Here is a 57,671-nt window from a genome sequence, read left to right as displayed (position 1 = left end):
CTCTTTTTTAGATATTTATTACGCAGGCATGAGTGTATTGGTTGAAGAAGAAGACTTTTACGCACTTACCATGGCTTACTTTGAAAAAGCAGCGGCGCAGCACATTGTATATGTGGAACTCTTTTTCGACCCACAAGCGCATACTTCCAGGGGTGTAGATTTTGATACCGTCATTGAAGGTATCTATCGAGCACAACAAGATGCAAGTAATAAACTGGGTGTGCAAAGTAATCTTATACTGTGTTTTCTTCGTGATATGTCGGCCGAGTCTGCCATGAAGCATCTAATTATGGCAGAGCCTCATCTAAGTAAACTCATTGGCGTAGGGTTAGATTCAGATGAACACAATAACCCGCCCGCTAAGTTTGCCGAGGTATTTGCTAAAGCCCGTGAGTGGGGATTAAAACTTACAATGCATTGCGATGTGAATCAGCAAAATACCCTAGAACATATTCGCCAAGTACTAGAAGATATAGACGTTGACAGAATAGATCATGGCGTCAATATTTTAGCATCAGACGCGTTATGCGAATTAGTGAAGCAAAAAAATATTGGGTTAACGGTTTGTCCTGTGTCTAATCAATTCGTGGTGCAATCACTTACCTCAGTTGAAATAAAAGCCATGCTTGAACGTGGGTTAATGCCAACGATTAACTCAGACGATCCTTCTTATTTCAGAGCGTATTTAAATGAAAACCTTATTGCACTTCAGCAAGAAGGGGGATTTAGCGAAGATGAGCTAACTACGCTAGTGGCAAACAGCTTTAAGGCAAGCTGGCTGAGTACCGCTGAGAAAGCTCAATACTTAGCTGGCCTCAATGATTATTTAGATAAATGTGCGTAACGCGTAAGGTTAAGCGTCACTTACGTAACTCGCTTTTTGCGTAAGTAAACAGTGCTAACACTGTTTACTTACCTTTAAATCACTTAGCTACGCTTTCGATTTTACTACGTAAATCGAGCAAAGAATTGCAATTACCCCACACACTGTGAATACACCACTATCTGCTACAGGTAAAAACTCAAGCGCCGACGTTAAAAACTGCCCCGAGAATACCGCCATGGCAAACCAGGCTAAATGCCGCCCCATATTCGCCTCACTGCTACGCTCAACAGTGGTATGGTTGAGTAAGGGTATAGATTGCGTGTGCTGCCGCGAAACTTATAAAGGCTAAAAATAAGGTGAGTTTCTCTGATTTAGCATGGACTACCTGTGGCATAACCAGCGCAGATAAAACAGCCATGGATGAGATAAAAGACAGTAAATAGCCCGTTTCGGCTTCGCAGTAACCTAACTCCCCAAGATGACCAGGTAGTGTTATAAACATACTAAAGAACAGCGACATGGCTAATACGGTATTGATTAAGACAGACCGTAAGCTTTCATTAATTTGACCACCTTCACCAATGGTAACCGTTTGATTTTCAGGCTAATTATGCGGAATTCTCATTGCAGTCAGCACCAAACAAATCAATGCCAACCCGTAGAGTAAGAATGGCGCTCTCCAATTAATTTCACTTAGCAGACCACCTAAAAATAGTATTATTACGCCGCCCAGCTCAATTGCCATGCCTTGTTTAGCAATAACAGATAGTCTGGCCTTGCCATGATACCACTGTGAAATAATCGCTGTGCCTGACGCCATGACTCCCGCTGCAAAGCCACCGAGTAAAATTCGGTCGATACTTACCCATAAAGGCCCGTATACCCAAATACCACCAATACCTAATAGTAAGTACCCCCACAAGGCTATGACTAAAGTTTTGCGCGCCCCAATGCTGTCAATGAGCTTTCCAAAAAAAGAGGCGAATAGAATAGCGCCCAATGCAGGTAAAGTGATAAGCAAGGGTGCAAATTTACTCACACCTAAGGCTGGTGCAATGGAGTTTAACCCAGGCGCTAATACCGCCCCAACCATAATGGTCAACATTGACATCACTAATAAAGTGATTTCGCCTAAACGTGATAACTGCATAAAACCCTATTGAAACTAAATTAACTCGGTTTGTATTTTTCACCTTGGCAAGCTATCCGTTAAATGATGATTTTAGGTGCTTTTAATGCATGTTCAGCATTAATCTAACTCTACGGGCCAAGCGTTCATGAACCTAAAACACAGGTACACCTTTGTTGAAGTAGCCCAATGCAAAAGCTTTTCATTAGCTGCTACGCGTTTACACATGGTTCAAAGTGCAGTTAGTCGCCATATTCATGCACTAGAGTCATCCCTAAACGTTAAACTTTTTGAGCGTACTACGCGTTATGTGGAGTTAACCGCGCCTGGAAAAGTATTTCTTCGCCATGTTGAAGATATTTTAGCCCATTACCAACAAGCACAATATTAAACCTAAAGCGTTGCCAACGGTAAACAGGGGTTACTGCGTATTGGTTACTTAAGCTCAGCATGCGCACATTTTATGCCCGAATTATTAAATCGCTCCTCACGAAGTGAGCCACTCATTGATGTGCAAATATTTGAAATGACGGCTGCGCAACAGCTCGAAGCTTTTAGTGAAGGAAGAATAGATGTAGGTTTTTCACGACCTATCGATGGCGGCTATACTGGCCTCATTAATCAGCATCATTTAACTGATGATCCTATTGTTCTTGTAGTGTTTGTAGCGCATCCATTATCGAAAAATAGCAGCGTAAATTTGGCTGATTTAGCGCCTTATCCGCTCAGGTTATTTGCCAGAGAACAAGCATCTAGCTTATTTGACACCATTATTAGTGCATTTCACCGCGTGAAAGTACAACCGCAAGTAACTAACGAGCCTAGTAGTATGCATGCTCTACTGACCCACATCGCCAGTACACGAAATGTGGCTTTAGTACCCAGCTGTATTAAAAATTTACAGACAGAGGGTTGTGTTTTTATTCCGCTTACGATGTCACCTACAATGCCTTTGTCCGTGCCCTTAGAAATGCATTGGCAGGATAACGGCGTACAGGTGACTAAAACATGGTTAAATTGGTGTGCTAATCAAACGCTAGCTTTTTAGTAATAGGCGAGAAAAATTGAATCGCGAAAGGAATGGAATATAAATCAAAAAAGGAAAGGAGAAGGGAAGAAAAAAGGCGTGAAAAAGACTTTTCACGCCACAGTAGTTCGTTACCACGTAAGATCATCTGGAATGTCGTAGTCGGCATACCAATCGTCTTGAGCTTCTTCTTTACCATCGCTATCGCTGGTGTCTAAATCGGCACGGTAAATAATGAAGCTATCGTCACGCTGCGCAATTTTATCGGCTACAGGTGTAGGCACTAGCTCGTAGGCGTCACCTAAGATAACTACAGTTAAGCGGCCTTTGGTGACTTGCTTGTGCATTTCAGCGCTCACGTACATACGCTTCACTACATTGTCATGCGTGAAATTCAGTACGGTATCGCCTTTACGCGGCTGTTTATTCACATCAATAAGTTGCTTCACTTGTGCAATGACGGAGCGCTTCTCACGCTCTTGCTGTTGCAACTGATTCAACTCACGTGAACGGGCTTTCTTTTCTTCAGCGGCTTTTTGAGCAGCAATAGTTGCTTCGTCCACCACACCCTGGTTGTTCTTTGTCTTTTGCTTATTCTTTTTGCGCTTTTCAGCACGCGCCTGCTTAGCAGAACCTTTGTCTGCTATGCCGGCTTTTAATAACTGTTCCTGTAACGAGGCCATATACTAAATCTCTTTATTTCTTTTTGGCTTTCGCTTTGGTTTTAGCAGCAGGTTTACTGGCGGCTTGTGTTTCCCACTTACCGTCGTTATACCATGCAGACCAACCCGTAGCTTTACCCGCTTCATTTTCCGACATCACATATTGTTGCTTGGTCTTACGACTGTAGCGAACGATAGCAAGGTTACCTTCCGGATCTTTTTGCGGTGCATCGGCCAGATAATAGAATTTTTCAGAAATTCTATCTCTAAAGCGCGCCAGCTCTTCCACTTTTGGTGCACGCGTTTCCCGAGATTTAGGGAAGTTATGCGCCGCCATGAAAATACCAGAAGCACCATCACGTAATACAAAGTGCGCATCCGATTTTTCACAAGGAAGTTCTGGTAAATCTACCGGATCTTCTTTAGGTGGCGCAGCCTCACCGTTACGTAACAACTTACGCGTATTCTTACATTCTTCATTGGTACAACCGAAGTATTTACCAAAGCGACCGTTTTTCAGTTCCATGTCACTGCCACACTTATCACATTCGATAATGGGGCCGTCGTAACCTTTAATCTTGAACGTACCAGTTTCAACTAACGTACCTTCGCAGGTTGGTGTATTACCACATACATGCAACTTACGGGTTTCGTCCACTAAGTAACTGTCCATAGCAGTACTGCATATAGGACAACGCTTCTTAGCACGTAACGCTTCGGTTTCTAACTCTTCTTCGTCATCTACTTTCACCACTTCATCACCTGGTGTCAGGTTCATGGTGTTAGTGCAGCGTTCTTTTGGCGGTAAGTTATAACCAGAGCATCCAAGGAACACACCGGTAGATGCTGTACGCACGTTCATTTCACGTCCGCATTTGTCACACGTAATGCCAGCAGGAATAGCTTGATTAAGGCGCATTCCGCCTTCTTCAGGGGCTTTCTCGGCATTAAGCAACTTGCCATAAAAATCGCTGTAGAAAAGGTTAAGTACGTCTTTCCAATCTTTGTTACCTTCCGCTATATCATCAAGCTGTTGCTCCATGTTAGCGGTAAAGTCGAAACTCATTAGGTCATCAAAGTTTTCCATCAACCGGTCGTTAACGATTTCACCCATTTTTTCAGCATAGAAACGCTTATTCTCAAGGCGAACGTAACCGCGATCTTGAATGGTAGAAATGATACTTGCGTATGTAGAAGGTCGGCCAATGCCGCGTTTTTCTAACTCTTTTACCAAAGACGCTTCGTTAAAGCGAGCCACTGGTTTGGTAAAGTGCTGCTTGGGATCAAGCACATTTAAGTTTAATACATCACCTTTTTGAACATCAGGCAGCATCAACTCTTCTTCACCTTTTTTGCGAAGCTGTGGTTGAACACGTGTCCAGCCGTCAAACTTCAACACACGACCTTTCGCCGTTAACTCGTAATTACCTGCACCCACTCTAATGGTGGTGGCATCGTATTTAGCCGGCGTCATTTGACACGCAACAAACTGGCGCCAAATAAGCTCGTAAAGGCGTTGAGCGTCACGCTCCATATCACCTAAATGCGCAGCATTTACCTTAACATTTGAAGGGCGAATCGCTTCGTGCGCTTCTTGTGCGCCCTCTTTACTACCATAACGATTAGGCGATTCTGGTAGATATTGGCTGCCAAAATTATCATCGATATAGGCGCGGCAATTATCAAGTGCTTCTTGGCTCAAGTTTGTTGAGTCAGTACGCATATAAGTGATGTAACCCGCTTCATACAAGCGCTGCGCCATCATCATGGTTTTCTTAACACCAAAACCTAAACGGGTACTCGCGGCTTGCTGCAACGTTGAGGTAATAAACGGTGCTGAAGGTCGGCTAGACGTAGGCTTAGATTCACGGCTTTCAACTAAGTATTTAGCACCGTTCAAATCTTCTAATGCTTTGTCTGCTTGCGCTTTATTAACCGGTTTAAACGCTTTACCTTCATGCTTGGCTACCAACATACGCAGCGCTGCTTTTTGCTCACTGGTTAAGTCTGCATGAATATCCCAAAACTCTTCTGGAACAAATGCTTTAATCTCACGTTCACGGTCAACTACTAGACGTACAGCTACCGATTGAACTCGGCCAGCAGATAAGCCACGTGCTATCTTTTTCCAAAGTAGCGGCGACACCATGAAGCCCACAACGCGGTCGAGGAAACGTCTAGCTTGCTGTGCATTTACACGAGCAACGTTCACTTCACCTGGATCTGAGAAGGCTTCTTGAATGGCGTTTTTAGTAATTTCGTTAAACACCACACGCTGATAGGTTTTGCCTTTACTGCCCAGCAACTCTTGTAAGTGCCACGCAATAGCCTCCCCTTCTCTATCCAAATCCGTTGCGAGATAAATAGTGTCAGCGTCTTTGGCCAAGCGTTTAAGCTCGTTAACCACTTTTTCTTTACCCTGTAAAACCTGATAGTGGGCTTTCCAGTTTTGTTCTGGGTCTACACCCATGCGGTCAACAAGTTTTAAATATTCATGTCTGCGAAGATATTCTTGCTTGTCTTCTTCGCTATAAGTTTTGAGTTCTTTCGCTGGCTTTTTGGGCTCAACTTTGCCCAATGCCTTCGTAGGCAGATCGCGAACATGGCCGACAGAACTTTTTACGATAAAATCTTTACCAAGATATTTATTTATCGTTTTCGCTTTGGCTGGCGACTCGACTATGACTAGAGATTTTGCCATATAATTGAATTAAACCTATTGATTCTAAAGGACTATTTTAGTCATTCTCAAAGATAAAGGGCCCGTAGACTGTGCCATTGCGGTGCCCGTGCTTTTTTAACATATATCGACAAAGTGAATGGAAAACAAGATCTTCTTAATAGTTATTCTTCCCATTGCTTCAATCGCGTGCAATTCCTGTTTACTTTTCAACCACCTTGATTGGCAAGGCGCATAAAAACCGTATAATGCCAGCCATTATGCCTTTGCGCCTAGTAATTAACAGGCATTTATTATGCTTATTAATTCGCGGCTAACAAAAAAAGAGACGTTAGCTTCACTGTAAATACTCCCCAAATCATGGGTTATGCATTTATAGGGTAGCGGTCAAACGCTCAAACACCAAATAGAGGGAAAGTATGAAGCAATTTGAAGTTAACTTTGATGGGCTTGTTGGCCCAACCCACAACTACGCCGGACTCTCGTTTGGTAATGTTGCTTCTCTGAACAATGCCAATGCAGTTAGCAGCCCTAAGCAAGCAGCTAAACAAGGTTTACTAAAAATGAAAGCCTTGTCTGACATGGGCATGATGCAAGGTGTACTTGCCCCTCAAGAACGCCCAGACATAGCAGCATTACGTCGACTCGGCTTTTCTGGTTCAGATGCCAGAGTGCTAGAAAGCGCTGCAAAGCAATCTAGAGAGATTTTCTTAGCATGTTGCTCTGCATCAAGCATGTGGACAGCAAACGCCGCCACAGTCTCTCCAAGCGCTGATACGGCCGATGGTCGCGTGCATTTTACACCTGCAAACTTAACAAACAAGTTTCATCGTTCGTTAGAGCCGCAAGTGACGGGTAATATTTTAAAAGCAACCTTCGCAAACGAAAAGCACTTTGCCCACCACTTACATTTACCAGATAACGAACATTTCGGTGACGAAGGCGCAGCAAATCATACTCGCTTGTGTTCCGATTACAGCCACGCTGGAGTAGAGCTTTTTGTATATGGCCGTCACGCTTTCGACCCCAGTAAACCCGCCCCCACTAAATTCCCTGCCCGCCAAACACTAGAAGCATGCCAAGCTGTTGCTCGCTTGCATGGGTTAAGCGAAGAAGGCGTGGTGTACATGCAGCAAAACCCTGATGTTATCGACCAAGGGGTTTTCCATAACGATGTGATTGCCGTGGGCAACCAAAACGTACTGTTCTACCACGACCAAGCCTTTTATAAAAAAGACGCCGGGCTAAAAGAACTACAAACCAAGTTTGGTGATTCCCCCCTTCATCTTATTGAAGTGCCTACTGATGAAGTGTCAGTACAAGATGCAATTAAAACGTATCTTTTCAATACCCAAATCATCACCCTACCTAGCGGTGACATGACGATTATTGCGCCAACAGACTGTGAAGAAAACGATGCGGTTAAGCGTTATTTAGACAAACTAGTTACTTTGGGCACGCCGATAAAATCGGTGAACTATTTTGATGTAAAGCAAAGTATGCGAAATGGTGGCGGCCCTGCGTGCTTGCGTTTACGTGTAGCCATGAACGACCAAGAGCTTGATGCGGTAAATCCATCGACTTTAATTAACGACATGCAATTTGCGCGTCTTAACAAATGGGTAGATAAACACTACCGTGATGTACTCGCTGAAGATGATTTACGCGATCCGCAGTTACTGATTGAATCACGTACTGCACTGGATGAACTTACTCAGCTATTAAAGCTTGGTTCTGTATATCCATTTCAACAAGATTAGTTATTGTTTTGTATATAGAAAAGCCGGCTTGCGCCGGCTTTTTTGTTAGTTGAAATGGTATTAATTAATAGTACTGCAATTAGCTTCAGATCCAAATGGGTTCGCAGGTAGACCTGCCCCTTCATTGGTTAAGTCATCTGAAGAAATCCCTAAACTGTAATAGTGATTTTGGCTTGCTTCACTCCCTGTAGACTGACCGAAAATAGTAATCACAATATTATACCAACCACCGTAACTTGCCGGATAGCGATACTCCAATTCGGCCTGACCATTTTCATCAGTTACGCTTGTATCAGCAAACGTTAAGGTGCCTACAATACCGGGGGTTAAGAACCCGTCACTATTATTATCTTCACCTGTATCTAAAATCCCATCACCGTCGATGTCTTCGTTTAAGCAGGTCGCAGTGACATACAGAACATGGATAGATTCGTCCTCATCCCATTCCGAAAAGCCCTTAAAATATGTGCCATTCTCGCTGTACTTAACAGGCGTACCTGAAGCTGTTAACTCAACGCCACTAACAGGCTGGCCGGCTGAATCAGACACAAACACAGCAAAGCGTTTTAGGTAAGTGGTGGGGTCAGGCTCTTCAATTTCATTGCCAGTACCAATTGAGATATCAAATGCTCTATCCCCTACGGTCATATACACTTCGTCAGTAATCGTTTCATCGCTTGCTACAGAAGCGCGAATAATCACGGCATCTTCACTTGAAGGCGCACCTGAGGTAAATACCGTAGATGCTATACCGCTACTGTCAGTAGTAGATTGAGAAGGTGAAATAGAACCAGTAGATACATCATCAACGTTGAAGTTAACCACGGTATTTTTAACTAGGTTACCTGAAGGGTCTCTGACAACTGCGGTAATAGTACTGGTTTGCCCATCAGGGCCAATCAGGTCAGGTGTCGCATCAGCTATCAAGGTGAACGGTTCAACCGCGATAAATTCTACTTGCGCAACCGCATTCACCGTAGACTCATTACCAGTCTCACTACCTGTGGCAGTAATTGAAGCAAAACCGGCGTTGTCAGACTCAATTGAGATAGAGGCAATACCTTCAGCATCGGTGGTGACAAGCGCTGCGCCAATAATCTCTCCGCGAGAAGCACTAAATGTCACGTTATTACCCACAGCTGGAGTACCATCTTGTAGCCATTGAACACTGATTGTGGCCGCGGCGTTCAATGATATTTCTTCATCTGGCAGTACCACAAAACTAAATTCGTCTTGTTGAACCTCTAATTCAAATTCTACTGAGGCATTAAGTGACGAAGCAGTGATCGTATCTTCACCCGAAGTAGTTGCTGTGTAAGTGATAGTCGCTTGACCATCGGCCCCCGTATTAACCGAGGTTTCACTTAGTGAACCATTCGCTGCTTCTAATAGGATAGTTTGATTAACAATGGCTACCCCATCAGAATCTTGAACACGCAACGTATATTCGGCGGTGTCATTCAATATAACTGAATTTGCACCATTAATAGTAACTTCGGTGCCGGTGATCAAAATATCAACGGTTTCAACTAATGCGCCGGTTTGAGCCGTTAGCGTTACCGTACGATTCGACGCATCATTCTGAGTAGACACTAACGCTCTGGCAGTACCATCGGCGGTGGTGGTAGATTGGGTTAATTGCAATTCGACACCGGCTTCATTGCTAGCAGAAAAGTTAACCTCAACACCTTCCATCAACACGCTTTGTTCGTTTTTAATTAATGCGATAAGTTCGATATCGTCAGAGCCACTAGAGGCCAACTGAACCGCACTTGCATATAATTGTAGAGATGCGGGGTCTTCGCTAACGGTAACACTTCCAGTAGAACTGAAGGTAGTCGTGTCACTTTCAAGGGTTGAAAGTGTCGCTGTTAATTCCCCATCTCCCGATGCAGTGCCAACTGCTAAGCTGATACTCGCAATACCGCTCTCGTTAGTACGGGCAGTCCCTGTATCATTTCCAAAAACAGCTAATTCGTCATTGCTTAGTGTGAAGGTAACAATTAAGTCTTCTTGTGGCTCACCTTCACTGTTCAATACCGTAGCAACTGCGGTTAAGCTATTTTCTGAAGACAAGTCACTGTCTGATTCACCTGCGGCATTTTGCAATGCCAACGATACCGTGGTTGCTGGGTCAACCGTTGCGCTACCTACTGCCGAAAAAGTAGTAGAGCCAGTTTCACCGCTGCTCAAGCTACCTGTTATCTCACCATCACCTGAGGCAGTGCTGGCATTAATGGTAATTCTTGCTACCCCGCTCTCGTCAGTTCGCGCTGTACCGGTGTCGTTTCCGAACACCGCAAGGTCGGTATTACTTAATGCAAACGTGACTAGTTGGTCGGCTTGGGCAACGCCGTCGGTATCGGTAACAGTGGCAATAACGGTAAGAGAATTGTCGGCGGTTAGGTTGCGGTCGGTTTCGCCGCTGGCGTTTTGAACGGTTAATACGACATTAACAGTAGCGGAGGAACCACTGCCATCATCTGATCCATCGCTATCATCTCTAGAGACTGAATCGCCTCCGCCACATGCTGCTAGTATAAAAATTGTACTAAATAGCCAGAGTGTCTTAGACAAGACGCGCGTAATTTGTCGCATAATTCGTTCCTGAACCTTTATAAATGACAATTGGGTCGTTTTTTATGTTTTAAAATCAATAGAATCTGTCACACTAAATAAAAATATAAAAATGTACAGGGAATTTTAATGTCTCAATCTGCACATAAATTTAGTTTAACCACCAGAATCTTTATCGGCATGATTGCCGGTATCGTGATAGGTGTGCTTCTTCAACTATTGTTCGATGATAGCGGAGATTTCACGTTTTCGGTATTTGGTTTCCAGTTCTCTGCGTATAGCATTTTTGTAGATGGTATATTTTCTACCCTTGGGCAGATTTTTATCGCTAGTTTAAAGATGTTGGTGGTGCCACTAGTATTTGTTTCGCTTATATGCGGTACCAGTACCCTGTCCGACCCGAGTAAATTAGGTCGGTTAGGCGCTAAGTCTGTTGGTCTTTATATTGTCACGACTGCAATAGCAATCACACTGGCCATGAGTATGGCTTTACTTATTTCGCCAGGAGAAGGGTTAAATCTAACCACTGAAACGTCATTTGAAGCGAAGACTGCACCAAGTTTGGGTGACGTTATCGTTAATATGTTTCCAAGTAACCCTATTAACTCGATGGCGCAAGGCAACATGCTTCAAATCATCGTGTTTGCAGTGTTATTCGGTATTTCTATGGCGATGACTGGCGAAGCAGGCAAACGCGTCAGTGCGTTTTTTGAAGACATCAACACGGTTATCATGCGCCTTGTCACCATCATCATGAATCTTGCGCCTTACGGCGTGTTTGTATTGATGGCTAAACTGTTCTCTACCATTGGTGGCGACACTATCTTTAGCTTGGCCAAATACTTCTTCTTAGTATTTGGCGTGCTTATCATCCATGGTTTAGTGACCTATTCAATATTGCTTAAACTTTTAAGCGGCTTGAGCCCCGTTGTTCTACTAAAGAAAATGCGCGATGCAGCTTTATTTGCATTTAGTACTTCAAGCAGTAGCGCTACACTGCCAGTCACCATGGAAACGGCGCGAAATAAATTGGGTATTAACAATTCAGTCGCGTCTTTTACCCTTCCTTTAGGTGCAACCATCAATATGGATGGCACCGCTATTATGCAGGGTGTGGCTACCGTATTTATCGCTCAAGTTTATGGTGTTGATTTGAGTTTGGGCGACTACATGATGGTGGTGTTAACCGCTACCCTAGCTTCTATCGGTACGGCGGGTGTGCCAGGTGTGGGCTTAATCATGCTAGCCATGGTACTACAGCAAGTTAACCTGCCAGTTGAAGGTATCGCCCTGATTATTGGTGTCGACCGCTTACTTGATATGACCCGTACTGCAGTTAACATTACAGGTGACTGTATGGTGTCGTGTGTTGTTGCGAAAAGCGAAGGTGGGCTTGATGAAGATATTTATTACAATGAACATGCTGGTGAAAAAGAAGAAGATGTGAATTTTAGCGAGTTTGACAAGAACGCTTAATTCCTTCATCGCTTTCGAACTACACAAAAGGGTTAGCATCGCTAACCCTTTTTTTATTGCTTATAGGTCTTGCCATCACCCAGTGCAAATACATTGTACAATTGCATTATACTGACAATCTCAATACATATTCGTAAGTGAATGACCAAGTATATTGGTGCTGTAATACGCTCAATCAAAGGCTTCAGTGTGCGTCTAGCTATGGTTATCATCTACAATTTTTAATAGCTAAGATTATTGCTAGCTAGTCATACTAGCGATGACATTTAAACACCCCTATACCTAAACCCCGTTAATGAAGGGATTGAGAAGGAGACACTTTTGTCGCTTTATGGGCTGGGTACCAGGTTGCTAGTACGGACATGATGATGGCGACCACACAGGTGACTACCACGTCTTGCCACATAAGTGCAGAAGGTAAGAAATCGATAAAATAAATATCGCCCGATAACACTTCTACCCCAAAAACACCTTCTAAAAACTTCACAATAGTAGAAAGATTAGGGGCAATAATAATTGCAAGAGTTACCCCTACCACTATGCCAATGAGTCCGTTTAGCACACCTTGAAACATAAACGTGCGCCGGATTAGTGTATCGGTTGCGCCCATGGTTTTTAAGATCGCAATGGCAGGTTGTTTTTCTCGTACCGCCATTACTAATGAAGACACAATATTAAAACAGGCCACGGCAATCACCAGCACCAATGCAATATACACAACAGTGCGAACGAGCTGAATGTCGTTGTACAAATGACCTTGGGTTCGCGTCCAGTCAGACATATAGACCGCTTGAGGGTAGCTATAACCTATGTCTCGCATGGTGATATAGGCCGAAAACGGATCGTGTAATGTGAAGCGCATACCCAATGCTTGGCCCTCTATGCCAGCGGCCGCGGTAGCTTTTGCAAGGTGCATCAGCCCCAATTGGTTATCAAGCTCCCCTCCGACATGCATAAAGCCAGCAACGGTTAAGGTTATTGATGTGGGTGCACTAAAGCGTAAATCTTTCGTAGTGACGGGAATAAGTGCCTGTACGGTATCGCCCACCACGATATTAAGCTTGTTGGCAATTCCCTTACCTATCAGTACACTGTCACTGTTTAGCGCGAAGTTTTGCCAGTGCTCGTCCGTTACTTGCCGGCTAAACGTGTTTTGTGCGTCTGCCGCAATGCCCGTCAATGAAATCGCCTTTAACTCACCTTTGAATTGCAACATGCCGGTAAGAGGGGTGTAAGGTTCAACCTTGGCAATTCTGAGGTCTTGGTTCAGGCGGTAAAGCTGCGCATCTAAGTTCTCAATACCGGTCTTGTCGGTGCTATATAACTCACCGTGAGGAATAACGGTTAAAATTCGCTGCGTTAGCTCTCGCTCAAAACCATTCATTACACTTAACAAGGTAATTAACACGAAACAACCAAGCCCTATACCTACGGTAGACGACATAGAAATAAATGAGATGAAACGATTTTGGACCTTGGCTTGACGAAATCGTTTAGCAAGTTGCCATGCCAGCGCCACTAGGATTGTTCCTTAGTGACTGCGTTAAGTAATTCACCATCTTTAATGCGAAGTACTCTGTCCATACGGTTAGCAAGGGTAATATCGTGCGTTACTATCACAAAGGCAGTTTGTTTTTGCTCACTTAAACGTTTTAACAGCTGATAAACCTGCTCCCCTGTAGTGGCATCTAAATTACCGGTTGGTTCATCAGCAAGCACAACTGAAGGAGATGTGACCAATGCCCGGGCGATGGCGACCCGTTGGCGTTCGCCGCCTGAGAGCGCGCTAGGCAAGTGATCTGCACGATGAGAAAGCCCTACATCGTTAAGTAGGGCGTTTGCTTTCGCATTAGCGTTACTCGCACTTTCGCCGCCAATGCGAAGGGGCATAGCAACATTTTCAAGTGCAGTAAATTCACCTAGCAAATGATGGAATTGGTAAATAAAACCCATTTCTTTGTTTCGCAAGGCGGCAAGTTGTTTAGCATTTAGATGAGTAAGCGACTCGCCTTTAAACCACACCTCACCACTTGTGGGTGTGTCTAAGCCCCCAAGCAAATGCAGCAAGGTACTTTTTCCAGAGCCAGAGCTACCTAAAATGGCAACATGCTCTCCCGCATTGATAGAAAGTGAAATGTTATTTAAAACAGGCGTGCTGTTGTCGCCTTCTTGATAAATTTTACAAATTTTGCGGCAATGTAATACGTCCTGCATGCAGCCGTTCTTCGTCTTTTAACAATAACTGCATGGTATCGCGGAACGACAGACACGCCAACCGATTAATGGGTTTTGAAAGACAGCTCAATCGTATTTGCTAAGTTCCCAACCGTTTGCGGTTTACCAAATAACCAACCTTGCCCATACTCCACATTCATGTTCACAAGTTCTCGTCGCTGCTCATTGTTCTCAACTCCCTCAGCAATCAAGGTCACTTTCAGCTCGTCAGCAATATTAACGATATGGGGTATCAACGATGAACGAATACTGTGATCTTCCATGTCCATCACGAAACTACGGTCTATTTTTAAAAACTCACATCTTAGAGATTTCAGTTGGCTAAGGTTTGAGTAACCTACGCCAAAGTCATCGATGGCAACCCAAAACCCCCGACTTCGAAGGGCTTTAATATGTTTTGCTGCACTGCTTGTCGCAAGCTGTTCATCTTCGATGATTTCCAGCACAAGCTTAAAATTTTTGTTATTTAAATCTAGCACCCAATCCAAATCGATTAATTCATCTTGCATAAAATCTGACGGGAATAAATTAAACGACACCTTGAAACCTTCAGGAATGTTGGCGCATCGATTTAATTCATCCATTGCCGATTTTATCATCACAGTAGTAAATTCCCATGTTTTGCCAATATCTCTTACTTGGGAAATAAAGTCATCAGGATAGATAGGGCCATATTCATCTTCAAACCGACTCAAAACCTCACAGCCTACGACTTCTTCCGTGTCTAAGTTTACAAACGGTTGGTACAAACAATAAAACTTCCCTGATTTCAGCCCACGGTTTATCCGCGATTCTAAGGAACGTATGCGTCGCAAGTAATTGAAGGTGAGCATATGGGATAAAGCAGCTGCCATTAACATGATGCAGATAAAGAGCACTAATTTGCCCTTGTGAATTTTAAATATTCTGGCTTCATCAGGTACTACGGTTAGACATACTTCGGAGTAATATTTTTCACATTTAATTATTCTGAGGGAAAAATAGTCGGTACTAAGACTGCGTCCCTCGCGCCCCGTTATAGAAGGCGTTAATCGGGGGCTGCCTGCCATATGGTAAAGTTGCTCACCGTTATAAAAAAGCGCCCAATCTCGACCGAAATTCAGACCGATAACCCCATCTAAATCTAATACGGCGTTATAACGCCCCCGCTTTGCAATGGTGCCTTTAGATTGATTATCGAACAACTCTAAAGGTGTATTTATCCAAAATGCATCCCCCAATGCCGTAACAAAATCTGGAACAGCTTCATCTATGGGTTGCTTTAATACCCCAAGATAGGTGCTGCACAATAACTTCCCATCACCAAAGAAACCAATTTCTTTCACGAAACGAGAGCGAAACAACGTGCGTCGCATTTCGTTTAGATTATCATCACTACAGGAATAATAAGAATTGGCGATTAAATAGTCTAGTGACGCTTCAGCGTCTTTAAATACCATCCGCACATTGGATAAGATATCTTCGGCACGAGCCTCTTCGTGTTCTTTTATGACTGAGAACATCAGTAGGCCGAGCACAACGCTAACAAGTACAACCGTTAGAAACGAAACGGCGATTGCTCTGAGATTGTCAGCGAGTAGATATTGTCTATGCTCATTATTGCTCATTTGTACCACATAAAATTAAGGCGTCTTGTTGTGCGTATACACATGAAAGTAGTCGAAAAATTGACTATTAGAATAATACTTTAGATGAATTTAAGCATTGCAGAAGATTAAGTTAAGTCAATGAAGTGAAGGGAATAAAATTATCTAACGTCCAGATGACACGCAGCCACAATATTATACAAAGCGTGTGGTTTGCTGCTTTGACGAATTAGTCAGTTGCCTAACAGTAAGGCGCCATTAAGGGATATTAATACCTAATATGGGGAAAGGCTTTCATGTGGTAACGACAAACTATAGGAGAGAAAAACATAGGTGCAATAACTATAGATGAAAGAGCTATGGATTATAGTACTATAAGAAAAACAAGGGAAAACTAAGTAAATGAAAAGTAGAAGTAGAAGTAGAAGTAGAAGTAGAAAGAATAATAGATGAAACGCAAACAGAATGCCTGCAACAGTATGAAGTTGATAAAGAAGTTTTATCAGTGAGCAGTAAAACATGCCAAAGTAAATGCTTTCCCGAAAATGGCGGAGCGGACGGGACTCGAACCCGCGACCCCCGGCGTGACAGGCCGGTATTCTAACCAACTGAACTACCGCTCCGCATAATGGGAAAGTGTGCTATTTCGATAAGTGGCGGAGCGGACGGGACTCGAACCCGCGACCCCCGGCGTGACAGGCCGGTATTCTAACCAACTGAACTACCGCTCCACATCATCGAAGAGACACTTTGTTATAACTAAATGGCGGAGCGGACGGGACTCGAACCCGCGACCCCCGGCGTGACAGGCCGGTATTCTAACCAACTGAACTACCGCTCCGTGGCCTTTTAGTTATAGCATTGAAAGTGGCGGAGCGGACGGGACTCGAACCCGCGACCCCCGGCGTGACAGGCCGGTATTCTAACCAACTGAACTACCGCTCCACAATTTCAATGTTATCAGTGAGTTAAATGAGTTGTTAAAACCCCTTGCCCTCACTGCGGCGCAGATAATACGGTTTAGCCCCTGCAGAGTCAATGCTTTTTATTAATAAAATTGTCATCTGGGCACTGTTTGCACGATAAATAAACACAATGTTGAAATATAATTCAATCAGGCGGGAATTCGTACACATAAAATCAGGAGGCTCTTCCCGCAGGCCACGTTCACCTTAGGATAGCTTACTTACACTTTTGTATTAATAAATAGCAAAAGAGCTCCCGCTACGACGATACAGCCCTATTTAAATGGCGTATTTATTTACCCTACTCTTTACCCTACTCTGCCGGTTTCGACTTCTTAAACTTTGCCAGCAACTTTTTAAAGCCCTTAGGTTCATTATCAAGCGATAAGTCAGATTCAGACACCACTTTCTTCTTGGCCTTTTTATTTTCTTTCGTCGTGGCTGCTTTTGCAGATGCAGGACCACTGGCTTTTCGTCTTTTTAGGATAATAATAACGGCAGCAATAACACCTATTAAAATGATGGTTCCATTCACCGCTAAAATAATCAGGGTTAGCGTGCCTGAATCCATTTCATCATCTTCAGCCATCGATTGTGTATTTTCTTGATTGAGAGATGTTGAATTATCACCCATTGCAAGCGGATCTTCACTGCCATCAACAATAGGATCTTCGCCGTCAATAAGCGGGTCTATCACTTCTGGCTCAGGCGCTTCAGCCACAAAAGTATATTCAGGAACATCCAGTATGAAGTCTCGGCCTTCTGATGTTGTGCCATAGGCGGTTAGTTTAACGCGATAAACCCCCTCTTCGTACGCCACGATAAGATGCTCTCGCACACTATCGCCGCCTTCGGTTAACGAAAAGTTTTGAATATCTGCGTTTGGAAATTTAATTTTGCCGTCAATCAGGAGTGACTCAATATTCACTAGCTCGCGGTTCACATCAATGAGCAGCGTGTGATAACCGTCTCCTGTGCCATCGGTAGCGTCTAATTCAACATCCACATAAACAGGGTTGTTGTAAAGGATAATGGGTGCACCAATTTGTTCTCGCGTGAACATTGGCGTGTCTACTCGATAAACAGGCTGCCATTTACCTGCTGCAACTTTTAAATTGAATTGGCCAGTGAACACGCCATCCATTGGACGCTCATCCATACCCCGACCGTTATCTTCAAACTTTGCAATTTCTGCATCGTTAGCACCAAAGTTGTCGTAATTAGGGTCATTTGCACTTACAAACTCAATAGACAATTCCACGACATCACGGAACTGTTTGTTATCTATTTTTTCGCCGCCGTTGGTTAGGTAAGCCGTAGATTTTAATATTTCGCCCGAAAAGAGAATGCTGGGAAGCGATGTGGCGTGAAGCTTAATATCAGAAATGACCATAACCCGACTTGCAGGGTTAACCTGACCTACCGCCTGCCAAGGGCCAGGCATAGGGTTTTCAATAGTGATCATGTCGAAGGTGTCGGCATCGAACCACTTAACGTTGGTCTCGTCCACCCGGCCTTGAAATAACTTTGAACCATCGGGGCGAACTAATACTACGGGGGCAGAGCCGTATTCGCGAAAGAAAATCATGGAGACCTCTTTCACGTTGTAATCAATACGAAAACGATTCTGTAATAACTTAATCGAGTTCTCGTATTCATCCCCCAAGTCAGTAATAGGAGAAGGCGCAGTGTCGGCTTGCGTGTCCTGTGATGACGGAGCTGGCAGAGAAGTATCTTGTGAAAATACCGTTGAAGTACATCCTAATAGGCACAACGCCAACACTAGTTTCATCACACCTACTTTCACTGTTGCCCGCTCCTTTGGAAATGTATTTTAAAAATGGTTAAGTACGTCTAGCAGCTAAAGCAACACACCATAACCTGCACCTGAATTAGCTATGCATCGTTTTGCTCTGGGCGCCACAAACATTTACCCCCTGCTTTTTCTACAATATCTAAACGGGATTCATGCTGTGCTAATTCATCGGCGCTAGCTTTGATAACCTTTAATTTATTTCCGTTTCTGTTCAACCGGCGAAGTGCATCTGATTGGTTTTCACCGCTGCCCTTAGATGCCAAATTAAGCTTTGTCTGCCCACCGGTCATTAGCAGATAAACGTCGGCGAGTATTTCAGCATCCAGTAATGCCCCGTGAAGCTCACGGTGGCTGTTGTCTATGCCATAACGCTTACACAAGGCATCTAGGTTATTTTTCTGCCCTGGGTGCATTTTGCGCGCAACCGCCAAGGTATCAAGCACACTACAAATATCTTTGGTGATAACGCCACGGGTTTTCGGTTCCATCCCAAATTCGTGATCCATAAAGCCCACATCGAAGGGCGCGTTATGAATAACCAACTGTGCACCGCGAATAAAATTCACAAAATCTTCGGCTACATCTCTAAATGTAGGTTTGTCGGTTAAGAACTCATTCGTAATACCGTGAACATCTATCGCTTCTTGTTCAATTTGGCGGCCTGGATTAATGTATACATGAAAGTGATTGCCAGTAAGTTTACGGTTAACCAGCTCAACACACCCAATTTCAATCACTCGGTGACCTTCTTTAGGGTCGATACCTGTAGTTTCTGTATCTAGTACAATCTGACGCATGATTCCTCTAATCTTACCTTTTGTTTTTTGATAGTATATCAACCCCTTCGCCACAGGCTAAGGGAAAAGCGAAATATGAAAGTAAATAATTTAAGGACACCCAGTGGCTCAAAAAACCATTCACATTTTTACTGATGGCTCATGCCTTGGAAACCCAGGCCCTGGCGGTTATGGTGCTGTTTTAGTTTATAACAGTCACCGTAAAGAGCTAAGTGGCGGATTCGCGCATACTACCAACAATCGTATGGAATTAATGGCGCCTATTGAAGCATTAAACAGTTTAACTGAGCCCTGCAACGTTGAATTGACGACAGATAGCCAGTATGTGAAAAACGGTATCAATCAATGGATCCACAACTGGCGTAAGAACGGCTGGCGCACATCAGACAAAAAAGCGGTAAAAAATGCCGACCTTTGGAAGCGCCTTGATGAAGCAGTTAGCAAGCATAAAATTAATTGGCACTGGGTAAAAGGCCACTCGGGTCATCCTGAAAATGAACGCTGCGATGATTTAGCTCGGGGTGCGGCAGAAGCCAAACCAACAACACCAGATAGTGGCTTTACAGGCTGATGGCTTTAAGGGCTACTAGCTTACAAGACCAATAGATTTGAAAGCAAATACCTCTATAGGTATAGGTAAAGGTTAGCGATTTTGCAAAAAGAAAAGGCTGCATCGCCTTTTCTTTCGTTACGCTAAATTGTTTTTATTTTTCGCGTCTCACTACCACTCTACAACTATCTTTCCTTGCGTGTTGTTACTTTCTAATCGTGCGTGAGATTTTGCGACATCATTTATTGCGTATACCGTATCTATGTTTACGCTAAGCTCGCCGGTGGTGAATGCTGGTAAACAGGTTGTCGAGAAGTCACTAATAAGCGCGCTTTTGTATTCATCCGTTCTATTGCGCAGCGTAGTACCTTGTATTCTGGCTCGTTTACCCAGCATCAATGCCATATCTAGGTTATCTGCATAACGCCCAGCTAACATGGCGAGGTAAACCACAATGCCATCGCGCTTTAGAATGTGAAGGTTCCGATTTAGATAATCGCCCCCCACCATATCAAGCACCATATTAACGCCTTCAGGCCAATTAGCTTTTATCTCTTCAGCAAAGTTTTTATCTTTATAGTTTATCAGCAGGTTAGCGCCGTTTTGCTGGCAGTGTGCTAGCTTTTCTTGGGATGACGCGGTAACGGCGCTTTCTACTCCCCAATAATGACAAAGCTGAGTAGCAGCTAATCCCACACCACTAGCACCACCGTGAATGAGTACTCGCTCTGCTGGTTTTACATTCGAAATAAGGCGCAAGCATTGAAATGCAGTAAGAAACACCTCGGCAAGCCCTGCCGCCGAGCTATACGGCATGTTTTCGGGAACGCGCATTAAGTGCTGCGGGTTAACGGCAACTTGTTGTGCATAACCACCGCCCGCGACCAATCCAAAGACCTTGTCCCCCACTTTCCACTCACTAACTGTAGCGCCAACCTCTATGATCTCACCGGCAACCTCAAGCCCTAAAATTTCACTTTCACCAGGGGGCGGTGGATAGTGCCCTTGTCGTTGCAGTGTATCGGCACGGTTCACACCAAAGGCGTGTACTTGCACTAGCACTTTGTCGTCGGTGAGTACGGGTGCATCAACCTCTGCTATTGTTAGGCCTTCAGGTGCACAGCCTTCTTCGAAGTTTACAAATTGCATTAGTATCCTCTTTTTTGGAATTTCACTGGGGGTGCAGTGTGTTTTTGCACGTTAGTGATAGCATGAATAAATACGTTAACCTATGACTACGTGGATGATAATTTTAAGTGCATAATTGAGTTTGGAATTTTAGCCTCATATCACTAACACTTATCTTATTGTGCAAAATTAGACTTCAAATAATGTAACGTAATGCGATTAAAACAAAACTCATGATCACCAATAGTTTGCTATAACTTTATGTGTTTCCACTCGCCTGCGCGGCCTAAACAACTTTCTATCAAACTTAGTAAAATAGCTAACGTCTGGTCAGTAAACGGGGTAATCATTCGCATAGGCAACGCTTTATCGCTATACTTCGCCCCGCCGCTTACGTGTGGTTGCAAGAGCCGTTCACTTGCTAAAGGCTTTTTATTTGGCTAAAGGCTTCTTATAAGGCTAAAGGCTTTCAATGCAATACCCACTTCCTAGCTAATTCAAGAAATAGAGTACGTTTCATGTCATCACAAGTTATTTTGCACCCTAATAGAGATAAATCCCTTCGTCGTCGCCACCCTTGGGTGTTTGAAAGCGCCGTGGCAGAACTAAAAGGTAGAGGGCGCAGTGGTGACACTGTTGATGTGTTCGATTCAGAAGGTGATTGGTTAGGTCGCGGCGCCTATTCACCTACTTCGCAAATTCGCGTGCGCATGTGGACATTTAGTAAAGAAGAAAGCATCGATAACGCGTTCTTTTTACGCCGTATGGAAATTGCGCTTAATTTGAGAATGCGTTTATTTGACCCAGAAGTCACCAATGCATTTCGCTGGATTGCATCTGAGAGTGATGGCCTTCCAGGTGTTACCATAGATTTGTACGACAACGTAGCCGTATTGCAACTATTAAGCGCTGGGGCCGAGAAGCACCGAGATAAAATTGTGTGGGCAATAAACAAGTTAAAGCCCGGTACCCACGTTTACGAGCGAAGCGATGTTGATGTACGTAAAAAGGAAGGTTTAGAGCCAGTTACAGGTGTGGTGAGCGGCGAGCCACCTATGCAAGTTACCGTGAAAGAAAATGGGCTTTCTATCATTGTTGATATAGAGAACGGCCACAAAACAGGCTTTTATCTTGATCAACGAGATAGTCGTGCTGCCGCTGCACATTATGCCAAAGACGCTGACGTGCTTAATTGCTTTAGCTATACCGGCACCTTTTCTTGTTACGCACTACAAGGCGGTGCAAAATCGGTTACTAATGTGGATGTTTCTCAACCTGCACTTGACCTTGCTAAGCAGCATGTGGCGTTAAATGGTTTAGATGAAAGCAAAAGTCATTACGTCAAAAAAGATGTTTTTAAGCAGTTGCGTGAATACCACGAACGTAAAGAACAATTTGATATGGTTATCCTTGATCCGCCCAAATTTATCGACAACAAAGCATCACTCACCCGTGCTGCCCGCGGCTATAAAGATATAAACCTGTACGGTATTCATGCGGTGAGAAATGGTGGATTACTGCTTACTTTTAGCTGCTCTGGCTTAATGCCAGCCGATTTGTTTCAAAAAATTGTGGCTGATGCTGCATTGGATGCAGGAAGAACCATCAAAATTATTGCGCGACTTAACCAAGCCACCGATCATCCTGTGATAGGCAGTTATCCTGAAGGGTATTACTTGAAAGGTTTAGTTTGTGAAGTCACTGATCTGTAATTTCTGGCGTACTTTTACATCCAACGAAATACACGTCACAGACGAATAAATCGAATTAATACAGGGTTACTGTTTAATTCATTAAGCATAAAAAAAACGTGGCACTAAGGTTCTATTAAGTGTTATTGAACTTAACTCACCTTTAGCGCCACGTTCTTCGAAAATTCAAATAAGAGGCAAACTTAGCAAACGCTTATGATGCCAATGTCATCTCATTTGAAGCAAAAGCCTGCTCAGGACCACTACGTAGTTGCTGATCGCTAGCTTGGTCATTAGGCTGGTTCTCAAACTTCTTCCAGACTCGCTCGTGAAAATAAAATACCACCGTATTCACAGCTGGCTCAACTAAGGCTACTGCCCCACCCACTACTGCACTACCTGTTAATAAATATGCCACTGTAAAAGCGACGGTGAAGTGCATACACGCAAAAGTGATTGTCTTTTTCATAATGATTGACCTAATAAGTTTGTCTCGAATCGTTAATGAGAATTATTATCGATTAGACGCATTAAAGACAATTGATTTTTACGAAGGGCGCCATCGACTTATTCGATTTCAAAATTATGAAGGGCGTTGCTTAGCAGGTTTAAAACAAGTCATATACGCGCAGTCATAATGTGAAGAAATAAGCTAGTGAGATAAGCCAACGAGATAAATCGGCGGTCATTAAAGCCCGTGAAACATACCGCCGGGGAAGTCGGCTAAATGATTGCCAATAATTTATCGATGACTAAATGTAATTAGCTATGGGTAGCGGTGAGAAAAAAGGCTAATCTGACTCACGAGAGACTCACGAGAGACTTCGTGAGTCATTGTAATGAATATACTTAGGCTTGCGAAAACACTATCAGCCTATTTCATTTCTGTGATTTCAACCCCAATCAAACAGCTAGATTCCGTGTCTGGCTCACAGCGAACCACAGTAGCAATGGCTGCTAGTGAAGGCACTTGAGAGCTTGGAGAATCTATGGCAACGCTAACTTGCGTACCAATTTCTATCGAAGGTTCATCAACTTCTAAAGACATGCCTGTTGCACTTATATCTTTACACATTGCTTGCATAGTGCGGCTCGATTCATCATCAGTAACCTGTAACTGACAAGGCGAATTAACCATCATCCTGAAAAAATTTCGCTTATCGTCGTATCCCAACATTTCTACATCTCCACTACGTATTCAAACCACATGTTGCTCTACCTGTTATAGGGCGAGCTTGGCTGCTTGTCAATCAGCCTGACCAATAATTGTCCATTTATATTTAGAAAATTAGATTCTGTCATTTGGGAAATTAAACAAGCCGCTTAATTTCCCAGCTAGAAGTCGGCTAAAAACAGTGAGATACGCTTTGCCGATATGGGGTAAGCCGTACCTAATGCTTGGGCAAATAAAGACACCCTTAATTCTTCAATCATCCACCGTGTATCTAATAATGCCTCTGGTACTTTGCCTTTAGGGTATTTACCACACGCTTTTTCCCATTCACTTAGGGCTTTTTCAACGGTGAGTTGATGCATTCTGTCTTTATTCGGATCAATCGGTAGTTTTTCTAAACGACGAGACAAGCCTTTTATATATCGGTTCCAATCGTTAAGTCGTGCTTCACCTATATCCGATACAAACCCTGGGAATACCAAACTAGAAAGATGCCCTTTGCAATCGCCCAATGCGTTTATCATGTTAAGGGGCACATTGCCTTTCATTTGCTTTTGGCATTGATGTGCGAGGGTTAAGCCCTGCTCTACCTGCTTGGCTATTTCTAATACTTTGTCGTTTATTTCAGCGCGCACTATATCTACGCAGGCATCGAAATCCGCTTTGCTACGAATATCTGTGTTGTGCTTTTCACAATATTCGCCCACCAGCGCATCTATACCGGCAAAAATACAATCATCAATAAGCGCTTTAATTTGCCCAAACGGATTAAAGTAAAGACCCAACTTCGCTTTATTGGGTAACTTACTTTGCAAGTAATTTAGCGGGGACGGCATGGCGTTTTTAATCAACACGTTCACACCTTTTCGGTGCATTGATTGCGCTTTTTCTGGCTCGCCTATAAGCGCGATATCTACCTTGTCGCCCTTTTCTACTAAAGCGGGGAAAGCTTGTACTTCAAAGCCACCCATTTTTTGCGCAAAAGTAGTAGGCAGTGTGTCGAAATCCCAACTTTCAATACCACTACGCTCAAGCTCAGGCGTAGCCGCCTTTTCAAAGGTTTCTTTTACTTGCCCCGCACATTGCTGTTTAAGAGCGTGTAAATCGTCTGAGCGCGCAATGGTTTCGCCTTTATCGTTTACTACCGTAAAGTGCATAATCAGGTGTCTATCTAGCTGCGACAGATTCCATTCATCTTCTTCTACGGTAATACCTGTCATTTTACGAAGCTTGGCGGTAACCGCCTCTACAAGGCTTATGGGGCGGCCATTTTTATCCGTCTCGCTAATATCTGCAATGCAGGCATCCGCAAAGTTAGGCGCAGGCACAAAGTTGCGGCGTAAGCGCTTTGGCAAGGTTCTGATCATCGACACTATGCGTTCATGTCGTAGCCCTGCCACTTGCCAATCAAAGCCAATATTTTCCACTTGGTTGAGTACCGGCAAAGGAATAATCACGCTAACACCATCGTCATCCGCATTCGGCTCAAAATGATAACGAAGCCCCATGGTGATGTTGCCCTGTCGCCACGCATCTGGAAAGGCGTTTTCTATGGCTTGGCCTGGCTGCTGGCGATACACGTCATCCTCGGTAAAGGTAAGCACTTCACTTATCTTTTCGGTACCAGACTTTTCGCCGCCCGCTTGCTTAACTAACGCTTCTTGGTTTTTATACCATTTCTTAAACGCGGCTTCGTTGTTCGCTTCTACCGGAATACGCGAGGCATAAAAACGGACTAATTCGTCGTCATCAACCAAAAGATCTCGGCGTCGGGTCTTTTGTTCAAACTCATCGGCTTGTTCTAATAAAGCTTGGTTCTCTTTCAAGAAACCAAAATTCAGCCGCGTATTACCTTCAACTAAGCCTTCCCGAATAAAGAGTTCGTGACATACCGGCGGGTCAATTAGGCTATACACTTTGGCTCGTTTCATTACTATAGGTAAACCAAACAAGGTTACTTTTTCAAACGCGATAACTGCACCGCGTTTTTTCGACCAATGGGGCTCAGAATAACTATGCTGACTAACATGCCCAGCTAAAGACTCTATCCACGCGGGGTCTATTTTTGCCACCATTCGGGCGAATAGCTTAGAGGTTTCAACGAGTTCAGCCGCCATTACCCATTTAGGTTGCGATTTAGAAAGCCCAGAGCCTGGAAAAATCATAAAGCGGGTGTTGCGCGAACCTAAGTATTCTCTGTCTTTATCTTTAAAGCCAATATGCGACAGTAACCCACTGGCAATGGCTTCGTGAATAGCTTGATAATCTGGCTCGTTTTTCACAATGCCAAAGCCCAGTTCGGCCACCGACTTTTTAAGTTGGCTAACAATATCTTGCCATTCGCGCATACGCAGATAATTAATAAATTGGCTCTTACACCACTTACGAAGATGGTTCTGGCTTAATTCATTTTGCTGCGCTTTAAACGCGTCCCACAGGTTATACAAACTAATAAAGTCTGAATCTTTATCGGTATATTCGCTGTGCTTTTCATCCGCCTGTTGACGTTTATCTTGTGGGCGCTCACGAGGGTCTTGAATAGATAGCCCCGCGGCAATTACCATGACTTCCATTAACGCATTGGTACGCTGCGCTTCAACCACCATACGGGCGTAGCGCGGATCGATAGGTAAACGGGCAATCTGTCTGCCCATTTTGGTAAGCTGCATACGGCCTTTTTGTTTCACGATGGCCTGAATTTCTTCTAGCAACCTAAAGCCGTCGTTGATGTTGCGGTTATCGGGTGGCTGAACAAATGGAAAATCAGCAATATCTCCTAACCCCAACGCAAGCATTTGCAAAATAACTGAGGCCAAATTCGTACGCAGTATTTCTGGGTCGGTAAATTCAGGGCGGCCAAGGTAATCATCTTCACTGTATAAACGAATACAGATACCATCGGAAACACGTCCACATCGCCCTGCCCGCTGATTCGCAGACGCTTGCGATATCGCTTCTATAGGCAACCGCTGTACTTTACTGCGAGCGCTGTAGCGTGAAATACGCGCCACACCTGGGTCGATAACATACTTAATGCCCGGCACAGTTAACGAGGTTTCTGCCACGTTGGTAGACAACACAATGCGCCTACCGGTGTGAGATTGGAAAATACGGTTTTGTTCTGCGGCGGAAAGCCTAGCATACAAAGGTACTATTTCAGTATTGCGGTATTGCCTGCGCATGAGCGCATCTTGGGTGTCGCGAATTTCACGCTCCCCACTTAAGAACACTAAAATATCGCCCGGTTTCTCGGTTAATAGCTCATCAACCGCCCCCACAATGGCGTCGGTTTGATCGGTATCGTTCTCATTGTCTTCAGGGCTGTGATAACGAATTTCAACCGGATACGTACGTCCGCTCACTTCAATAATAGGCGCATTATTAAAGTGCTTCGAGAAACGTTCGGGGTCGATGGTAGCCGAGGTAATAATGAGTTTAAGTTCAGGGCGCTTGTCTAATAGCTGCCTTAAATAGCCCAGCAAGAAGTCGATGTTTAAGCTACGTTCGTGGGCTTCATCAATAATAATGGTGTCGTATTGATTCAAGAAACGGTCGTTTTGCATTTCTGCCAGCAACATACCGTCTGTCATCAGTTTTACGTAGCTTCGCTCGCTAACCTGATCGCTAAAACGAATCTTAAAGCCTACCTTTTCACCAAGCGGCGTGTTGAGCTCTTCAGCAATACGAGTTGCCACACTGCGAGCAGCCAATCGACGTGGCTGGGTATGCGCTATCATGCCACTGACACCACGGCCAAGCTCTAAACATATTTTCGGCAACTGGGTTGTCTTACCCGAGCCAGTTTCACCTGCAACAATCACCACTTGGTTGGCCGCAATAGCCGCTTTAATATCGTCTTTTTTATCACTAACCGGCAGTGGCGGATACGTCACTTCTGGCAAATTCTTTAGCCTGAAGGCACGCTTATCTTTTGATGCTTGAATATCGTTAACAAGCTTTTCATATCGATTGGCTATTTTGCTTTGCGGGCTATCTGTAGAAGCATCTGTTTGGTTACTATCCTTTACCTTTTCATCCTTTACCTTTTCACCGCTATTTAGCTGCTTCGTGAACTGCTGAACACGCCGTTTTAATGGGAATTTATCCGCCGACATACAATCATCGAGTTGTGCATAAAGCGATTTAATTTGAAAAGCGACAGGTGACGAAGGCGCGTTAGGTGAAGACAATTTACCATCCTACTTTTTAATACGAACTGGGTGATACGAACTGTACTATTTGTATAATCTGTATAATCTGTACTTGCGGTCTGTACTTACGAATTATAGCTGCGGTGCTTAATAGCAAAACGTGCTGTAAACCAATGTTGTAAAAACAACCTAAGCCGCAACTATACCAACCTATACGGCTAAACAGCGGGGAACGATCCTAGAAGAAGTGGCGCTAAATTTCCACCGTTAATCACGCTAGTTTGTTGCCTAGCTATTTTTGAGTTATCGCGACTTCACCACAGCCGATGCTTCTGTTAACTCATCGTCATTTTTTTGTTCAAAGGTGGGAAAGTTGAACCAGATAGCCAACAAGCCAAACACGAAGATAAGCATGGGGTACCAGCAGTAAGGTGTAATGGCAAGCGGCGATATACCGACTACTGCAGCAGCACTTAATAACTGCGCCCCGTAAGGCACCAGCCCTTGAAAGCTACAAGAAAAAATATCGAGTAATGATGCAGTACGGCGAGGATCTACTCCATACTTTTCATTTAAATCGCTCGCGATAGGGCCAGCAGTGACAATCGCAATGGTATTGTTGGCGGTAGTTATATCTAAAAAGCTGACTAAACCAGCAATACTAAACTCTGCGCCCTTTTTGCTAGTAACACGTTTAGTCAGTCGGTTAATCAGCCAAGTAATTCCACCGTTCGCATGCATTAAGGCCACAATCCCGCCAATGGTAATGGCTATCATGGCTAAGTCTTGCATCCATCCCATGCCTTTTTGAATGCTGTGCATCATGGTAAGCACGGTAAAGCTGCCTTGCAGCAAGCCAACCACGCAAGCACTTGCAATACCCACTGCCAAAACAGTGATAACGTTAAAGCCTGTTAGTGCAAAACCAATAATGAATAAATACGGCAATATGCGCCATACATCGTAATCTTTAGTTTCAATAAGCTCTGAGGTATCTACATCAACAAAGATTAACAGCAGTACCATGGTGGCCAAACAAGCTGGTAAAGCTACCATCAAGTTTGCACGAAATTTGTCTTTAAGCTGTACACCTTGAGTTCGAGTGGCCGCAATAGTGGTGTCTGATACAAATGACAAATTATCACCAAACATAGCGCCGCCTACTACCACGCCAAGGGCAAGCTCAACCGGTAAGCCTAAGCTGTTTGCCAGCCCCGCCCCAATGGGTGAAAGTGCGGTAATGGTCCCCATAGAGGTACCCATAGCAAACGAAATAAAGCAACAAATCAAAAATAGCCCGGGCAATATCATGGCAGTAGGTACAAATTGTAGTGCCATATTTACCGTAGCGTCGCGCGCACCAATATCGATGGTGACCGCGTAGAAGGCGCCAGCAAGAAGAAATATCAGCACCAGTAAAATAATGTTTTTATCGCCGCCGCCTTTGCAGAACGTTTGTACTTTTTCTGAGAAACTTACCTTTTCGCCTTTAGGGTTTAGGCATAGCCCATAACCTGCACTAATAAAAAACGCCACCAAAATAGGCATAGCGGTAATATCGTTAGTAATAAGGCCTGTAGCTACCACCAAAACAACAAATAATAAAATGGGCGTTAAACCCATTGGATTGGGCTTAGGTTGGCTACTTGAAATTGATTGCTGCACAGAAAACTCTACTTCTTTAAATCAGAATGGGCACGGCGTAAGGCCGACGATTATTGTATCTATAAGGCGCTTTACGTCTAAATAACTATAAACAAACGGGTTTAGATTAGCGCGCTTACATTGGTAGACATTTAAACAATAATGTAAAAACGAGTGAAAGGATAAAAGGTTTTGCACCTAATGCAAAGCAAATTAACGGGCGCGCAGCTCACTTGGGGTCAAACCGGTTAATCGTTTTATCGTACGGCGAAAGTTAGGCAGGTCGGAAAAGGCCATTTGCGAGGCGCTTTGTTCGTTGTTTAGCTTTTTAAGCGCCAGCAATACGATGGCTTGTTGCCGCCGTGCTTCTTCGCTTAGCCCGCGGTAAGTGTAGTTATGGTCGCTTAGCTTTCGTTTTAATGTTGCGGTACTGCACCCTAAATTTCTCGCTAAATCCGCTAAGCCTTTTTGAGGCTCTTGTAATGTCTGAATTCTTATATAATCGAGTAAGCTCAAATTTGGTGTGTCTTGAGGTGAAGCCGGGGTTTGCTGATATGCCAAACTACGCTGTGCCTCGCCTTGGATATCACCCTGAACATCACCTTGAATATCGCCTTGAACATTGCCTGCTTTCTCATCGGCAAACGGGAAAGCGGAAGTCATACAAGATTTGGGGAGGGTTATAGACATCAGGGGCGAATGAAAAGCAACCCGAAGTCCTAGGTAAGTTTCGAAATCTTGAACGTTGCGTGGTCTTTCTGAATCTATTGTAAAACTCAAAGGTAAACGGGTGCCAGTCCATTGTTTAACTAGGGCCACCAGCATGGATAAATACAACTCGGCAATAAATGGCCAAAGCTTATGGGCACCTCTTTTTTCACACCCCATAGTGTCTTGTAACACCCAAATATATTTATCTTGCAGCGAAAAGCGCTTAAACGATACCAAGGGAATACTCCCCCACCGTATTGCTGTAAGTGCTTCAATGGCCTGCTCAAGGTTTTGGCTTCGTTTAATATTGGCTATATCTTCACGTAGCCATATCCCACCTAAACTTTTACCTATCAAAAAGCTAACATCATTACCCTTGCACTGCCCTCTTACATTTGAAAATAAGGCTATACATTGTTTGGCACTAATACGCGTGTTTACCGTAAGGCTATCGTCAAAAATGCCCGTACCACGAAGTATTCTGTCTTTACTTGCGCCGCGGGGAATGGCCACGTCCAGCACTGCATTTACAAGGTGATAGGCAGGTATCACTTTGTCTGACTGAGTCACTGGTGCTGGCGAAAGTGTTTGCACAGGCCTTTGAGTTGGCCCTGAAGTCACCACTGAGCTAGCTATCACTATGCAGCGTTCCTGCTGCCATTTTTATTGCTTTGGGCGCTGTTGCTGTCTTCAAGCTGATGCAGCAAATGCTGCAAAGTATCGGTGAGCGATCCTTGTTGAGTAAGTGGCGCAACCACTGCGCGCGCACTGGTATAAATGGCGGCCGTGTCTTCTTTATAGCGAAACGCTACATGGCTAATACTGGCTCTAACTTCTTTTACAATATCTTGGGCTTCGGCTTCATTCACATTAGGCAGCAATAGCGCAAATCTATCGCCGGCATATCGACAAGCTAAATCTTGCTGTCTTAGGTTCATCACCACCAGTTGCGCGACTTCGTGCAAGTAGCGGTCGCCTTCGGCCTGCCCATAGCGCTGATTAAAATAAGAAAATTCATTAATATCAATAATGGCCACGTAGCCATCATTTCCCGATGCTTGCAATGCGGTAACCCGTGATTGCCAGTAATCGCCTCGATACAACTGGGTAATAGGATCTATTTCTTGGTGGTCTCGGTAGTCCCATTCTCGGCGCCGAAGCTGTAAATTGATTGCACGCTGTTCTAAATGCCATAGGTAGAGCGCCGCAGTCATGATAACCATGCCAATAGCGGCGGGTATCGACTCAATCATGCTGAGCCACAACGCGGAATCAGGGTAGCGTAAAAACTCATCAAGTAAGTCGAGTGTCATTGAGAATAGGAAAAACACTAAGCCCACAATTAACAGGCTAGTGACCTTACCTGGCGGCCGACTGGCCAATACGGCAACAATCCATCCTAGAGTCAGCAGTACTACACTGCCCTCACCCACGATGTCTAGGCCAGATATAATGGCGAGGGGCTTGGCGTTGCCAAAGGTCAGGCTCAAAGAGCTCGCCAGTGCAACCGTAGCAAAAGTAAAGAATAGCCAGCCTTTGTGATGACTGAACTGTGTGGCATTTCGTAAGGTAAACATGATGTCGCACTCTTATGGGTAGCAAACTGTACTTTTCCCGCGATTACCAAGCAATCGGGAACAAGCAGTAAAACAAGACTCAGGAAATATCCCATTTTTATCCTGATTGTCGAGGGTCAGTTTGGCTCATCAATGTGACAAATTAGTGGCAACGCACCTTTGAAATTAAAAAAAGTATCAAAATACCTAAACTTATTAGCATGTTACTAGCAGGTCAATTTAGCTCATCTTTCTTCCATTCTGATCATATTCGCCATTTCTGCCGGTGTTGATAGCGTTCTCGTCATGTAATTGTCATATCCACTTTTTACCGTATTCGGCATCGAACATGGCTCATACACATTAATCATCAAACTACTTTGCACACATTGCTCACGGATTAAGAATGAAAATTAAAACCCGCTATTCTACATTACGCATTGCCTGTATTGCCGCCCTTGGCCTTTCACTGTCTAATCAAGCCTTAGCCGCTAATGGCGCAATTACCGGCACGCTCAACGACGCCGCAGAAGCGCGAGTGTACGTAGGCGCTAAAGTGAAACTTGTAGAGCTGAACTTAACCACAGAATCTCTACGTGACGGTAGCTTTCGCTTCTCGGGTGTACCTGCGGGTACCTACACCTTAGAAGTTTCTTATTTAGGTGAAGAAACGGTCACGCAGAAAGTCACAGTGAGCGACGATGCCACGGTACGCCCTACAATTGAGCTGGGTGAAGGTGACGAACTTGAAGAGTTACTCGTACTAGGTCAACGTAGTAGCCAAGCTAGCGCGATTAACCAACAGCGTGTATCTAACCGTATATCTAATGTGGTATCTGCCGATGCCATTGGGCAATTCCCCGACCAAAATGCCGCAGAATCATTGCAACGTTTACCAGGCTTGTCGATAGAGCGCGACCAAGGCGAAGGCCGTTTTGTGGGTATTCGCGGTATCGATCCAAATTTAAACAACGTGACCATTAACGGCTTAAACATTCCTTCACCAGAATCTGGTGTACGTTCGGTGGCACTAGATGTTATCCCTTCAGAGCTAATTCAAACCCTTGAAGTGTCGAAGTCGGTTACCCCTGATATGGACGGCGACGCCATTGGCGGCTCTGTTGAAGTAACCAGTGTTAGTGCGTTCGACAAACAACAAGATACGGCGAGCATTACCGTACAAGGTAGCCAAAATGACTTACGTGACGAAGTCAGTCCTAAAGTGTCTGGCACCATTACAAAGAAAATAACGCCTGATTGGGGTATTGCTGCTGCCCTTTCATACTTTGACCGTGACTTCGGCTCTGACAACGTTGAAAGTAATGGCGATGATGAGGTAGAACAACGCCAGTACACCATTACTCGCGAACGTTTGGGTGGAGCAGTAAATCTTGATTACCGTCCAAACTTTAACAACCAGTATTATCTTCGCACTCTGTACAGTGAGTTTTCAGACGAAGAATATCGCTTAAGTAATACCTTCACCCTAGACGGTGAAGATTCGGAAATTGAGCGTGGCAGCAAAGACAGAAAAGAAACCCAAAGCATCTTCACCGTGGCCCTTGGCGGTGAACATCAGTTACAAACATGGAAAGCAGATTGGCAACTTGGTTATGCCAAGTCTGATGAAGATGAGCCAGACGCGCTCTACTATAATTTTGTAACTGAAAACGACAGTATTGATGCGAATCTGGCCACTATTCGGCCTGCCATCACTCAAAATGCGGATGCATTGGATTTATCAACGTACGAGCTTGATGAAATTTCGTTTGAAGATAACTATACCAAAGATACTGAAACCAGTTTCAAACTCGATTTGGCCCGCCCTGTAAACTTTGGCAGCTATTTGGGTGAATTAAAATTAGGCACAAAATATCGTAGCCGCGAAAAAGATCGCGACAGCAGCATATTCATTTACGATGGCGATTTTGACGGTATTAATCCTGCTGATTTCGGTGATGACTCACCAGAATATTCACTAGGCGATTTTGGTCCGGGCTTGTCTCGTTCTGGTATGCGTGATTATTTCAACACTAATCGTGCTGCACTAGAATTGGCTGAACTTGATTCAGAGATTGAATCTAATGGTGCTACTTATGTCAATGAAGAAGATATCTTTGCTGCTTACATTATGAGTAGTGTTGATATTGATAAGCTACATATCGTGGCTGGTGTACGCTACGAGCGCACTGATTTCAGTACCTCAGGCATGCGTGTTGAACTTATTGAAAATGAAGAAACGGATGTTGAAGACGTGGTTAACACGGTATGGGAAGCCGAGCGAGATTACGATCACTGGTTACCCAGCATCAACGCACGCTACGCGTTTTCAGATAAACTTCAACTTCGCGCTGCGTATACGCAAACCATTTCACGCCCTAAGTTTGAAGATGTCGCTGCGTTTCAAATTATCGAAAGCAAAACTGAAGAAGATGACGGCGTTTTTGTTACCGAGCGAGAAGCAGAAGTGGGCAACCCAGAGCTTCAACCTTACGAAGCACAAAACTTTGATTTATCTATAGAGTACTACCCAGGTGATATTGGCGTACTGTCAGCCGGTTATTTCTACAAAGATATTGACAACTTTGTGGTGTATGCCGATGTTGCAGGCACCGAAGGTTGGGAAGACTACGATGAAGCCATTCAAGCCATTAACGGTGAAAGTGCCAGTTTACACGGGCTAGAATTGTCGTGGGTTAAAGCATTTAACAACGGCTTTATAATGTCGACCAATGCCACCTTCACCGATTCAGACGCCACCACATTCTTAGACGGTGAAAAGTTTGAAACTCAACTGCCTAACCAGTCAGACACCATTGGAAACCTAACCTTTGGTTACGAAGCCAACGACTTTAGTTTGCGCTTAGCCATGACCTATAAGAGTGAAAACTTTGAGGAAATTGATGGCGACATGCTGCGTTACGAAGATGAACATGCCCAGCTAGATTTCACTGCAAAGTATTTCATTAACGATGATATGCAGGTGTATTTCAACGCAATCAATATCAATAACGAGCCATTTTATAACTACTTCGATTCGCGCACGAATAATGCACAATTTGAAGAATATGGCCGTACGTTCGAGCTAGGTTTTACATGGCAAATGCGCTAATTAAGCGCATTATTTGCCCCATATTTGTAAAACAAGATCTTACGTTTAAAGATACGTTAAACCCTAAACGTCATACACAGGCGTTTAAAAAATGGGCGCGCTACAAGCGCGCCCTTATTAGAGATAAATTCATGCGCGTACTACTGCTTCTTTTTGCCTTATTTTCACTCACGTGCCAAGGGCAAATCACATCACACAATTACTACCAACAACACCACATTAATAATCTTGAAGGTCAAGATAATGCTTTTCACTTTTTAGTGGTGGGCGACTGGGGCCGCAATGGCCATTTTTATCAACGGGATGTCGCTAAATGGATGGACATTGCCAGCTACCAGCTTGATGCTGAATTCATCGCCACTACCGGCGATAATTTTTATGATAACGGGGTGGCGTCGGTTGAAGACCCATACTGGCGTACTTCATTTGAAGACATTTACCATCAGCCCCATTTATTTGTTGATTGGCACCCCGTGCTGGGCAACCATGATTATCGCGGCAATTGGCAAGCCCAAATTGACTACAGTAAAGTGAGTCGACGCTGGGATATGCCCGCGCAGTATTATAGTAAAACGGTAAAATTAGAAGATAATACCACTGCGCTTATTCTATTTATCGACACTAACCCGCTAAACCCAGATTACGCCACTGAAGCGAAATACCAAGAAGCCTATTCTCAAGGCTCAAAAAAGCAATTAGCGTGGATAAACACCATGCTTTCAAACAGCAATGCTAAATGGAACGTTGTGATTGGCCATCACCCTCTGTATTCAAGTGGAAAACGTTATGGCACTACCAGCGCTATTAAAAATGTACTAGAGCCTATACTGCATCAGCACGGCGTAGACGCCTACATTGCTGGCCACGAACATGACTTGCAACATAACCAGTTACCCAATGACTCGCTGGTACATATTGTATCTGGTGGGGGCTCAGAAGTGCGCCCAGTAGGACATTACGACTTTACCCGTTTTGCTGAATCGACGGGAGGCTTTGTGGCGGTAAGTATGACTAATAACGAACTTGGATTTACCTTTATTAACCACAAAGGGGCCGTGATTTATCGCCATAAAGTGCAAAAGCTTAGCGCTGGAACAAAAGGAACTGGCAATGAATAAAGTAAAGAACAGCCTTACAACATTTGCCATAAAAACAACTCAATTCGCTTTTTGCTTGGCCGTTATGACAAGTGCGAATGCAGTTGCATCAAGCGTAGCCGACCTAACGCTAACAAAAACTGGTTCTAATGTTTCTACTGACTTTGAAACAACATACAAATTAAACGGTAAGACGATAAGCGTAACTATTAGTGAAACCAATGGTTTGACCGTTTCTGATAACAAAAATATGCTCGCGTCGCAAAAAGGCCACTTTGTTAATGCAGGAAATTACTTAGTTTCTGATGAATTAGAGCATACTAACAGCAGCTATATTCAAACCTTAGTATTTGATATTAACAGCCAACAAGTACGTAGCTATAAAATAAGTACTGAAAATACGCCAAACCACACCATTCGCATTATCCAAACATCAGCAACTGAAGTGAAAGACTCGGAAGCTTTGTGTAGTGCTAATATCGACGGCAAATTACAGTTCGTTAATATCGATGCCTTAGGCATGCTCACCCAGTACTTAGCGATACCCGATAAAAGCGATAGCACACTTACCGTTCATAATTTACGAACTCTGGCTATTGGTCCAGGCATAAAAAGTTGTGCGCTTGGGGTTAACTACAACGCTTCTGACATTTACGTTTCTGACTCAAAGTTTAATCGTTCAGCGGCACGTCACGCGGAACTTACCCTCTATTTAGCCGACGAGTACGCGGGTGTATGGGCCATGCCTGCAGATGAAGAAGCAGAGGTCGAGCGCACGCTTACCTTCAACCAGCCTGACACCCCGGTTGAAGGTGTTGCTACGCTTAATGGATTGGAGGCACGTAACTTGTTTTCCTCCAGCTCAGTTACAGACAGCACAGTTACAAACAGCCCTAGTACACAAAGCTCGCTTGCCGCGTGGGTAAGCCCAGAACACAACGGCCTTTGGCTGCACAATACCTGCGCCACAACCTTCTTTGGTTTTGATAAAGACATAGCCCCAGAAGATATCGCGCTGTCGGTAAAAAGCGATACGGTTTTCGCCAACATCTACGATGACAACTCAGGCAGCACCTTCACCACCGACATCACTAACGCCATAAAAGCGCTGTACGCTTGCAAAACAAGCCAAGCATCTCTTAACAAGACACCCACACTTAGCGATACGCTTAACAAGACACCCATAGTAAAAAAAGAAAACCTCACTATAAAGACACCCATCACAAACGATGACGTCCCCACTAACAAGACACCCATGTTTTCTGCTATAGAACTGCAGCCTGTTTATGAAACCGATGTGGTGGAAAATTATGGTGATGCAGCCGATGATCCTGCTATTTGGGTAAACAAAAACAACCCATCTAAAAGTTTGGTGATTGGCACTAACAAAAAAGGCAGCCTAAATACCTACAACTTACAAGGTGAGTTAGTTGCCTCACACAAGGTAGGACGAGTAAACAACGTGGGCGTGGCATACAACTGGGCACCACAATACGATATCGCAGTGGCAAGTAACCGAAGCAGTAACAGCATGTCAGTCTTTTTCATCGATAAGAAAACTGGCGAGCTAACCTTCAACACTAACATCCCTACCCCGCTAACCGATATTTATGGACTGTGTGCATTTTCAAACAATAATCACACCCAAGTATTAGTAAATAGTACTGATGGCCGGTACTTGCACTATCAGTTGAATACCTTAGAAGATGCTTCACGCGTTTCTGCCACCCTAATTCACGACTTTGAATTGCCGTCTCAGCCGGAAGGTTGCGTTGTAGACACCGATACACAAATTGCCTACTTGGGAGAAGAAGGTGCAGGCATATGGGCGTTGGATGTTTCTGAAGCCGAAACAATGCCTTCATCAACCCTTAGCAAAACGTTTAACAAGACACCCATGCTTATTGTTCCTATAAAATCCCCGGTTACCGCTGACATCGAAGGTTTATCGTTATTCGATGTAGACGGTGTACGCTATTTAGTTGCTTCTAGCCAAGGCAATAATCAGTACGCTGTTTATGAAAGCAAGGCACCTTATAGTTTGGTGGGTATGATTAGCATTGGTGCAAATTATGATAAAGGCATTGATGGGGTGTCGGAAACCGATGGTCTTGAAACCTCCAACGTCAATCTAGGCGGCCCCTTTAATGGTGGGCTATTGGTGGTACAAGATGGAAGAAATGTGATGCCTAGCCAACGGCAAAACTTTAAGTTTGTAGCTGGGGACGACTTAGCTGATGCTATTCGCACTCACGTAAGCACACACATAAGCAACTCACTCTAGGTAATTAACTGCTCTCAATCATTTTTCATAGCCGTTTTTATAGCCATATTCCATAATCAGGCGCCGATGAGCTGCTTGAGATAAACGATATGAGAACAATATGTTACTCAAAAAAAGGGTAAGCTGAATGGCTTACCCTTTATACTTTTGGAATGCTTTTACAAAACGACCAATGCTAGCTAGCGCGCTGATAGCCCGATCGAAGTTGTACGTCTATTGCTCGAAGCACTGCCGTTCGGTTAATACTTCCAACCAATACCCCATCGTCATCAACCACAGGGTAAACGCGAGGCTTATTTTTAATCAGTAATTGTGCAAGTTCTATTACCGACAGATATGGTTTAATAACCACAACCGGCGCTTTCATTATTTCTGCCACTCGGCAAATCTGTTCTCGGTAGTAACTCGACGCTATCATTTGAGCAATACAATCTTGCTCAGACAAAAAACCAATTACTTTACCTTTAATGTCAATTACTGGGCCTCCACTTTGCCCACAAGCCAATAAAGCCTCTACGGCTTCGGCCACCGTCATATCCCCATTTAATTTCACGGGGTGAGTATTCATATAATCACTGACTAGCAACGATTCCATATTTCTCTCCCGGCCGCGGCGTCTTTTATATTTTTATACAGCCTGAAGACGAGACGGCACTGCTTGTTATAGTAATGATGTAACGCAATGTTATCTTTTTGTAATCAAATTATTTCTGTTACGCTTTAAGCCTAGTAGACTATGCTTATGACAGCTACTTTTTCTATTCGAATTTACTCACTAAAACATTATTTTAAGCGGCTTTTTAAACCAAATTGCGCACTTACCATAAATGTCACATAGCATACTAGCCTAGGCTGGTTTTAACTCCTTTAAAAATACGGCTATCTCATTAATGGCTTCTGGCAATGCATTGTCTATTTCTAGCAATTGTTCATGCTTGGCCAGTCGCTCAATATCACTAAAACGACTTTGCACACGCACTGCGCCAATATCCCCCGCCATACCTTTAATGGTATGAGACACTAGTTTGACTTTAGAGGCATCTTTGTCGTTTACAGCAGCTTTAATTTCATCACATTTTCTAGGCACACTTTCAATAAACATTTCACATATCTTATCGAATAGAACTTGGTTATTCGCTAACCGCATCAAGGCCCGTGATTTTTCCCAAATAGGCGTATCGCTTCCCTCTGACGAAGAAGGTGTGGTAAATGAGATAGATGCTACAGGTGTTGTGGGCAATGCATGTGATGAGGGAGATAAAGGTGATGAAGGCTCAACAAAGCCAGATGTCGATGCCAAAGACGGTCTTTCATCTGCCATTTCATTGTGTACTACGCGAGTTTCGTCCATGACCGATTTACCTAGAAATTGGGGGCTGTAGGCAGACTGGATCCAATTAATAATTTTAGGCTCTACCATGCTTGCCACTATAGGCTTGGTAACGTAGTCGCTCATGCCGGCTGCAATGCACTTTTCCTTTTCCCCTAACATTGCATTTGCTGTCATAGCAATGATGGGCACTTGCTGATGCACTTGCCCTGCGCGGCCATCTCGGATAGCGCTAGTACAAGCATACCCGTCCATTACAGGCATTTGGCAATCCATCAAAATACAGTGAAGATAATGCCCTTCTTTTTCGCATTCCCTTACAATATCTAGCGCCTGTTCACCGTTGTTAGCAATTTTCACCGACACAGGCAAATTATCGAGAACTCCTCTGGCGACCTCTATGTTAATTGCGTTGTCATCCACTATTAATACATGAGCCCCCGCTATGCTCTCTTTTTCCATATCAGTTGCACTGGATTCGACTTGCTGTGCAGGTGGACTATCTACAAACTCAGAAGAAGTACTATCAACGACCTTTAAGAGCTCAGATTTCAATAAGGGCTTTGTTAAAATAGCCGGCGTAAAGTTGGCATAATACGTGGTTTGTTTTCCAATACTTTGCAACATGCAGATATGAGGAATAGATATTTTTTTTAGCAAGTTGTCCCAATTTTCGTCTACGACCGACAAGATAGGATTGTTGTAATCAGTAACAATTACATCAATGGTATCCTAGGAAACCTCCTCGAATGAGACGATGCCGGTGTAGGTTTCTACAACGCTAGCTCCTTCACTAGTCATTAGGGTTTTAATATTTTCTGCAAGCGGCGAATACTGGGCAAACACAGCTAAACGCAACCCGTCCATTTTATTAGATAACGCCAAGTTTTGCTGACTATCTGCCGACGTAACATCATCCACTGAAATCCAAAACGAAAAGGAACTTCCCTGGCCTTGCGTGGAAGAAAAGTTGATATCGCCGCCCAACAGTACACTAAGTTGCTTGCAGATAGATAAACCCAACCCTGTGCCCCCAAATCGGGTAGCAACAGAGGCATCTGCTTGTGTAAAGGCAGTGAATAGCTTCGACTGGTGCTCTTTTGCGATGCCGATCCCAGTGTCGGTTATCGTCACATTCAGCTGGGCGTTATCCTTGTCATTGCGTGTAAGCGACGCAGCGAGTGCCACATGACCTCGTTCGGTGAATTTGATGGCATTATTTACTAGGTTACTGATAATTTGAGATACCCGATGGGGATCTGACACCAATGCTTCAGCTTTTAACTCTGTGGTATCTACAAGAAATTCCAAGTCTTTGTTGTGAGCTCGTACCGCCAATGATGAAGATAATGTTTCTATTAATTGCACAGGATTAAACGCTTGCACGTTCAAGTCTAATTTCCCGGCCTCAATTTTCGACATATCTAATATGTCATTAATTAAAACACTTAAGTTGTTACAACTCACATCCATCATAGACGCCAGTTGTTCCGCTTTAGCAGAAAGAGGCTGACGTTTTAGCAAATTAAGTGAGCCGATTATGCCGTTTAAAGGTGTTCGCATTTCATGGCTTATGCTAGAGATAAACGCACTTTTTACCTGACTAGCTTCTTGGGCTTCATCACGCGCTTCTGCCAGTTGCTTAGTGCGGCTTTGCACTTTCTCTTCAAGCTCTAGATTATTTTTCTCGATAGCGCGTTGGGTATTACGTTCTTTTGTAATGTCGCGTAAAACCACTGCCACGCCTGAATACTGCCCTTGATCCCCCCAAATGGGAGACACCGTAACCGCTAGGCAACTCTCAATACCTGATGTTTGTTTAAATAAAATTTCATCCTGAAAATAGCCGATTCGCGCTACCTCAGCATTTAGGTATTTATCCCAAGCAATGGGGCGTATCGACGCAAAGGCACTGTAGTGATGACCTAAGATGGTTGAGCTTGGTAACCTAAACAACCGCTCTGCGGCCATATTCCAGCTTTTCACTATGCCATCAATATCCATACTGACAATGGCGTCACTAGACCCAGCGACAATGGCGTCACTAGACCCAGCGACAATGGCTGCCGACTCTCCGCGAGCTTCCGCCAATTCAAAGCTCTTTTTGGCACTTCGATGAAAGAACAGTAATACTGCTGCGAACACCATAGACATTGCCAAAAGAAAACCATAAACAGCCAATCGCCTTTCGTTCATTAAACCGGTAATAGTGTCAGCCGGTAGGGCAAGATGCACGTAAACGAATTGTTGCCCTGGGGAACTACTTACCACCACTTTTCGACTCGCAATGAACACGTCACTGACGACACCATCAACCCGCCTACTTACGTGCCTAACACCTTCAAAAACAGGAGAAGAAAATTGCGTTTCCCAAGTGGCTTCTGGCGCAAGGTCTTTGCTGAAATTAAAACGTTTTTGAGGGTGTAAAATGAAGAAGCCTTCATCATCGGTGAGATACAGCTGCTGGGGGAAGATACGAATTCAGTCATGCCGGCTAACGCAATAGAGGTATTTATGTTCATGATGATAAAGCCATACCTTCGGCCGGTTTCGCTAAAAATAGGCAATGATAAACGTAATACAGGTTTGTAAGGGTACTCCACTTTGCCGTATTCGCGGTTAAGACTGATACCAGACATATACAGTTCATTGCGAGATAATTGAGCACTTTCCTTGTAGTAGTCTCTGGTACTTTTTACTTGAAGTTCTCTATCGGCTAACGCAGATATTTTGCCGCCCGATCGTTCAACACGCAGAACCTCCTTGCCATCACCTATACTGATAATTCGTAGTTGATCAACTTCTTCATTATTTTCTATAAAGGCGATGAAAATTGTCTCTAAGCGCTTTTTCCAAAGGGTAAAACTGGTATTTTCTTTAGGATCTACCCCAGCGTTTTCAGTAGCACGGGGAATGCCAGATACAGACGGCGTAGCGTGTAAAAATTTTAAATTATCAGCATATTGAACCGCTTGGCGTTGTGTAAAGCCCTCTATCTCACTCGTTTGATGATTTAACTGGGACGACACATCATCTAAAACGCTTTGCGAAAGATTGCTTTCGAATAGAAAAGCCACTAATACAGTGACTAGGATTGCCCCAACAACAGCGAAACCCAGCATTTTTTGGGAATACTTTGCTCCCAGTTTCTGTTTTATAACCGCTGCCAAGGTGAACTATATTCCAATTATCTGATATACATTAAAAACTAGTTTCAGATTTGCAGATTGGCAAGTTATGAATCAATTTCATTTTAAATAGCTAGGTTTGGTATTCAAACCCACGCAGTGTACACTGCCAGCATGATGACACTTATTCAAAAATGTAACCTAGAACATGCACGAACCTAGCTTTCTTTGGTACGATTTCGAAACGTTCGGTACCAGTGGACAAAAAGATTTACCTTGTCAGTTTGCTGCCATTAGAACCGATCTGGACTTTAATATTATTGGTAAGCCCATTAATATTATGAGCGCCATTGCGAACGATTACTTGCCCCACCCTGAAGCCTGTTTGGTTACCGGTATTACGCCTCAGCAAACCTTGCGAGATGGCTCGAACGAAGCTGATTTTGCCAAGCGTATTTATCAGGAAATGTCGACGCCCAACACCTGCAGTTTGGGTTTTAATAGCATACGCTTCGATGATGAAGTTGCTAGATTCTTGTTTTACCGAAATTTCTATGACCCTTACTCTAGAGAATGGCGAAACGGCAATAGCCGTTGGGATATTATAGACTTGGCTCGAGCATGCTACGCACTTCGCCCTGATGGCATAAACTGGCCCACTCGCGAAGATGGTACGCCTAGCTTCAAATTAGAGCACTTAACTAAAGAAAACGACATAAGCCACGAAAACGCGCACGATGCATTAAGTGACGTTCATGCCACTATTGCCTTGGCAAAGCTAATCAAAGAAAAGCAGCCTAGGTTATTTGAATATGCTTATTCCCTTCGTAGTAAGCACAATGTGGCTAACCAGTTTGATTTAACTAAGCCTTCCGTACTGTTGCATATTTCAGCTAAGTTGCCTGCTAGCCAAGGGTGTTGTACCTGGATAATGCCTATTGCAAAACACCCGACCAACAGTAACGCGATTATTGCTGTAGATTTATCAAAGCCTATCGATAGCCTACTTAACGATTCTCCCGAAGAAATAAAAGCCAAACTTTACGCGCGTTACGAGCCTGGCAGTGATGCCAATAGTTTGCGCCCAGGGTTGAAGCTCATTCATATTAACCGTTCCCCTTTTGTGACTACCGCAAAAGCGATGACTGAGGACAATGCGCATAGATTAGGGTTAGACAGAGATACCTGCCTTGAAAATTATCGCATTCTGGCACAAGAACGTGACTTAGGCATGAAGCTGTCAAACGTGTATGAAAACGACACAGACGACAAAGAGCAAGATATTGATCACGCGCTTTATAGCGGTGGCTTTTTAAGTACTGAAGACCGCCATTGGTGCGACAAAGTGCTAGCATCAAGCCCAGAACAACTTGGCGCATTAGCTGAAGAGACTCAACATGTCGGCCTTAGGGCTTTATTGTTTAGATATAGAGCACGTAATTTCCCGTCTACACTTACTTATGATGAAACCTTGAAGTGGCAACGACATAGACAAGCGCGTTTAACTGATCCCACTTCGTCAGCATCTATTACGCTTGAACACTATATGAGTACGTTAGAACGCCTTGCTCATGAACATGTTGATAACCCCGAAAAACAAGCTATTTTAAGAGCATTATTTCAATATGCCGAAAACCTTTGACGCGGCGCAATGAAACGCATTACATTAAACTTATGTCTAATGCGTTATTGTTCTCTGCAATAATGCAGAAACACGCTTAAGTCTGCAGCGTTAAGGTCGATATTGACTATAGAAAAGTAAGCAAGACTGCTCAAAGGATGAATGTAGTAATGAACGGCGTAACAATAAGTTTTGATAAAACAAGAACCTATATAAATCTGACACTAAACCCTTCAGAGTTCTCTAAAGAAATAGACATACGCCAAGTAAAAACGGAGTTAGCAACCGGTGAAACTAAACGGTTATATGTTTCCGATGCGGCTTTAAAATCGGCTTGCGATACTGCTAATCATTACTTCAAAACCGGTGATAACACCGTAGTCCAAGAGCGAGTTGGTGAGAGACGGAACGCCGAAATAGAGTTTCGTATTCCTGAAGACGCAATGACAGCCAACCTTGTGATCACGTCACCCTACGGTGGAAAATCTCCCACGATAAATACCATTAAGTCTTTAGCCTTAAAAAACAACATTCATCGAGGCCTTGGCACACGCGTTATCGAAGCCATGTTAATGGAAGCACGAAAGTCACCTCCAGGCACCATCATCGAGCGTACAGTAGCAAAAGGCCTACCTGCTAGAAATGGCCGTTCATCGCGATTTATTCCGTTAGTACCCAATGCGCTTGAACGTATATTAAAACCGCAAACCAACGAAGGTGAGCGGGTAGATATGCGCAATCTAGGTGAGGTTATCTGCGTAAAAGTAGACACCCCTGTGCTTCGCAGAACAGAGCCTACCCTAGGCAGAAGTGGTTTTGATGTGCGCGGTAGCAAGCTACCCCCCATTCCTGGTGAGTGGGTAGAATTTCGCAAAGGTACCGGTACCGTTCAGGCTGATAACGATCAAAATTTATTAATGTCATCCATTGCGGGTATGCCGAAATACCAAGACCAAACCATGAATATCGACGATACCTATATTTGTAACGGGGTTAATGTGGGTACGGGTCACGTAAATTATGAAGGTGCAGTGCTGGTTAATGGCGACGTAACAGAAAAAATGCAAATAAAAGCAGAAGGTGACGTTACCATAAATGGTTTCGTCGAGTCTGCTCACATTGAGTCTGGTGGCGATATTATTATCACCGAAGGTGCGATGGGGAAATTAAATGACAGCGCAGGTGAATTCAACTGCCACCTCATAGCGAAAGGCAGTATTCATGTTCAGCATGGTCAAGGTATCGAAATTCACTGTTCAGGCAACATTACCGTTGGCCGTCAATTAGCTTATAGTAAGCTTCACTGTGGTGGCGCCGTTATTGTGGGCCAAATAGACAAACCAATGGGTAACTTGTTTGCTTGCGATATTGTAAGTCAAGATAGAATAGAGGCCGGCACCCTTGGTGCAGTATCTGGTAGCATGCTTAAAGTCGATTTTAGCCCTGGCTTTGCTCAACTACTTGAACGTAAAGATGCGTTAGACGAACTTGTGCGCCAACTACGTGAAAACAATAGCAAGCACAAAGAAAAAATTGATATTTTGAAAAGTAAAAAAGTGCCCAAGGAGCTTAAAACAAAAGTGGCTGAGGCGCTTGAAATGTTCGACAACGAAAACGCGTTGCTTGATTGGATTGAGTCGAAAGTGCTAGAAATTAGCGATGCAAAAGTTCAGTACCAACAAGATATTAAGCTTATTGCCAATAAGAAACTGTACCCTGGTGTAACAGCTAAACTGAACAATCGTAATTGGCGCTCAGAGCGTGAGTATGAGCGCGCCCATATTCATTACGACTCGCACCAATGGCATTACGAACCTATTATTTAAAGCGCTAGCGTTTGCATCGCTAATCTAAACCGCCACGCAGTGTTTAAAAATGTTTACTGCAGCAGGCTAGGCGTCACTTTATCCCACGCTAGTCTGCTATTGATACCTTCGCTATACCCAATCTTTTAGCGTGATACAGCGCCTTCGTTGTGCGCTCAAACCAATCGGTGAAGTTTTCACTCTCTTTTAGTTCAGCTAAGCCCGCACTGACTTGCATTTTAGTATTTTTGGTAAGTACGTCTTCGTCAATACATTCTACAAGTCGATCAGCGAGAACCCGTCCTGCGTCTAAGGTGGTTTGTGGGCACAAAATGATGAACTGTTCGCCTGTGAAGCGTGACACAATATCTACTTCTCTTACGGTCGCAAGACATTGGGACGCAACCTGCTTTAAAATATTTTCTCTATCGAACTCGTTTAATTCACCCCGACAATCGCGCTTAACCTCAATCTCCACAACAATTAACGATGCGGTAGTATGAAAGCGGTGGAAGCGAGAAATTTCTTCTTCTGCTTTTTGAATCATGTGATTGCGGTTATATAACCCAGTCAAAGTATCGTGGGCTGACAAAAATTCTAGGGTACGGTTTCTGTCTAACAAGGTCGTTTGCAACGATTCTATTTCATCATTCTTCTGCTTTGTTAAACGTTTAAATTGTGACACTGTTCTGTTGCGCCACACTAAGCAAACAATGGCCAACAATACAAAGCACGTGGTTACCACCAGTTTAAAATAATCCCGTTCATAACGAACCTGAACGTTATTCCACTGCTTATAAATATCAACCTTCCGATTCTCTGGAATAGTGGCAATTGCAGTGTTTAAGATAGGAATAATGTCGCGAGAAGATTTATTCACACCAAACGCAAGTGAATCGAACGGCTCCGCGTAACCCACAATGCTCACATTATCTATCTTTTGATTATTGATATGCGTGTTTACGCTTAATAACGAGCCCACCATAACGTCGATGTCTCCTCTTGCTAATTCAGCAAGCCCTTCACTTTCGGTTTGTACTAATTTAAGCCTTAACTCAGGATAATGCCTGGAAATGTACTCTACCTGCCTGTAGCCCTTCACTACCCCAACAGTCCTGTGACCAATGCCTGCGTAACCTTGTAAAATAGGTGTGCCTGAACGGGCAACTAAAATATTGGGTGCTTCAAAATAAGGCGCGGAAAAATAAAGAAACTGTTTTCTAAAGTCAGAAACGTTCAGCATGGAGATGACTTGGCAGGTACCTTCCTGTACGAATGCCAAACTTTGTTCCCATGATTCAGTTGGCACAAGCTTGAAGGTTAAGCCAGAGAGCTCCGAAATAGTATTAATATAATCAGCAGAAATACCAACATGGTTATTATTTCGTATGGCTTCGTAAGGTGCCCAATCGGGATCGACACAATACGTCACCTCACGAGGAGCCGTGTTGTTTGCCGATTGCGGTTGAGAAACGTTCTGTTGAAGCGCTTGTGCTGCTATTTCCACTGAGTAAGAAAGCGTAAGCACAATTACGGAGAAGACAAGGCGTAAACACCTGAAAGAAATCAAAAAGACCACCTAAATACAAATACGTAAAATGCGAAAAATCGCATACCAGAGTATCTAACTTAGCGCCTGCAAATGCAACATCGGTCTAAACTAAAAAATCACGATACCAACACATTCAGCCAAAATTTAGGCAATTTACCCGCCATTTCGTTTCATAGTTGCTACATACTGAAAAACTCGTTTAATTATTCGACACTCGTCAATAATAAATCGAATCTATGCAGCGACGGATAATGAACGCTTTATTAGGATAATTAAAACACAAATGGCACCGGATTGTGGTGCCATTTACTTCAAAGTCATGCTTTTTTGACATCAATCAAGCATGCTGCTTATAGCATTTCAACCGCTAGTGCTACGCCTTCCCCACCCCCAATACATAAAGAGGCAATGCCTTTTGTCGCTTTCTTTTGATTAAGCGCGTGCAGCAAGGTGACCAAGATTCGTGCACCCGATGCGCCAATCGGATGACCAAGCGCACACGCGCCGCCTTTTATATTCACTTTTCGCTCGTCTAATCCCAGCTTTTGAACTGCCAACATAGTAACCATGGCAAAGGCTTCATTAATTTCGAACAAGTCGACTTCATCTTTAGACCAGCCTGCTTTAGAAAGCACATTTTCCATTGCTCCAACAGGTGCTACTGTGAAATTCTCTGGCTCTATAGAATGTGTAGCATGGGCTACCACTTTAGCAAGTGGGGCTAATCCCAGCGCGTGCGCTTTGGATTCACTCATAACGAGTAACGCCGCCGCACCATCTGAAATAGAGCTGGAATTTGCTGCGGTTACCGTGCCGTCTTTTTTAAATGCAGGGCGAAGGGATGGGATCTTTTCTGGTCGCGCAGAACCTGGGCCTTCGTCAGTATCAACGACTACATCGCCTTTGCGGCCTGAGATAGTCACATTTACGATTTCATCTTTAAAACTACCACTGTTAATCGCTTCATGGGCTTTTGAAAGCGAACTAAGCGCGAATTCATCCATTTGAGTTCGCGTAATGTTTTCAGCATCCGCTGTATCTTGCGCAAAACATCCCATCGCCTTACCATCGTAAGCATTCTCAAGACCATCTAACATCATATGGTCGAGTACTTGTCCGTGCCCCATCCGATAGCCTGTTCTTGCCTTTGGCAACATATACGGCGCATTGCTCATACTTTCGAACCCACCAGCTACAACCACTTCAGCGCTACCGGCCTTGATTAAATCGTGAGCCAGCATTACCGCTTTTAAACCAGAACCACACACTTTGTTAATGGTGGTTACGCCTGCGCTAAGAGGAAGGCCTGCGCCTAACGATGCCTGACGAGCGGGCGCTTGACCTAAGCCAGCAGGTAAAACGCACCCCATAATAACTTCATCAACGTGGCTTACATCGAATGTATCGCACACCGACTTAATGGCAGTGGCACCTAGTTCGGTGGCGGCTACCCCAGACAGACTTCCATTGAAGCCACCCATTGGTGTGCGCTTCGCTGCTACGATCACTACTGTTTCACTACTCATCACTTGAACTCCTAACCATTTGTAATTTATGGAATAATATTCAACTAACTTTACTTTCGTATAAAAATGTAGACACCCATGTTTAGATAAGCGAACTATCTCACATATGAAAAATTGACGTTAGCAAAATGTTACTTTACCTTAACGTAAAAGGTAATTAACGTTAACGTAAACCTCAATATATTTAGTGTCAAGAATCCCCTTTCATTCAGGGAAAGTCTTTTTGTAAACAGCACAAGACAACGACATAAGACCAAAGGTACGTGTTATGAATAACAACGAGAAAGAGTCGGTATTCGCGATAGGTGAACTGGCAAAAGAGTTCGATATAACTCACCGATCCATTCGCTTTTATGAAGAGCAAGGGCTACTTAGCCCAAAGCGTACCGGGCAAAACCGTGTGTATGACAACAAAGATAGAGTGAGATTAATGCTCATTCTTAGAGGGAAACGATTAGGGTTTTCCTTAGCAGAAGTTAAAACCTTATTCGAAATGTACGACACCAATGGCAATTCCGCCGTTCAGCTAGGCACCATGTTGGAAATGACCGCACAAAAACGGGCTGTACTTCATCAGCAACTTGAGGATATTCAAAGCCTGATGCAAGAACTCGATGAAGTAGAAGCGCGATGCCGTGAAGAGCTAGCGGAATTAGAACAAGGAAAAATTGCATGAATACCTCCTACCCTACATTAAACTTTGATCTTGGCGAAGATATCGATTTATTGCGCGATCAAGTCTTCCAGTTTGCACAAAATGAAATTGCTCCGTTAGCAGAAGAAGCCGACGCTAATAACCAATTCCCCAATGCATTATGGCCCAAGCTGGGTGAAATGGGTTTGTTGGGGGTTACGGTATCAGAGCAATATGGCGGCGCCGATATGGGTTATTTAGCCCATACCATCGCAATGGAAGAAGTGAGCCGCGCATCAGCAGGTATTGGCCTGAGTTATGGTGCGCATTCTAACTTATGCGTAAACCAGATTTTTAGAAACGGCAACGACGAACAGCGAGAGAAGTATCTGCCTAAATTAGTGTCTGGTGAGCACATTGGCGCGTTGGCCATGAGTGAGCCTAATGCGGGTTCAGATGTGGTGAGTATGAAGCTGCGTGCACAAAAGCGCGGCGATAAGTATATCTTGAACGGCAACAAGATGTGGATCACCAATGGTCCAGACGCCCATACCTTTGTCATTTACGCAAAAACAGACCCACAAGCCGGACCCAAAGGGATCACCGCATTCATTGTAGAACGTGATTTCCCAGGCTTTACCCGCGCACAAAAGCTAGACAAATTAGGCATGCGCTCTTCAAACACCTGTGAACTTGTATTCCAAGACTGTGAAGTACCTGCAGCAAATATTCTGGGTAAAGAAGGCGAAGGCGTTAGGGTGCTCATGAGCGGGCTAGATTACGAGCGATTGGTACTGTCTGGTGGCCCCTTGGGCATTATGCAAGCCTGTATGGATGTGGTTGTACCCTATATTCATGACAGAGAGCAATTCGGTCAATCTATTGGTCAATTTCAACTTGTTCAGGGCAAAGTGGCCGATATGTATACCCAAATGAATGCCGCCAGAGCCTACGTGTACACCGTTGCAAAATCTTGCGATCGCGGTGATACCACCCGAAAAGACGCCGCTGGCGCCATTTTATATTCTGCAGAATTAGCCACCAAGATGGCCTTAGACGCCATTCAGCTTTTAGGTGGAAACGGTTATATCAATGAATATTCCACGGGCAGATTATTAAGAGATGCCAAGTTGTATGAAATTGGTGCGGGTACCTCAGAAATTCGCCGAATGCTTATTGGCCGCGAATTGTTTAACGAATCAAAATAATAATTATAACGTGTCAGTTCAGCTTTTTGCTCTTAACGACAGACTGTGCGGCTCATAAGGTCGCACTGAACAAACAGGAGGGGGTATGCCCGTTCTACGTTCAAAGATAAATACAAAATCAGACACCTTTGTTGCCAATGCGCAGCATATGCAAGCACAAGTAAATGACTTGGTTGCAAAAATAGAACAAGTTTCATTAGGCGGCGGGGCACAAGCTGCCCAACGCCATCAATCACGCGGAAAATTACTTCCCCGAGACAGAATTAACGCCTTAATTGACGACAACACGCCCTTTTTGGAAATAGGCCAATTGGCGGCGTGGGATGTGTACGACGATTATGTACCCTGCGCGGGCGTAGTAGCCGGTATAGGTTGCGTGGAAGGTATTGAGTGCATGATAGTGGCTAACGATGCCACGGTAAAAGGCGGCAGTTACTACCCGCTTACCGTGAAAAAACACTTACGCGCACAAACCATTGCAGAAGAAAATAACCTGCCGTGTATTTACTTGGTAGATTCAGGCGGTGCGAACCTACCCTATCAAGATGAAGTGTTTCCCGACAAAGAACACTTTGGCCGTATTTTCTTTAACCAAGCCAACATGTCGGCAAAGAATATTCCACAAATTGCGGTGGTAATGGGGTCATGCACAGCTGGCGGTGCCTACGTGCCCGCCATGGCAGATGAGAGCATAATTGTAAAAGAGCAAGCCACCATCTTTTTAGGTGGACCACCACTAGTGAAAGCAGCGACAGGTGAAGTGGTAACTGCCGAAGAGCTTGGCGGCGGTGACGTGCATACCCGAATTTCAGGGGTAGCAGACCAATTAGCCAATAACGACCATCACGCACTATCTCTTGCAAGAAATGCAGTTTCTAGGCTTAACCGTACCAAACATGTCGCATTGGATGTGGCAGAGCCGAAGCCCCCGCGCTTCGATGCTAAAGAGATTTACGGCATCGTGCCTGCCGACTCAAAACAAACTTACGATGTGCGAGAAATTATCGCACGGGTAGTAGATGATTCAGACTTTGATGAATTTAAACCCTTATACGGCACTACGTTAGTGTGCGGATTTGCGCGCATCTTCGGCTATCCGGTGGGCATCATCGGCAATAATGGCATTTTATTCGGCGAAAGTGCACTAAAAGGCGCACACTTTGTTGAATTATGTGCAATGCGTAAAATTCCCCTCGTATTTTTACAAAACATCACTGGTTTCATGGTGGGTAAACAGTACGAACATGGCGGGATAGCTAAACACGGCGCCAAGATGGTTACTGCCGTTGCGTGTGCCCAAGTGCCTAAAATTACCGTATTAATTGGCGGTAGTTTTGGTGCAGGAAACTACGGGATGTGCGGCCGTGGGTACGACCCCAGATTTCTATTCATGTGGCCAAATGCTCGCATATCGGTAATGGGCGGCGAACAAGCCGCTGGCGTACTCGCTCAAGTGAAGCGGGATCAAAAAGAACGTGCAGGTGAAGCCTGGACCGACGAACAAGAGCACGCCATCAAACAACCGGTTATCGACACCTACGAGAAACAAGGACATCCATATTATGCCTCAGCCAGATTATGGGACGACGGCGTTATCGACCCTGCTGATACCCGCACAGTGTTAGGCCTATCGTTATCTGCGGCATTAAATCAACCTATACCCGACACCCGCTTCGGTGTCTTTCGCATGTAGTTGAGGGGAATTTATTATGGAACAAGCAGTTACTTATCACGTAGATGAAAGAAACGTTGCCCTTATTACGTTAAACCGCGCTGACAAACACAATGCATTTAACGATGACATGATAGCTACGTTAACCGAGCTATTTACGCGCGCCGGCAACGACAGCAGCGTTCGCGCCGTTGTTTTACAAGGCAAAGGAAAGAGCTTCAGTGCTGGTGCCGACTTAGAGTGGATGAAGCGCATGGCGCAGTACGATGAAGCCAAAAATCATATCGACGCAATGGCGCTGGCTACTATGTTACACACCTTATACACCTTGCCAAAGCCCACTATTGCCCGCGTGCAAGGGGCGGCATTTGGCGGCGCGGTTGGTCTTATTGCTTGCTGCGATATTGCCATTGGAAGCAAATTGAGCAAGTTCTGTTTAAGCGAAGTAAAAATAGGCTTAATTCCCGCCACTATCAGCCCATACGTGATAGAAGCTATGGGCGCACGGGTGTGTCGACGCTATTTTCAAACCGCAGAAGTCTTCTCTGCCCGCCGAGCTCGCAGGCTAGGACTGCTTAGCGAGGCTGTGACCGAAGATGAACTTGATAGCACAATAGACGATATTGTCACCCAAATTTTAAAAAACGGCCCCGTGGCGGTATCGCAAGCCAAAGCCCTAGTGCAACAGGTTGCCAACGCGCCTATTAATGCTAAATTGCTTGATGATACAAGCAAACAAATTGCCAAAATAAGAACCTCGAAAGAAGGGCAAGAAGGCTTGGGGGCGTTCATCGAAAAGCGCGCCCCAGCGTGGCAGGAGAAACAAGCATGATCAAAAAATTACTGATTGCTAATCGCGGCGAAATTGCATGCCGAGTGATGCGTACAGCCAAAGCCATGGGTATTCAAACGGTGGCGGTTTATTCAGACGCTGATGCAAATGCCTTACACGTTTTACAGGCGGATGAAGCGGTTTATTTAGGCCCTGCCCCCTCGAAAGATAGCTACTTGCGCGGAACTGCAATTATTGAATACGCCAAAAAGCTTGGTGTAGATGCCATCCATCCTGGGTATGGTTTTTTATCTGAGAATGCCGAATTTGCTAAAGCATGTGCCGCGCACGATATTATATTTGTGGGCCCACCTGCGTCTGCCATAGAAGCCATGGGATCTAAATCTGCGGCCAAGAAAATTATGGAAGATGCCGGCGTGCCTTTGGTGCCAGGTTATCACGGAGATGATCAAGATGAGGCTACCTTAAAGCAAGCCAGTGATGCAATGGGCTATCCTGTGTTGCTTAAAGCTGCTGCCGGCGGCGGCGGTAAAGGCATGCGTCAGGTGTGGAAAGAAAGCGAGTTTTCGGCGGCGCTAAGTGCAGCAAAAAGGGAGTCGATGGCAAGCTTTGGCGATGAACATATGTTGGTTGAAAAATACCTCACCCGGCCGCGCCATGTTGAGATACAAGTTTTCTGTGACACCCATGGTAATGGCGTGCATCTATTTGAACGTGACTGTTCAGTGCAGCGTCGTCATCAAAAAGTGATAGAAGAAGCACCTGCCCCTAATTTTCCTGCCAATATTCGGCAGCAAATGGGCGAAGCGGCCCTTCAAGCAGCAAAAGCGATTAATTATGTAGGTGCGGGAACCGTTGAGTTTTTGTATGACGAAGACGGCTCGTTCTATTTCATGGAGATGAATACCCGCTTGCAAGTAGAGCACCCTGTTACGGAAATGATTACCGGTGAAGACTTGGTTCGCTGGCAGCTTGATGTAGCAGAAGGAAAAACCCTGCCCAAGACCCAATCAGAATTAACGCTAACGGGACACGCATTCGAAGCGCGTATTTACGCCGAAGATCCCAACAATGATTTCTTGCCCGCCAGCGGCACGCTCTCGCTTATCAAGACACCCATGCTATCAAGCCCGACTTCCTATCAAAATAGCCAGTCGCTAAACAAGACACCCACGTTATTTAGCCAAGGATCAACAAGTAAAGTACGCATTGATACCGGCGTACAGCAAGGTGACGACATTAGCGTTTATTACGACCCGATGATATCTAAACTCGTTGTATGGGGTGAGAACAGAGAAGCTGCTTTAAAACAATTAGTTAGTGCACTTAAGCAATATCACATTGACGGCGTAACCACGAATATTGATTTTCTTATCGACGTGGCTTCAAGTGCGCCTTTCATTAGCGCTGAATTAACCACAACTTTTATTGATAAACATACTGACACCCTGTTCAACAATCAGAGTCAATCAGTTGATGCTGAGCTTCCCGCAATAGCACTTTTGTCTGTACTTTCACGTAATCAAAGTACAGCGAAGAGTAATTCACTGCCCTCACCTTGGGGGATTGTTGGCTCGTGGCGCCCCAACATGGGATATCAAGAATCCCTTTCGATTATGATGGGTGATGAAGTTCATTCACTCACAATAAAACATATCGCCCAATCAGGTAATAGCCTGAATCAAAAAGGTATTTCCCTTGAGGTAATCACGGATACGGAAAGCATTGAAGCAACTGGTCATCTTGCTGGTGATGAATTAATTGCCTCTGTAGATGGAGTAAGACGGACATACCATTTCTCGAACAACGAAGGTCAATTTGGCTTATTTAGTCAAGACTCAACCTGCCATTTTAAGGTCTTAGCACCTGATATGGGGGATGACGACAACCACAGTGGTGCAAGCTTAGATGCACCAATGAATGGTACCGTGGTGGCTCACTTAGTTGAGGTTGGTAGTAGCGTCAAAAAAGGTGCACCGCTACTTATTATGGAGGCCATGAAGATGGAACATAGTATTACAGCGCCTTGCGACGGTGTGGTGCAAGGCTATTATTATCAACCTGGTGAGTTGGTAGATGGAGGCTCAGTGCTAATTGATTTCGATTCTGAGTCAGAAGTTGAATGAGTGTGGAAACCGCTATGAAGACACCCATCGTAAATTCACCCTCTAACCCTGCGACTCACTTTCCCTCTAAAGTGAGGATCGTGGAAGTTGGTGCTCGTGACGGGTTGCAAAATGAAAAGGCGATTCTTAGCGCTAAAGACAAAATACATCTCATCAATTTGCTTAGCGCAAGTGGTTTAAAGCGTATTGAAGCTGGCAGCTTTGTTTCTCCCAAGTGGGTTCCTCAGATGGCAGATTCTGACGCAGTTTTCAATGGAATTAGCCGTTCCAATGATGTTATCTATTCAGCCCTGACCCCTAACCTAAAAGGGTTTGAAGCTGCGCTGTCTGTTGGCGTTGATGAAGTTGCTATATTTGGCGCGGCTTCTGAATCTTTTTCTCAAAAAAATATTAACTGCTCAATCAGTGAAAGCCTAAAAAGATTCGAGCCCGTTATTGCGGCCGCAAACACGCATAATATCCCAGTTAGGGGCTACGTATCTTGTGTGATGGGCTGCCCTTATGAAGGAGAAATATCTAGCGACTCGGTAGCGCAGGTTTCCAAGGGTCTACATGATATGGGCTGCTATGAAATTTCACTTGGCGACACCATTGGAACCGGCACTCCAGCATCTACTGCTCGTTTGCTCGAAAACGTTTGCCACCACGTACCAGTTGCCGACTTAGCTGTCCACTTTCATGACACCTATGGCCAAGCATTAGTCAATATCTACACCGCGCTACAATTTGGTATATCGAGCATAGATAGCGCTGTCGCAGGCCTTGGGGGCTGCCCATATGCTAAAGGCGCCAGCGGAAACGTGGCGACAGAAGACGTTCTGTATATGCTAAATGGACTTGGAATTGAAAGTGGCGTAAGTATGGATAAGTTGCTTGTTGCCACTGAATTTATCTCTTCTGTATTAAACAGAAAACCAGTGTCTAAGGTAGCTAATGCATTGCTTGCCAAGGTAAATTAGATTCACTTCCTTCGGCATTTAGCGCAACCAAGACATCCATTGTAAAATAAAGGGTCAATTCAATAGTACTATCAAGACACCCTTAGTAAAGGTCAGCTAACCGGACACCCACGATAATACAAAGAATCAATTCGATTAATTCACACCTAAGATACAGGTTCATCAATTGCAATTGATTGCTAGCATGGACGTATATGAATTTACTGGATGTTAGCCGTGCCGCAATCAAGACGCAGCCAAATCAGCCTTGCTGATACTCCTTATTATCACTGCGTTTCACGCTGCGTTAGGCAATGCTACCTATGCGGTGTTGATCAGAATTCGGGAAAAAGCTTCGAACATCGAAGAGGCTGGGTCGAGCGCCGCTTATTAGAGTTAGCTTCGGTGTACTCCATTAATATTTGTGCTTATGCGGTGATGAGCAATCACGTTCATGTAGTCCTGCATGTTGATAAACAAGGTGCCAATTCATGGAATCTAGAGCAAGTTCTAACCCAATGGCACCGTATCCATAAAGGCACTCTACTTACCCAAAGGTATCTTAAGGGTGAGCGCCTCTCGGAAGCCGAATTACAAACAGTAACCGATACTGCTGAAGTTTACCGCCAGCGCCTGTACGACATTAGTTGGTTTATGCGAAACCTTAATGAGTTCATCGCTAGGTGACGTGCTCCAATAGATTC

Annotated in this window: 41 protein-coding genes, 4 tRNA genes and 2 pseudogenes (1 of these 47 running past the window's edge); 19 read left to right on the top strand and 28 right to left on the bottom strand. The window is 44.3% G+C overall.

Features of this window, described 5'->3' with window-relative positions; genetic code table 11:
* Positions 1–844, top strand: partial view of an adenosine deaminase gene (gene add / locus C7Y69_RS06495; protein WP_126872179.1) — the 3' portion only. It extends 164 nt beyond the left edge of the window; only the last 844 of its 1,008 coding nucleotides appear in the window; its start codon lies off the left edge, out of view; it ends in the stop codon at positions 842–844.
* An 87-nt stretch (positions 845–931) separates the two neighbouring features.
* Here the strand turns inward: add and C7Y69_RS21525 are convergent, their stop codons facing one another.
* The 3 genes from C7Y69_RS21525 to C7Y69_RS06485 all read right to left on the bottom strand — a co-directional run bounded on the left by C7Y69_RS21525 (position 932) and on the right by C7Y69_RS06485 (position 1,976).
* Entirely contained in the window at positions 932–1,090 is a 159-nt protein-coding gene (locus C7Y69_RS21525; RefSeq protein ID WP_185864147.1) for a hypothetical protein, read from the bottom strand.
* 19 nt (positions 1,091–1,109) lie between these two features.
* A complete protein-coding gene (locus C7Y69_RS06490) occupies positions 1,110–1,346 on the bottom strand; it encodes a hypothetical protein (protein ID WP_126872178.1) in 237 nt (78 codons plus the stop codon).
* A gap of 84 nt (positions 1,347–1,430) precedes the next feature.
* Positions 1,431–1,976, bottom strand: coding sequence for an MFS transporter (locus tag C7Y69_RS06485; RefSeq protein WP_126872177.1), 546 nt, complete (start codon positions 1,974–1,976; stop codon positions 1,431–1,433).
* 127 nt (positions 1,977–2,103) lie between these two features.
* Between C7Y69_RS06485 and C7Y69_RS06480 the strand changes: the two genes are divergently transcribed.
* Together C7Y69_RS06480 and C7Y69_RS06475 are read left to right on the top strand one after the other, a co-directional pair.
* Complete coding sequence (locus tag C7Y69_RS06480; protein WP_126872176.1) at positions 2,104–2,346, top strand: LysR family transcriptional regulator; 243 nt, start codon at positions 2,104–2,106, stop codon at positions 2,344–2,346.
* A 27-nt stretch (positions 2,347–2,373) separates the two neighbouring features.
* Positions 2,374–3,003, top strand: a pseudogene (locus tag C7Y69_RS06475) (LysR family substrate-binding domain-containing protein); the annotation flags it as partial.
* A gap of 110 nt (positions 3,004–3,113) precedes the next feature.
* Here C7Y69_RS06475 and C7Y69_RS06470 read toward each other — a convergent pair.
* Both C7Y69_RS06470 and topA read right to left on the bottom strand, forming a co-directional pair.
* Positions 3,114–3,665 carry a DUF2058 domain-containing protein gene (locus C7Y69_RS06470; protein WP_126872174.1) on the bottom strand — a complete coding sequence of 184 codons (552 nt, stop codon included), beginning with the start codon at positions 3,663–3,665 and terminating at the stop codon, positions 3,114–3,116.
* Between the two features lie 13 nt (positions 3,666–3,678).
* Positions 3,679–6,345 (bottom strand): type I DNA topoisomerase, encoded by a 2,667-nt coding sequence (gene topA, locus C7Y69_RS06465; protein WP_126872173.1) that lies wholly within the window; start codon positions 6,343–6,345, stop codon positions 3,679–3,681.
* A gap of 398 nt (positions 6,346–6,743) precedes the next feature.
* On the opposite strand from topA, the gene astB reads away from it, so the two are divergent.
* Entirely contained in the window at positions 6,744–8,084 is a 1,341-nt protein-coding gene (gene astB / locus C7Y69_RS06460; RefSeq protein ID WP_013784486.1) for an N-succinylarginine dihydrolase, read from the top strand.
* 60 nt (positions 8,085–8,144) lie between these two features.
* On the opposite strand, the gene C7Y69_RS06455 is transcribed toward astB, so the two are convergent.
* Positions 8,145–10,682, bottom strand: a complete 2,538-nt coding sequence (locus C7Y69_RS06455) for a beta strand repeat-containing protein (protein ID WP_126872172.1) — start codon at positions 10,680–10,682, stop codon at positions 8,145–8,147.
* Between the two features lie 108 nt (positions 10,683–10,790).
* Here C7Y69_RS06455 and C7Y69_RS06450 point away from each other — a divergent pair, with 108 nt between their 5' ends.
* The gene (locus tag C7Y69_RS06450) at positions 10,791–12,137 is read left to right on the top strand and encodes a dicarboxylate/amino acid:cation symporter (protein WP_126872171.1); all 1,347 of its coding nucleotides are present in this window, start codon (positions 10,791–10,793) and stop codon (positions 12,135–12,137) included.
* 292 nt (positions 12,138–12,429) lie between these two features.
* On the opposite strand, the gene C7Y69_RS06445 is transcribed toward C7Y69_RS06450, so the two are convergent.
* The 9 genes from C7Y69_RS06445 to dnaQ form a co-directional block, all read right to left on the bottom strand.
* Entirely contained in the window at positions 12,430–13,656 is a 1,227-nt protein-coding gene (locus tag C7Y69_RS06445) for a lipoprotein-releasing ABC transporter permease subunit (protein WP_126872170.1), read from the bottom strand.
* The gene (lolD, locus tag C7Y69_RS06440) at positions 13,656–14,351 is read right to left on the bottom strand and encodes a lipoprotein-releasing ABC transporter ATP-binding protein LolD (RefSeq protein ID WP_126872169.1); all 696 of its coding nucleotides are present in this window, start codon (positions 14,349–14,351) and stop codon (positions 13,656–13,658) included. Before lolD ends, C7Y69_RS06445 begins: the two co-directional genes overlap by 1 nt.
* 65 nt (positions 14,352–14,416) lie before the next feature.
* The gene (locus C7Y69_RS06435; protein WP_126872168.1) at positions 14,417–15,979 is read right to left on the bottom strand and encodes an EAL domain-containing protein; all 1,563 of its coding nucleotides are present in this window, start codon (positions 15,977–15,979) and stop codon (positions 14,417–14,419) included.
* Positions 15,980–16,504: 525 nt separating this feature from the next.
* Positions 16,505–16,581, bottom strand: a tRNA-Asp gene (locus C7Y69_RS06430).
* A 31-nt stretch (positions 16,582–16,612) separates the two neighbouring features.
* Positions 16,613–16,689: transfer RNA gene (locus tag C7Y69_RS06425), tRNA-Asp, on the bottom strand.
* 33 nt (positions 16,690–16,722) lie between these two features.
* Positions 16,723–16,799 (bottom strand) — tRNA-Asp (locus tag C7Y69_RS06420).
* A 27-nt stretch (positions 16,800–16,826) separates the two neighbouring features.
* Positions 16,827–16,903, bottom strand: a tRNA-Asp gene (locus tag C7Y69_RS06415).
* A 333-nt stretch (positions 16,904–17,236) separates the two neighbouring features.
* Entirely contained in the window at positions 17,237–18,730 is a 1,494-nt protein-coding gene (locus tag C7Y69_RS06410; RefSeq protein ID WP_126872167.1) for a TIGR03503 family protein, read from the bottom strand.
* An 89-nt stretch (positions 18,731–18,819) separates the two neighbouring features.
* The gene (gene dnaQ / locus C7Y69_RS06405; RefSeq protein WP_013784493.1) at positions 18,820–19,536 is read right to left on the bottom strand and encodes a DNA polymerase III subunit epsilon; all 717 of its coding nucleotides are present in this window, start codon (positions 19,534–19,536) and stop codon (positions 18,820–18,822) included.
* A gap of 103 nt (positions 19,537–19,639) precedes the next feature.
* On the opposite strand from dnaQ, the gene rnhA reads away from it, so the two are divergent.
* Positions 19,640–20,107 carry a ribonuclease HI gene (rnhA, locus tag C7Y69_RS06400; RefSeq protein ID WP_013784494.1) on the top strand — a complete coding sequence of 156 codons (468 nt, stop codon included), beginning with the start codon at positions 19,640–19,642 and terminating at the stop codon, positions 20,105–20,107.
* A gap of 150 nt (positions 20,108–20,257) precedes the next feature.
* On the opposite strand, the gene C7Y69_RS06395 is transcribed toward rnhA, so the two are convergent.
* On the bottom strand, positions 20,258–21,235 hold the full coding sequence (locus C7Y69_RS06395) for an NAD(P)H-quinone oxidoreductase (RefSeq protein WP_126872166.1): 978 nt from the start codon (positions 21,233–21,235) through the stop codon (positions 20,258–20,260).
* 497 nt (positions 21,236–21,732) lie between these two features.
* Here C7Y69_RS06395 and C7Y69_RS06390 point away from each other — a divergent pair, with 497 nt between their 5' ends.
* Complete coding sequence (locus tag C7Y69_RS06390) at positions 21,733–22,926, top strand: class I SAM-dependent rRNA methyltransferase (protein ID WP_126872165.1); 1,194 nt, start codon at positions 21,733–21,735, stop codon at positions 22,924–22,926.
* Between the two features lie 193 nt (positions 22,927–23,119).
* Here C7Y69_RS06390 and C7Y69_RS06385 read toward each other — a convergent pair whose 3' ends face one another.
* The 6 genes from C7Y69_RS06385 to C7Y69_RS06360 form a co-directional block, all read right to left on the bottom strand.
* Positions 23,120–23,374: a DUF2061 domain-containing protein gene (locus C7Y69_RS06385; protein WP_126872164.1), complete on the bottom strand. Its 255-nt coding sequence runs from the start codon at positions 23,372–23,374 to the stop codon at positions 23,120–23,122.
* 405 nt (positions 23,375–23,779) lie between these two features.
* Positions 23,780–24,082 (bottom strand): PilZ domain-containing protein, encoded by a 303-nt coding sequence (locus C7Y69_RS06380; RefSeq protein WP_013784499.1) that lies wholly within the window; start codon positions 24,080–24,082, stop codon positions 23,780–23,782.
* Positions 24,083–24,240: 158 nt separating this feature from the next.
* Positions 24,241–28,194, bottom strand: a complete 3,954-nt coding sequence (gene hrpA, locus C7Y69_RS06375; RefSeq protein WP_126872251.1) for an ATP-dependent RNA helicase HrpA — start codon at positions 28,192–28,194, stop codon at positions 24,241–24,243.
* 339 nt (positions 28,195–28,533) lie between these two features.
* Positions 28,534–29,853, bottom strand: a complete 1,320-nt coding sequence (locus C7Y69_RS06370; RefSeq protein ID WP_126872250.1) for a Na+/H+ antiporter NhaC family protein — start codon at positions 29,851–29,853, stop codon at positions 28,534–28,536.
* 234 nt (positions 29,854–30,087) lie between these two features.
* Entirely contained in the window at positions 30,088–31,224 is a 1,137-nt protein-coding gene (locus C7Y69_RS06365; RefSeq protein WP_126872163.1) for a helix-turn-helix domain-containing protein, read from the bottom strand.
* The gene (locus tag C7Y69_RS06360; protein ID WP_126872162.1) at positions 31,224–32,162 is read right to left on the bottom strand and encodes a GGDEF domain-containing protein; all 939 of its coding nucleotides are present in this window, start codon (positions 32,160–32,162) and stop codon (positions 31,224–31,226) included. The genes C7Y69_RS06365 and C7Y69_RS06360 overlap by 1 nt, the downstream gene beginning before the upstream one ends.
* A 385-nt stretch (positions 32,163–32,547) precedes the next feature.
* Here C7Y69_RS06360 and C7Y69_RS06355 point away from each other — a divergent pair, with 385 nt between their 5' ends.
* The 3 genes from C7Y69_RS06355 to C7Y69_RS06345 all read left to right on the top strand — a co-directional run bounded on the left by C7Y69_RS06355 (position 32,548) and on the right by C7Y69_RS06345 (position 38,634).
* Complete coding sequence (locus tag C7Y69_RS06355) at positions 32,548–35,253, top strand: TonB-dependent receptor (RefSeq protein ID WP_126872161.1); 2,706 nt, start codon at positions 32,548–32,550, stop codon at positions 35,251–35,253.
* A 131-nt stretch (positions 35,254–35,384) separates the two neighbouring features.
* A complete protein-coding gene (locus C7Y69_RS06350; protein ID WP_409513419.1) occupies positions 35,385–36,371 on the top strand; it encodes a metallophosphoesterase in 987 nt (328 codons plus the stop codon).
* On the top strand, positions 36,364–38,634 hold the full coding sequence (locus C7Y69_RS06345) for a phytase (RefSeq protein WP_126872159.1): 2,271 nt from the start codon (positions 36,364–36,366) through the stop codon (positions 38,632–38,634). The genes C7Y69_RS06350 and C7Y69_RS06345 overlap by 8 nt, the downstream gene beginning before the upstream one ends.
* 175 nt (positions 38,635–38,809) lie before the next feature.
* Here C7Y69_RS06345 and C7Y69_RS06340 read toward each other — a convergent pair whose 3' ends face one another.
* The 4 genes from C7Y69_RS06340 to C7Y69_RS06325 form a co-directional block, all read right to left on the bottom strand.
* On the bottom strand, positions 38,810–39,229 hold the full coding sequence (locus tag C7Y69_RS06340; protein WP_013784507.1) for a CBS domain-containing protein: 420 nt from the start codon (positions 39,227–39,229) through the stop codon (positions 38,810–38,812).
* Positions 39,230–39,481: 252 nt separating this feature from the next.
* A complete protein-coding gene (locus tag C7Y69_RS06335) occupies positions 39,482–40,654 on the bottom strand; it encodes a response regulator (protein WP_126872158.1) in 1,173 nt (390 codons plus the stop codon).
* Between the two features lie 42 nt (positions 40,655–40,696).
* Positions 40,697–42,259: a PAS domain-containing hybrid sensor histidine kinase/response regulator gene (locus C7Y69_RS06330; protein ID WP_126872157.1), complete on the bottom strand. Its 1,563-nt coding sequence runs from the start codon at positions 42,257–42,259 to the stop codon at positions 40,697–40,699.
* Between the two features lie 29 nt (positions 42,260–42,288).
* On the bottom strand, positions 42,289–43,134 hold the full coding sequence (locus tag C7Y69_RS06325; protein WP_148112471.1) for a PDC sensor domain-containing protein: 846 nt from the start codon (positions 43,132–43,134) through the stop codon (positions 42,289–42,291).
* A 166-nt stretch (positions 43,135–43,300) separates the two neighbouring features.
* Here C7Y69_RS06325 and sbcB point away from each other — a divergent pair, with 166 nt between their 5' ends.
* Positions 43,301–44,734: an exodeoxyribonuclease I gene (gene sbcB, locus C7Y69_RS06320; RefSeq protein ID WP_013784510.1), complete on the top strand. Its 1,434-nt coding sequence runs from the start codon at positions 43,301–43,303 to the stop codon at positions 44,732–44,734.
* A gap of 149 nt (positions 44,735–44,883) precedes the next feature.
* Positions 44,884–46,539, top strand: a complete 1,656-nt coding sequence (locus C7Y69_RS06315; protein ID WP_126872155.1) for a FapA family protein — start codon at positions 44,884–44,886, stop codon at positions 46,537–46,539.
* 88 nt (positions 46,540–46,627) lie between these two features.
* On the opposite strand, the gene C7Y69_RS06310 is transcribed toward C7Y69_RS06315, so the two are convergent.
* Both C7Y69_RS06310 and C7Y69_RS06305 read right to left on the bottom strand, forming a co-directional pair.
* Positions 46,628–48,097, bottom strand: a complete 1,470-nt coding sequence (locus C7Y69_RS06310; RefSeq protein ID WP_260563434.1) for a diguanylate cyclase — start codon at positions 48,095–48,097, stop codon at positions 46,628–46,630.
* A gap of 323 nt (positions 48,098–48,420) precedes the next feature.
* Positions 48,421–49,596, bottom strand: a complete 1,176-nt coding sequence (locus C7Y69_RS06305) for a thiolase family protein (protein ID WP_126872153.1) — start codon at positions 49,594–49,596, stop codon at positions 48,421–48,423.
* Positions 49,597–49,864: 268 nt separating this feature from the next.
* Between C7Y69_RS06305 and C7Y69_RS06300 the strand changes: the two genes are divergently transcribed.
* The 7 genes and pseudogenes from C7Y69_RS06300 to C7Y69_RS06270 form a co-directional block, all read left to right on the top strand.
* Positions 49,865–50,272, top strand: coding sequence for a MerR family transcriptional regulator (locus C7Y69_RS06300; protein ID WP_013784514.1), 408 nt, complete (start codon positions 49,865–49,867; stop codon positions 50,270–50,272).
* Positions 50,269–51,438 carry an isovaleryl-CoA dehydrogenase gene (locus C7Y69_RS06295; protein WP_126872152.1) on the top strand — a complete coding sequence of 390 codons (1,170 nt, stop codon included), beginning with the start codon at positions 50,269–50,271 and terminating at the stop codon, positions 51,436–51,438. The genes C7Y69_RS06300 and C7Y69_RS06295 overlap by 4 nt, the downstream gene beginning before the upstream one ends.
* A gap of 85 nt (positions 51,439–51,523) precedes the next feature.
* Positions 51,524–53,131 (top strand): carboxyl transferase domain-containing protein, encoded by a 1,608-nt coding sequence (locus C7Y69_RS06290; RefSeq protein ID WP_013784516.1) that lies wholly within the window; start codon positions 51,524–51,526, stop codon positions 53,129–53,131.
* Positions 53,132–53,147: 16 nt separating this feature from the next.
* Positions 53,148–53,942 (top strand): enoyl-CoA hydratase/isomerase family protein, encoded by a 795-nt coding sequence (locus C7Y69_RS06285; RefSeq protein ID WP_126872151.1) that lies wholly within the window; start codon positions 53,148–53,150, stop codon positions 53,940–53,942.
* Positions 53,939–56,029 carry an acetyl/propionyl/methylcrotonyl-CoA carboxylase subunit alpha gene (locus C7Y69_RS06280; protein WP_126872150.1) on the top strand — a complete coding sequence of 697 codons (2,091 nt, stop codon included), beginning with the start codon at positions 53,939–53,941 and terminating at the stop codon, positions 56,027–56,029. The genes C7Y69_RS06285 and C7Y69_RS06280 overlap by 4 nt, the downstream gene beginning before the upstream one ends.
* Before the next feature lie 14 nt (positions 56,030–56,043).
* Positions 56,044–56,988: a hydroxymethylglutaryl-CoA lyase gene (locus C7Y69_RS06275; protein WP_049791817.1), complete on the top strand. Its 945-nt coding sequence runs from the start codon at positions 56,044–56,046 to the stop codon at positions 56,986–56,988.
* Between the two features lie 216 nt (positions 56,989–57,204).
* Positions 57,205–57,651, top strand: a pseudogene (locus C7Y69_RS06270) (transposase); the annotation flags it as partial.
* Between the last annotated feature and the right edge of the window lie 20 nt (positions 57,652–57,671).

Source organism: Alteromonas sp. KS69, assembly GCF_003989595.1.
In the GTDB taxonomy this organism is placed as follows: Bacteria; Pseudomonadota; Gammaproteobacteria; order Enterobacterales; family Alteromonadaceae; genus Alteromonas; species Alteromonas naphthalenivorans.
Note: the sequence above shows the minus strand (reverse complement) of the source record. Positions and strands in the feature narration are given on the sequence as shown.

Excerpts from the sequence above, each read along its gene's own strand:
- C7Y69_RS21525 (WP_185864147.1), bottom strand. The coding sequence starts at position 1,090 with ATGGGGCGGCATTTAGCCTGGTTTGCCATGGCGGTATTCTCGGGGCAG.
- C7Y69_RS06490 (WP_126872178.1), bottom strand. The coding sequence starts at position 1,346 with ATGTCGCTGTTCTTTAGTATGTTTATAACACTACCTGGTCATCTTGGG.
- C7Y69_RS06485 (WP_126872177.1), bottom strand. The coding sequence starts at position 1,976 with ATGCAGTTATCACGTTTAGGCGAAATCACTTTATTAGTGATGTCAATG.
- C7Y69_RS06480 (WP_126872176.1), top strand. The coding sequence starts at position 2,104 with ATGAACCTAAAACACAGGTACACCTTTGTTGAAGTAGCCCAATGCAAA.
- C7Y69_RS06470 (WP_126872174.1), bottom strand. The coding sequence starts at position 3,665 with ATGGCCTCGTTACAGGAACAGTTATTAAAAGCCGGCATAGCAGACAAA.
- topA (WP_126872173.1), bottom strand. The coding sequence starts at position 6,345 with ATGGCAAAATCTCTAGTCATAGTCGAGTCGCCAGCCAAAGCGAAAACG.
- astB (WP_013784486.1), top strand. The coding sequence starts at position 6,744 with ATGAAGCAATTTGAAGTTAACTTTGATGGGCTTGTTGGCCCAACCCAC.
- C7Y69_RS06455 (WP_126872172.1), bottom strand. The coding sequence starts at position 10,682 with ATGCGACAAATTACGCGCGTCTTGTCTAAGACACTCTGGCTATTTAGT.
- C7Y69_RS06450 (WP_126872171.1), top strand. The coding sequence starts at position 10,791 with ATGTCTCAATCTGCACATAAATTTAGTTTAACCACCAGAATCTTTATC.
- lolD (WP_126872169.1), bottom strand. The coding sequence starts at position 14,351 with ATGCAGGACGTATTACATTGCCGCAAAATTTGTAAAATTTATCAAGAA.
- C7Y69_RS06435 (WP_126872168.1), bottom strand. The coding sequence starts at position 15,979 with ATGAGCAATAATGAGCATAGACAATATCTACTCGCTGACAATCTCAGA.
- dnaQ (WP_013784493.1), bottom strand. The coding sequence starts at position 19,536 with ATGCGTCAGATTGTACTAGATACAGAAACTACAGGTATCGACCCTAAA.
- C7Y69_RS06395 (WP_126872166.1), bottom strand. The coding sequence starts at position 21,235 with ATGCAATTTGTAAACTTCGAAGAAGGCTGTGCACCTGAAGGCCTAACA.
- C7Y69_RS06390 (WP_126872165.1), top strand. The coding sequence starts at position 21,733 with ATGTCATCACAAGTTATTTTGCACCCTAATAGAGATAAATCCCTTCGT.
- C7Y69_RS06385 (WP_126872164.1), bottom strand. The coding sequence starts at position 23,374 with ATGAAAAAGACAATCACTTTTGCGTGTATGCACTTCACCGTCGCTTTT.
- C7Y69_RS06380 (WP_013784499.1), bottom strand. The coding sequence starts at position 24,082 with ATGTTGGGATACGACGATAAGCGAAATTTTTTCAGGATGATGGTTAAT.
- hrpA (WP_126872251.1), bottom strand. The coding sequence starts at position 28,194 with ATGTCGGCGGATAAATTCCCATTAAAACGGCGTGTTCAGCAGTTCACG.
- C7Y69_RS06370 (WP_126872250.1), bottom strand. The coding sequence starts at position 29,853 with ATGGGTTTAACGCCCATTTTATTATTTGTTGTTTTGGTGGTAGCTACA.
- C7Y69_RS06360 (WP_126872162.1), bottom strand. The coding sequence starts at position 32,162 with ATGTTTACCTTACGAAATGCCACACAGTTCAGTCATCACAAAGGCTGG.
- C7Y69_RS06355 (WP_126872161.1), top strand. The coding sequence starts at position 32,548 with ATGAAAATTAAAACCCGCTATTCTACATTACGCATTGCCTGTATTGCC.
- C7Y69_RS06350 (WP_409513419.1), top strand. The coding sequence starts at position 35,385 with ATGCGCGTACTACTGCTTCTTTTTGCCTTATTTTCACTCACGTGCCAA.
- C7Y69_RS06345 (WP_126872159.1), top strand. The coding sequence starts at position 36,364 with ATGAATAAAGTAAAGAACAGCCTTACAACATTTGCCATAAAAACAACT.
- C7Y69_RS06340 (WP_013784507.1), bottom strand. The coding sequence starts at position 39,229 with ATGGAATCGTTGCTAGTCAGTGATTATATGAATACTCACCCCGTGAAA.
- sbcB (WP_013784510.1), top strand. The coding sequence starts at position 43,301 with ATGCACGAACCTAGCTTTCTTTGGTACGATTTCGAAACGTTCGGTACC.
- C7Y69_RS06315 (WP_126872155.1), top strand. The coding sequence starts at position 44,884 with ATGAACGGCGTAACAATAAGTTTTGATAAAACAAGAACCTATATAAAT.
- C7Y69_RS06305 (WP_126872153.1), bottom strand. The coding sequence starts at position 49,596 with ATGAGTAGTGAAACAGTAGTGATCGTAGCAGCGAAGCGCACACCAATG.
- C7Y69_RS06300 (WP_013784514.1), top strand. The coding sequence starts at position 49,865 with ATGAATAACAACGAGAAAGAGTCGGTATTCGCGATAGGTGAACTGGCA.
- C7Y69_RS06295 (WP_126872152.1), top strand. The coding sequence starts at position 50,269 with ATGAATACCTCCTACCCTACATTAAACTTTGATCTTGGCGAAGATATC.
- C7Y69_RS06290 (WP_013784516.1), top strand. The coding sequence starts at position 51,524 with ATGCCCGTTCTACGTTCAAAGATAAATACAAAATCAGACACCTTTGTT.
- C7Y69_RS06285 (WP_126872151.1), top strand. The coding sequence starts at position 53,148 with ATGGAACAAGCAGTTACTTATCACGTAGATGAAAGAAACGTTGCCCTT.
- C7Y69_RS06280 (WP_126872150.1), top strand. The coding sequence starts at position 53,939 with ATGATCAAAAAATTACTGATTGCTAATCGCGGCGAAATTGCATGCCGA.
- C7Y69_RS06275 (WP_049791817.1), top strand. The coding sequence starts at position 56,044 with ATGAAGACACCCATCGTAAATTCACCCTCTAACCCTGCGACTCACTTT.